Below are 57174 nucleotides of genomic sequence, written 5' to 3'. Positions count from 1 at the left end.
CTTTCCGAAGGGCACGCGCGGCATCGACCTCGATCCGCTCGCCCGCATCGCGCTCTGGAAGGGCGGCGGCGACTATGCGCACGGCACCGGCCACGGCGTCGGGTCCTACCTTTCCGTGCATGAGGGGCCGCAGAGGATTTCCCGCGCGGCGATGCAGGAACTGCTGCCGGGCATGATCCTCTCCAACGAGCCGGGCTACTACCGGCCGGGCGCCTTCGGCATCCGCATCGAGAACCTGATCCATGTGCTTGGGCCCGAGCCCGTCGGCGACGGCGACCAGCCGATGCTCGGCTTCGGCACGCTGACCTTCTGCCCGATCGACACGCGGCTGGTGGTGGCGGAGTTGATGACGCCGGAGGAGATCGCCTGGCTCGATGCCTATCACGCCGAGACGCGTGAGAAGATCGCCCCGCTTCTCGCAAACGACGAGACGAGGGACTGGCTGACACGGGCGACGGCCCCGCTTTCCTGAAGCGCGACCGGACGCGGCGCGAGGGTTCAGAAGATCCCGGAATGGCGCAGCGCCATGACCGCAAGCCAGCCGACGACGAGCATGGCGATCGAGGAAAAGCGCAGGCCGACGAAGAAGGCCGCGACCATCGCTACGACGACATCGAGCCCGCCATAGAGGAAGGCGGGCGCGACGAGGGTCGACAATACGGCCGCAGGAACGGCGTTGAGCGCCGCCTCGGCGCGCGGATGGATGCTGCGAAAACGGGTGATCATCAGGTAGCCGCCGATCCTAGTCGCGTAGGTGGCGACAGCGGCGGCGAGGATGATCAGCAGGGTCGTCCCTTCCCCCGCATGGCTCATCGCGTCGCCTCCCCTTTCGGCGCAACCGGCAGGAACGCGGCCAGCAGCACGCCGGACAGTGCGCCGAAGCTGACATGCCAGGGCGAGCCGACGATCCTGTAGGCCGCGACCGAGACGACGGAGCTGACGAGCACGATCGGCAGCCAGTGATCGCGGCTGCGGAAGCTCATCAGCATGCCGAAGAAATAGACCGGCAGCAGCACGTCGAGCCCGATCATGCGCGGGTCGCCGATGAAGCGGCCGAACAGCGCGCCGACGATCGTGACGAGGAGCCAGGGCACGTAGATGACGAGGCCGAAGCCCATGTACCAGGAAAACGTCACGGGAATGCCGCGCTCGGCGCGCCGCTCGGCTTCGGCATATTGCGGATCGGTCAGGAGATTGAAGGCGATGAGCTTCTGCGGCCAGGTGAAATGATTGAGATGCGGCGCGATCGATGCCGAATAGAGGATGTGGCGGAAATTGACGGCGAAGATCGACAGCACGATCAGCCAGGGCTCGACGTTCTTGCCGAAGAGTTCGATCCCCACCATCTGGCTGGCACCGGCAAAGCACAGCGCGCTCATCAGCGCCGCGTCGGTGACCGACATGCCGTTCTGCACCGCAAGCGCCCCGAACAGCCCGCCGAAGGGAACGGCGGAAAGCATGACGGGCAGGCCGCCGCGCATGCCGGTCCAGAAATCCGATTGCTGCAAGGAAGACACTCCGGCGTACCCCGTCGATCCCGAGACATAAGGGTCGGGGCCGCCCCTCGGCAATCAAGAGTTTTTGATGCAAGGATCGAAACGGCTGATGGATGATCGAGCCGCCCGTCAGCCCTTCAGCTGGAACGTGTGCTCGATCCCGGGAAAGACGCGTGCCTTGACATCGGTGGCATAGGCCTCGACGGCGGCCGAGATCTCCGGCGCCAGGTTGGCGAAATGCTTGACGAAGCGCGGCTTGAAATCGTTGAAGATGCCGAGCATGTCGTCGGAAACGAGGATCTGCCCGTCGCAGGCGGGCGAAGCGCCGATGCCGATGGTCGGCGCCTGCACGAGGTCGCTGATCTCGCGCGCCAGGGGCTCGACGGTGCCCTCGATGACGATGGCGAAGGCGCCGGCCTCGTCGATCGCGACCGCGTCGCGGCGGATCTTCTCCTGCTCGGCTTCGCTGCGCCCGAGCGACCGGTAGCCGCCCGTCGTGTTGACGAGCTGCGGCATCAGGCCGACATGGCCGAGCACCGGAATGCCGCGGCTCGACAGGAAGGCCACCGTCTCGGCCATCTCCGCCCCGCCCTCGATCTTGACGGCGGCACAGCCGGTTTCCTTGAGGATGCGCGCGGCGGTGTTGAAGGCCTGCTCCTTCGATTCCTGGTAGGAGCCGAAGGGCAGGTCGACGACGACGCAGGCGCGCTGCGAGCCGCGCATCACCGCCTGCCCGTGCGCGATCATCATCTCGACGGTGACGCCGACGGTCGAATCGAGCCCGTAGACGACCATGCCGAGCGAATCGCCGACGAGGATGAAATCGACATGCGGGTCGAGGAGCTTGGCGATCGGCGTGGTGTAGGCCGTCAGGCTGACGATCGGCCGCTCGCCCTTCAGCGACCGCACGTCCTTCGGGCTCAGGCGCCGCTTGGTTCCCTGCACGCTCATGTCACGCCACTCCCGTCTTCATCGCGTTTGTCGGGTCGATGACCCGGTTGTCGAGGAGCTTCGTGCTCCCGAAGCGGACAAAAAGCAACACGAGAACCGGCCGGTCCGCGACCCTGTCGGGGGCGGCCAGCGTCTCGGGATCGCGCAGCGCCACCACGTCCGGCCGCGCCAGCGGCTCGGCGGCGACGAAGCGCGCGACCGCGGCCTCGATCGCCGCAACGTCGCGAAGCCCGCCGGCGATCAGGCGTTCCGCCTCGTCGAGCGCATCCGGCACGATCTTCGCGGCGCGGCGCTCGGCCGGGCTCAGATAGACGTTGCGCGACGACATGGCGAGGCCGTCCGCCTCGCGCACCGTCGGCACGCCGACGATCTCGACCGGCTGCGCCAGATCGTCCACCATGCGGCGGATGATCTGCAGCTGCTGAAAATCCTTCTCGCCGAAATAAGCACGGTCCGGCTGGACGATGTTGAAGAGCTTGGTGACGACGGTTGCGACGCCGGCGAAATGGCCTGGCCGGACCTCCCCCTCCAGCAAGCGCCCAAGGGCGGGGACATCGACCACCGTCTCCATCGGCCGCGGATACATGTCCGGGACGCCGGGCGCGAAGAGGAGATCGACCCCGGCCGCCTCGAGCATCGCCTGGTCGCGGGCAAGGTCGCGCGGATAGCGCGCGAGGTCCTCATTCGCGCCGAATTGCAGCGGATTGACGAAGATGCTGGCAGCGACGACGTCGTTGGCGGCGCGCGCCCGGGCGACGAGATCCATATGGCCGTCATGCAGGTAGCCCATGGTCGGGACGAGGCCGACCGTCCGGCCGGCGCGGCGCGCAGAAGCGAGCCGGGCGCGCACGCCCGCGATCGTCGCAATGGTGTCCACCTGAGCCTCCCATCCCTCGATCCCCGCCTCCTTCGCCCGCGCGGGGTGCTCCTTCCTAACGTGTGCGCCGCAAAAAAACAATGCGAGGGGGTGTGCGCCGCCACGGGCGGGGAAACGGCAAAATTGTATTTGACAGCCTGTCGGGAAGGACGACGCTCGACCGTCCTTGGACCATCACGGACCACGACGGCGGACATCGCCCGAAACGAAAGGAACCACGGAATGCGCATGATCTTCGTCAACCTGCCCGTCAAGGACCTCGATGCCTCGAAGGCCTTCTTCGCGGCGCTGGGCTTCGGCTTCAATCCGCAGTTCACCGACGAGACGGCCGCCTGCATGGTGATCGCGGACAACATCTTCGCCATGCTGCTGACCGAGGCGAAATTCTCGGAGTTCATCACACAGCCGATCAGCGACGCGACCAGGGCAACGGAGGTGCTGGTCGCGCTTTCGGCGTCGAGCCGCGCCGAGGTGGACGACACGCTCGCCAAGGCGCTCGCGGCCGGCGCGAGGCCGTGGAAGCCGGCGATCGACTACGGCTTCATGTACGGCATCAGCTTCCAGGACCTCGACGGCCATGTCTGGGAAGTCATGTGGATGGACCCGTCCGCGGTCCAGAAGACCTGACCGGAGGCCTCCCCCGCCTTGGTATCACGCAGGCCATTTGCCTGACGCGGGGATCACCGGAAGCCGAAAGGACGGGCGGCGTCTCTCGTTCACGCATCGTCCGGCGACGGAGCGGGAGCGCCCGGGCCGGACATGCCCTCGGCGCCGACGAGGACGAACCAGCCGTCCTCGTCGACGGTCTCGATGCCGAGGTCGCGGGCCTTTTCCAGCTTCGAGCCTGCACCGGGCCCGGCGACCAGGAGATCGGTCTTCTTCGAGACCGATCCGGCCACCTTGGCGCCGAGCCGCTCGGCCATCGCCTTCGCCTCGTCGCGCGTCATCTTTTCCAGCGTGCCGGTAAAGACAACGGTCTTGCCGGCGACCGGGCTGGAGGCCGCGGCCGGGGCTTGCGCATCGAGGGGCGTCACCTCCTGCAGGAGACGGGCGACGACGGCGCGGTTGTTCTCCTCGGCGTAGAAATCGACGATCGCCTGGGCCACGACCTGGCCGATGCCGTCGATGGCGTTGAGTTCGGCCCAGGCCTCGCTTCCGGGATCAGCGGCCGCCTCCATCGCGGCGGCAAAGGCCGCATAGCTTCCATAGGATCGCGCCAGAAGTTTTGCCGTCGTCTCGCCGGCATGGCGGATGCCGAGCGCGTAGATGAAGCGATGCAGCGCGACGGACCGCCGGTTGTCGATCGCGTCATAGAGCTTGGTGACGCTGACCTTGCCGAATCCGTCGATGTTCTCGAGCCTGGCGAGCGAGGCCTCCTGCCGCCGCTTCAGCGTGAAGATGTCCGGCGCCGTGCGGATCGACAGCGACGGATCCTCGCTCTCGAAGAAGAACTGGATCTGCTTCGTGCCGAGCCCCTCGATGTCGAAGGCGTTGCGCGAGACGAAATGCTTCAGATGCTCGACCGCCTGCGCCCGGCAGACGAAGCCGCCGGTGCAGCGGGTGACCGAATCGAGCTTTCCGGTCTTCTCGTTCCTCTCGCGCACGGCATGGCTGCCGCAGACAGGGCAGGTCTGCGGAAATTCGTAAGGAACCGCCTCCGCCGGACGCTTCTCCATCACCACGTCAAGCACCTGCGGGATGACGTCGCCGGCGCGCTGGACGATCACCGTATCGCCGACGCGGATGTCGTGCCCCTCGTCCCGGATCCGCTCGCCGGAATTGCCGATGCCGGCAATGTAATCGGCATTGTGCAGCGTCGCGTTGGTGACGACGACGCCGCCGACCGTCACCGGCGTCAGCCGCGCCACCGGCGTCAGCGCGCCGGTGCGGCCGACCTGGATGTCGATCTTCTCGACATGGGTGAAGGCCTGTTCAGCCGGGAATTTGTGCGCCGTCGCCCAGCGCGGGCTGCGCGAGCGGAAACCGAGGCGGGCCTGCAGGTCGAGCCTGTCGACCTTGTAGACGACGCCGTCGATCTCGTAGTCGAGATCGGGGCGCTTCAGGCCGATCTCCGCGTAATGGGCGATGATGTCGTCGACCGAGCTCAGCCGCTTCATCAGCGGATTGACCGGAAAGCCCCATCCTTTGAAGGCCTCGACCATACCCATCTGCGTGTCTGCCGGCATCGCCGACATCTCGCCCCAGGCATAGGCGAAAAATTTCAGCCGGCGGCTCGCCGTGACTTTGGCGTCGAGCTGGCGCAGCGATCCGGCCGCGGTGTTGCGCGGGTTGACATAGGTCTGCCGACCCTCCGCCGCCATCTGTGCGTTCAGTGCGAGGAAATCGCTCTTGCGCATATAAACCTCGCCGCGCACCTCGACGATGTCGGGCGCGCCGGCCGGCAGCCGGTCGGGGATCTCGGCGATGGTGCGGATATTCTCCGTGACGTTCTCGCCCGTCGTCCCGTCGCCGCGCGTCGCCGCATTGACGAGCCGCCCGCCCTCGTAGCGGATCGACATCGATAGCCCGTCGATCTTCGGCTCGGCGGTGAACGCGATCTCTCCTTCCGCGATATTGCCGAGGAAGCGATAGACCGAGGCGACGAAGTCGCGCACGTCGGCGTCGGAAAAGGCGTTGTCGAGCGACAGCATCGGGCGCGAATGGGTGATCGGCGCAAAGGTCGCCAGCGGCGCGGCGCCGACCCGGATCGAAGGGCTGTCGGCGCGGATCAGCTGCGGGAACCGCGCCTCGATCGCGTCGTTGCGCCGCTTCAGCGCGTCATAGCCGGCATCCGAAATCTCCGGCGCGTCCTGGCCGTGGTAGAGCGCGTCGTGCCGGGCGATCTCGGCGGCGAGAAACGCCAGCTCGGCGGCGGCCTCCTCTTCCGTGAGGTTGTCCACGGGCGTCTTGTCGGTCGTCATCACGCGTCACTCCGGCTGTCCGGATCGGTGTTTTAGAGGAATCGCCGCGATTGAAAAGGGCGGTTCAGCCGTTGCCGGCGATCAGCTTGGCGGCAGCGGCCCGCGCCTCCTCGGTGATCGAGGCGCCGGCGAGCATGCGGGCGATCTCCTCGGTGCGCGCCGCATCGTCCATGCGCGCGACACGGGTGGCGATCGCGTCGGAGCGGGCGACGGAAGGGCCTTTGGAGATGAGGAGATGCGTCGAGGCCCGGGCGGCGACCTGCGGCGCATGGGTGACCGAGAGCACCTGAACCGTCTGAGACAGCCGCTTCAGCCGCTGGCCGATCGCATCGGCGACCGCACCGCCGACGCCGGTGTCGATCTCGTCGAAGACGAGGGTCGGCGCCGAGCCGCGATCGGCGAGCGCCACCTTCAGCGCCAGCAGGAAACGGGAAAGCTCGCCGCCGGAAGCCACCTTCATCATCGGTCCGGCCCGCGTGCCCGGATTGGTCTGGACATGGAACTCGACGGTGTCGATGCCGTCGGCTGCGGGGTTGGCTGTCTCGGTCGTGACCGCGACCATGAAACGCGCCCGCTCCAGTTTGAGTGCCGGCAGTTCGTTCATCACCGCCGCCGACAGGGCGGCTGCGGCATGATGGCGCTTGGCGGAGAGCGCGCGGGCCTGCTCGTCGAACAGCGCCTTCGCTTCCGCCTCCTGCCGTTCGAGACGTTTGAGCTTCTCTTCTCCTGCATCGAGATCGGCGAGATCGGCGATCATGCGCACGGCGAGCGCCGGCAGGTCGGTGACCGGCACCGAATATTTCCGCGCCGCGGCGCGCAGCGCGAACAGCCGCTCCTCGACGCGCTCCAGCTCGCGCGGATCGTATTCCGTGCGGCGGAGCGCGGTCTCGACCGCCATCTGCGCATCGGAGAGATGGTTCAGCGCCTGGTCGAGCAGCGCCACCGTCTCCTCGAGCAGGCCAGGCACCTCGTGGCTCTTGCGCTCCAGACGCCGCACCAGCGAGGCGATCTCCGGCACGGGCGAGCCGTTGCCGTTCAGGAACTCGCTCGCCTCGTTGATGTCGGAGGCGATACGCTCCGATTTCATCATCCGCGCCCGCTTCTCGGCCAGTTCGTCCTCCTCGCCGTCCTGCGGCGAGAGCGCCTCGAGCTCGTCGACGGAGGCGCGGATATAGTCGGCCTCGCGCGCCGCCGCCTCGACCTTGTCGCGGTGCTTGCGCAGCGCCTGCCCGGCCGAACGCCAGGCGCGATAGAGCCCGGAGACGGCTTCCGCCTCAGCGGTCAGGCCGCCGAATGCATCGAGGAGCAGGCGGTGGGCGTCGGGCCCGACAAGGGCGCGGTCGTCGTGCTGCCCGTGGATCTCGACCAGCAACTGGCCGACCTGGCGCATCAGCTGCACGCTGACCGGCTGGTCGTTGACGAAGGCACGCGTGCGGCCGTCGGCCGATTGCACCCGGCGGAAGATCAGGTCCCCGTCCTCGTCGATGCCGTTCTCGCGCAGAACGAGACGCGCCGCGTGGTCGCAATCGACATCGAAGGCGGCGGTGACCTGCCCCTTGTCCTCGCCGTGACGCACGAGGGAGCCATCGCCGCGACCGCCGAGCGCCAGCGCCAGGCTGTCGAGGAGGATCGACTTGCCCGCGCCCGTCTCGCCGGTCAGGACCGAGAGACCGCCCTCGAAGGAGAGATCGAGCCGCTCGATCAGAACGATATCGCGGATCGAAAGCTGGGACAGCATGGGTGCGCCGGGTCTTGTCCGCTCAGGCGCCGATGAGCTTCTTGCCGGCGCGGGAAATCCAGGAATTGCCGCTTTCGCGCGGCTCGAGGCCACCGGTCTGCAGCAGCTTGTAGCTGTCCGAATACCACTGGCTGTCGGGATAGTTATGCCCGAGCACGGCGGCCGCAGTCTGCGCCTCGCTGGTCACGCCCATGGCGAAATAGGTCTCGACGAGACGGGCGAGCGCCTCCTCCACCTGGTTGGTGTTCGGATATTGCTCGACCACCGTGCGGAACCGCGTCACCGCCGCCAGATATTCCTTGCGCTCGAGATAGTAGCGCCCGACCTGCATCTCCTTGCCGGCGAGCTGGTCGCGGGCAAAGCGGATCTTCGCCTGGGCGTCCTCGACATATTCCGAATCGGGATAGTTGTTGACGACCGCCTGCATCGATTCGATCGTCTTGAAGGCCGCGCGCTGGTCCTGGGTGACCGAGGGGATCTGCCGCGAATAGGCAAGCCCCTGGATATACTGGGCGTAGGCCGCATCCTCGGACTGCGGGTAGAGGCTCAGGTAACGCGACGTGTCGTTGATCGCGTCCTGATACTGGCCGTTGCGATAGGCGACGAACGAATTCATCACCAGCGCCTTGCGGGCGTATTCCGAGAAGGGATGCTGCTTGTCGATCGCCTGGAACTTGCGGCCCGCTTCGGTAACCTTGCCGGCGTTGAGGTTGGCAAGACCCTGATTGTAAAGCACATCCGGCGGATCGGTCTCAGCCTTCAGCTTGGTGATGTCGATATCCGGATCGTTCTGGCAGGCCGTCACCACAAGTCCGGCAAGGCTGACGCCAAGAAGAGTCGCAGCGACGCGGGCTGCTTTTCCCAGACGAGCGGACGCTTCAATTACCATCGGACATTCCTGATCCATGCGGCAGCGAGCCCCCGCTGCCCCCAAAGTTCCGCGTTTCTACCCACAAAAAGACGGCTGCCGCAACGTCTTGATCATCGAATAGCGCAAATTTGTGGCGCCGCTCCGACAAAAAAGCCGGCAGGGATGCCGGCCTTTCGAAAGATCTGAACCGCTCTTCGCAGGCGCGCGACCGGCCGGATCAGGCGGTCAGGCTGCTGACGCCGGCCGCCTCGCGCACCACCGGCCGCTGGCGCGACGGCGTGCCCTCGACGATCTGGTAGGCGTTCGGATCGCTGAGCAACGCCTTCAGCGCCTGCGCGTTCATCCGGTGACCGCCGCGATAGGAGCGGTAGCAGCCGATGAACGGCGCACCGGCAAGCGACAGGTCGCCGACGGCATCGAGCGTCTTGTGGCGCACGAACTCGTCCTTCGGATAACGCAGTCCCTCGACATTGATGACCTTGTGGTCGTCCGAAATGACGACCGAATTCTCGAGCGACGAGCCGAGCGCGCGGCCGGCAGCCCAGAGCCGCTCGACGTCCCGCATGAAGCCGAAGGTGCGCGCGCGCGAGATTTCCCGCTTGAAGACCTGCGCCGTCATGTCGCCGGCCCAGACCTGGCGGCCGATCAGCGGCGTGTCGAAATCAATCTCGACCTCGAAGCGCATGGCACCGTCATAGGGCACGAATTCCGACCAGGACGAACCATGCTCGACGCGCACGGGCTTGAGGATGCGGATGAAGCGGCGCTTGACGGCAAGCGCCCGGATGCCCGCACGCTCGATCGCCTCGACGAAGGGAGCGGAACTGCCGTCCATCACCGGCATTTCGGCGCCCGACACCTCGACCACGAGATTGTCGATGCCGAGCGCGTAGATCGCCGCCATGACATGCTCGATCGTCGCGATCCACGTCGCCGGCGCCGTGCCGAGCATGGTGCAGAGATCCGTATTGCCGACCTCGGAGGACAGCGCGCGGTATTCGGCGACGTTCCCGTCGTCAAGAAGGCGCTGGAAGACGATGCCGGTATCGGCGTCCGCCGGCTGGAACGTGATGGAAACCTCCGCGCCCGAATGCACGCCGACGCCCGAAAGGGTCACCGGAGCGGCAAGCGTCGTCTGAAATCCGAGCAGTTCAATTCCCATCGTCACGTCACTTTCATTGCATGCCGGCGCGAGGCCGACCGAATCATCATTCCCCGAGCCTGTCTCCCGCTGCGGCGACATCCGCCTCGGCCTGAACACCTGTCCCGGACCGGCGGGTCCGGCGGAAGAAGACAGGTCCGGCTTGCGCTGGAAACCGCCGTGGCGACGATCGCGAGTCATGCGATCCCCATGGCTTCGAGGGTGAAGATAAAGGCGGCGGAAGGGTAAACCAAATCAATGTTCATTTCGGATTGTTACGCTGCGCGGTCTCTTCAAGTCATTGCTCACATTCATCTTTACGACGAAAAATGCCCGAGCCTCAAGGCTCGGGCATTCCGGCAAGGTAGGAAGGTTCGCAAAGGGCGCGGGCAGCGCCCTTCACGGTCTGACTCCGTCCGGAGTCGGGGACGAGGACCTCGTCCCTTTGCCGGCGGAGCTCAGTTCTGCTGGCGACGCAGGAAGGCCGGGATCTCGAGCTGGTCATCGTCCTGGGACCGTGGCTGCGGGTTGACCCGGCCGCGGTCGTCGAGCTGGCCGCGACGCGGTGCGTAGAGGCTGGCCTCGGGCGAGAGCGGACGGCGCTGCTGCGAGGCGGCGCTCGGCGCCCCCGCGGTCATGTCGGAGGCGATCTGCGGCTCGTCCTCGTCACGCCGGCCGAGCGAGTTGGTGATCCGGCGCAGAAGCCCCATCGGGCCCCGCTCCTCGGCCTGCGGCGCGGGGGCGGCAGGCTGCGAGCGGCGGTCGATTTCCGCCTTCACGACCGGCGGGAAATCCTCGACCTTCGGCATGCGGACCTGCTCGACATGCTGACGCAGCACCGGGGCCGGCTCCTGCCGGACCGCCTGGACGGCCGGCTGCGGCACCGGCGCCTGGACGGCGACCGGCTGCGGCTGGTGATACTGCGGCTCGGGCTGCGGCGCGACGCGCATCGTCACGGGCGCTTCTTGGGGCAGGCCGGCGAAGAGCTTGCTCTGCGGACGGAACCCGTCGTCGATCGCCGCCGGGGCGGGCTGCGCCACGGCCTGGGGCATGGCGATCGCCAGTTCGCGCTCCATCTCCGCCTCGCGGATCGCGAGCGCGATCGGATCGATCGCCGGCTGCTGCGCGACCGGCTGCGCCACGGCCTGTTGCAGCACCGGAGCCGGCTGCTGCAGGACGGGCGCGGCCTGGACCGGCTGCGGCGCGACCGCGGCGGCGGGGCGGACGACGGGCTTGGCTACCGGGCGAAAGCTGGCATTGCGGTCAGCCACCTCCGCTGCATTGCGGTCGATGCCGGTTGCGACGACGGAGACGCGGATCAGGCCTTCGAGTTCCTCGTCGAAGGTGGCGCCGAGGATGATGTTGGCGTCCGGATCGACCTCCTCGCGGATGCGGGTCGCAGCCTCGTCGACCTCGAACAGGGTCAGATCGCGTCCGCCCGTGATCGAGATCAGCAGCCCTTGCGCGCCCTTCATCGACGTCTCGTCGAGAAGCGGATTGGCGATCGCGGCTTCCGCGGCAGCCATCGCGCGGCCTTCGCCGGATGCCTCGCCGGTGCCCATCATCGCGCGGCCCATCTCGCGCATCACCGAGCGGACGTCGGCGAAGTCGAGGTTGATCAGGCCTTCCTTGACCATCAGGTCGGTGATGCAGGCAACGCCGGAGTAAAGCACCTGGTCGGCCATCGCGAAGGCGTCGGCAAACGTGGTCTTGTCGTTGGCGATGCGGAAGAGGTTCTGGTTCGGGATGACGATCAGGGTGTCGACCGACTTCTGCAGTTCGGCGATGCCCTGGTCGGCGAGCCGCATGCGGCGCTGGCCCTCGAAATGGAACGGCTTGGTGACGACGCCGACGGTCAGGATGCCCTTGTTGCGGGCGGCCTGCGCCACGACCGGGGCGGCGCCCGTGCCGGTGCCGCCGCCCATGCCGGCGGTGACGAAGCACATGTGGGTGCCGTTCAGGTGGTCGATGATCTCGTCGATGCATTCCTCGGCGGCGGCGCGGCCGACCTCGGGCTGGGAACCCGCGCCGAGGCCTTCCGTGACGGCGACGCCCATCTGGATGATGCGCTCGGCCTTGGTCATCGTCAGCGCCTGCGCATCCGTGTTGGCGACGACGAAGTCGACGCCCTGGAGGCCTGCGGTGATCATGTTGTTGACGGCGTTGCCGCCGCCGCCGCCGACACCGATGACGGTGATGCGCGGCTTCAGCTCGGTAATATCCGGCTTCTGCAGTGTGATGGTCATGAATGCCTTCCTTCCTGTGTTCTGGCCGCCTTGCCGAGCCGGCCAAATCGCAAAATCCTGTAAGCCTCGCGCCCCGTGGCGCGCGCCTTAGAAACTTTCCTTCAGCCACTGGCCCATGCGGGCGATGCGGCTGTCATTGCCGGCGAGCGCGGTCAGAAGCCCGCCCTGGGCCGGATGGGTCTCGAGATCGGCCACCTGCGGATAGATCATTAGCCCGACGGCGGTCGAAAAGGCCGGGCCCTTCGCCGATGCCGGCAGGCCCGAGACGCCCATCGGCCGGCCGATGCGGACGTTGCGCGCGAGAATCCGCCTGGCGGCCTCCGCGAGCCCCTGCAGCTGGCTGCCGCCGCCGGTGAACACCACCCGCTTGCCGACGATCGGCGAGTAGCCGGATTTCTGGATCCGGTCGCGGATCAGCTCCAGCGTCTCCTCGACGCGGGCGCGCACGATGCGCGACACCAGCGCCTTCGGCACATGGGTCGGATGGTCGCGCTCGTCCTCGCCGATCGGCGCGACGGCGACGATGTCGCGGTCGTCGCCGCTGTTGGCGATCGCCGAACCGTGCACGACCTTCAGCCGCTCGGCATCCTCGATCCGGGTCGAGAGCCCGCGCGCGAGGTCGGTCGTCACATGATGGCCGCCGAGGCTGACCGCGTCGGCATGGACCAGCTTGCCCTCGGAAAAGACCGAGATGGTCGTCGTTCCGCCGCCCATGTCGATCGCGGCGCAGCCGAGTTCCGCCTCGTCGTCGACGAGCGCCGCAAGGCCGCTGGCATAAGGGGTGGCGACCACGGCTTCGACCGAGAGATGCGCCCGGTTGACGCAGAGTTCGAGATTGCGCATCGCCAGACGCTCGGCGGTGACGACATGCATGTCGACGCCGAGCACGTCGCCATACATCGCCAAGGGATCGCGGATGCCGCGCTCGCCGTCGAGCGAGAAGCCGGTCGGAAGAGAATGCAGGATCGCGCGCTCCTGACGCATCGACTGGTGGTTGGCGGCCGCGACCACCTTGCGCAGGTCGGCGGCGTCGACCTCCTGGCCGCCGAGATCGATGGTGGCGGTGTAGATGTCGCTGCGCAGCCGGCCGGCGGAGACGTTGACGATCAGGCTGTCGATCGTCAGGCCCGCCATGCGTTCGGCGGCGTCGACGGCGAGCCGGACGACGCTTTCCGCCTCGTCGAGATCGGCGATCACGCCGTTCTTGATGCCCCTCGATTTCTGGTGGCCGATGCCGATGATCTCGATCTTGTGGGTGCGGCCCGGCAGGATCTCGCTCTCCTCGCGCGGCGTCAGCCGGCCGATCATGCAGACGACCTTGGTCGAGCCGATGTCGAGAACGGAGACGACATGGGTGCGCTTGGAGGAGAGCGGCTTCAGCCGCGGCGTGCCGGTCGGGGGGGTGCCGAAGAGACTCATATGTTCTTTTCCTCAGCCTTCAGACGTTTCGTGCGCTCCTTCAGCACCGCCTCGCGCCGCTCGACGGCGCCTTCGGTCAGCTGCACCGTGGTCCGGTCGCCGAGCCTCAGGTCGACGGTCGCGATGTCGCGCTCGAGGATCTGGTGCTCGCGCTCGAGCGTGGCGAGCCTTTCCATCGCGCGGGCGAGATCGTGCTCCGGCAGGCGGACGAGCACGCCGTTGTCGAGCTGCAGGTCCCAGCGCCGGGCGGCGATGCGGATGAAGGCCTTGACGCGGCTCTTCATCTCCGGCCATTGCGAGAAAGTGCTGTAGAACTTGGCGGCCTCGGCCTCTGCGTCGCGGCCGACGAACAGCGGCAGCGAGGCGAACTTGTTGTCGCGCAGCGGCGCGATGACGCTGCCGCTTTCCTCGATCAGCGACAGGTCGCTGCCATGCTGCCAGATGGCGAAGGCCTTGCGCTCGGTCAGGTCCACCTCGATCGTGCCGGGATAGACCTTGCGCACGGTGACGCGCTCGACCCAGGGCAGCTCGGCGATCAGCCGCCGGGCTTCGCCGATGTCGAGGGCGACGAGCGAGGTGGTGCCGTCGAGGCCGAGCTGCTGCAGGATGTCGATCTCGGAAGTGTGGGCGTTGCCTGAGACCTTGACGTCCTCGATGGCGAAGCCGACCGCGCTGGTCGTCGCCTGGGCCACCGCCTGCGAATGGCCGCCGAGCGACACGCCGTAATAGCCGGTTGCCGCAAAAAGGCCGACGACGGCGATCGTGCCGGTATGGGCGGGAATGGCGATCCGGCCGGTGCAGAGGCTGACGGCGAGCCGCACGATGCGGCGCAGCGGACGCGGCAGAACGAGGCCGCCGTCGAGATCGACCGTGCTCGGATCCGGCACCCGCACTCTTTTCGTCTTGCCGCCGATCAACGCAAACACGAGGCGTCCTCCACCATCCAGCTCAGAAACTCGCCGAAGCCCAGGCCCGCATGGGCCGCCATCTCGGGAACCAGCGATGTCGGGGTCATGCCGGGCTGGGTGTTGACTTCCAGCCAGATGAGCTCGCCGCCGCCCGGCGCCTGGTCGTCGAAGCGGAAGTCGGACCGGCTGACGCCGCGGCATCCGATCGCCTGATGGGCCATCAGGGCAAGCTTTTGTACGTTTTGGTAAATATCCGGTGAAAGTCTCGCCGGGATCTCGTGGCGGGAGCCCCCCTTCACATATTTCGAATCATAATCGTAGAAGGCGTGGCCCTGCGGGATGATCTCGGTGACGCCGAGCGCCCGGTCGCCCATGACGCCGCAGGTGAGCTCCCGGCCGGCGACGTAACGCTCGACCATCACGCGGTCGCCGTAGCGCCATTCGCCCGAACCGATGACCTGGGGCGGATGCGACTGGTCCTCCTTCACGATGACGACGCCGAAGCTGGAGCCTTCCCGGACGGGCTTGACGACATAGGGCGGCGCCATCGGATGGGCGGCGACGACATCGTGCCGGCTCATCACCCGCGCTTCGGCGACCGGGATTCCGGCCGCGCGCGCGACGATCTTCGCCTGCTCCTTGTCCATCGCCAGCGCCGAGGCGAGCACGCCGGAATGGGTGTAGGGGATCTGCAGGTATTCGAGCACGCCCTGGATGGTGCCGTCTTCGCCGAAGGGCCCGTGCAGCGCGTTGAAGGCGACGTCGGGGCGCAGCTCCGCCAGCACGGCGGCGACATCGTGGCCGGCATCGACGCGGGTGACGCGATAGCCGGCCGCTTCCAGCGCGTCCGCGCAGGCATTCCCCGAAGACAGGCTCACCGGCCGCTCCGAAGAGAACCCACCCATCAGGACTGCCACGTGCTTGCCACTCATCCATGCCCCCGGAAAACGCCGATACTCGGCAATCAGGCTTGCGTCGGGCTTTCTGATGCCCCGAACCGACCCGCCGGACCGCTCGCCTCCACTAGAACGGCATTAAGGTTAATGAACCGTTTACTTTCGTTAACCGAAATGCCCGTTCCGGAAATTTTGCTGGTCGAGAGCAGCCGGAAGCGGTGTGAGGCGGGGGCCGCGCCGGCGGGAGAGCGACGCTTCGGCGGCATGGAGCGGCGTAGGATCGCCAGCGCCGCGGCCCGGCAATTCTCGACTTCGCGCGTCAACAAATCGTAAATTCCAGGTTTCACGCGCGAAGAATTTGCGCTAAGCCCCGCGCGAGCCTCCTCCCAGGGTCCTCCCAGAACGAAAAATGGAAAAAAATCCCATGAGCGACGCGATCTCCCGCCCGTCGCCGACGACAGACCCGTTGAACACACGCGCGCTGAACTCCCCTGCCCGCGTGCTGTTTGCCAGTCTGGTCGGCACCACCATCGAATTCTTCGACTTCTACGTCTACGCCACCGCCGCCGTGCTGGTGTTCCCGCACATCTTCTTTCCCAACAGCGATCCGATGACGGCGCTGCTCGCCTCTTTCGCCACCTTCTCGATCGCCTTCTTCGCCCGTCCGCTCGGCGCCGTCGTCTTCGGCCATTACGGCGACCGGGTGGGGCGCAAGACGACGCTCGTCGCCGCGCTGCTGACCATGGGCATCTCGACGGTCATCATCGGGCTGCTGCCGTCCTACGAGACGATCGGCGTGTTCGCGCCGCTCCTGCTCGCGCTCTGCCGCTTCGGCCAGGGTTTTGGCCTTGGCGGCGAATGGGGCGGCGCGGTGCTGCTCGCCACCGAGAACGCCCCTCCGGGCAAGCGTTCCTGGTACGGCATGTTCCCGCAGCTCGGCGCGCCCGTCGGCCTGTTCCTCTCCTCCGGCGTCTTCTGGCTGCTCCTGCATCTCATGTCCCAGGAGGCGCTGCTGAGCTGGGGCTGGCGCATTCCCTTCGTCGCCTCGATCGTGCTGATCGCCGTTGGCCTCTGGGTCCGCCTGTCGATCACCGAGACCCCCGCCTTCCAGAAGGCGATCGAGCGGGAGGAGCGCGTCGAGGTTCCGGTCGCGGAGCTCTTCCGCAACCACAAGCGCAGCCTCGTGCTCGGCACCTTCGTCGCGCTCGCCACCTTCGTGCTGTTCTACATCGGCTCTGCCTACCTGCTCTCCTACAACGTCAAGGTGCTGAACATCCCCTTCCTCGATGCGCTGGAGATCCAGATCCTCGGCTCGGTGCTGTTTGGCCTCTTCATCCCGATCGCCGGCAAGCTCGCCGAGCGATTCGGCCGGCGCGAGATCCTGATCGGCACGACGGTGCTGATCGGCCTCTTCTCCTTCGCGCTGCCGGAGCTGATGACGAGCGGCGAGACCGCGATCGTCGTCTTCGCCGCGGTCGCGATGGCGCTGATGGGCCTCACCTACGGCCTGATCGGCACCGCCCTCGCAGCACCCTTCCCGACAAGGGTGCGCTACACCGGCGCGTCGATCACCTTCAACTTTGCCGGCATCTTCGGCGCCTCGCTCGCGCCCTACATCGCCACCTGGCTGCAGGTGAACTACGGCATGACCTATGTCGGCTACTATCTGGGCATCGCCGCGCTGGTCACGCTCGCCTGCATCCTCATGTCGGGCCGGGACGAGGTCTGACGCAGGAGCCGCTTCCAAACGAAAACGCCGCGGAGCGATCCGCGGCGTTTTCGTCCCGTCCGGCAGCATCCGGATCAAGCGGTGACGGGGCCCATGAACGGCCGCACCTCGTAGCCGGGAATGAACTGGCCGACGCGCTTGATCTCCCATTCGAGCAGGATGCCGGAATGCTCGTGCACCCGCTGGCGCACGGTCTCGCCAAGATATTCGAGCTCGTAGCCGGTCGCCTGGCCGGTGTTGATCATGAAATTGCAATGCATCGGCGACATCTGCGCGCTGCCGATCATCAGGCCGCGGCAACCCGCCTCGTCGATCAGCTTCCAGGCGGAATGGCCGTCCGGATTCTTGAAGGTGGAGCCGCCGGTCTTCTCGCGAATCGGCTGCACGGTTTCGCGATGCTGGCGCACCGCATCCATTTCGGCGCGAATCGTCGCCTTGTCCTCGGCATAGCCCTCGAACACGGCATGGGTGAAGATCAGCCCGTCCGGCGCGCCGGAATGGCGGTAGCTGTAATTCATGTCGGCATTGGAGAGCACATGGACCGCCCCCTTGCGATCGACCGCGTGTACCTCGACGACTCGGTTCCTTGTCTCGCCGCCATTGGCACCGGCATTCATCTTCAGGGCGCCGCCGAGCGAGCCGGGGATGCCGTAATAGAACTCGAAACCGCCGATGCCGTGGTCGAGCGCCATCGCGGCGATGTTCTTGTCCGGGCAGATGGCCCCGGCCCGGATCCGGTTCTCGCCGGCGAGCTCGAGATCGCCGAACCCCTTGGCCGAAAGGCGAATCACCACGCCGGGAATGCCGCCGTCGCGCACGAGCAGGTTGGAGCCGACACCGACGACGAGAAGCGGAACCTCGCCCGGCAGGATCTTCAGGAAGGCGACGAGGTCCTCGACGTCATGCGGCTGGAACATCAGTTCGGCCAGGCCGCCGGCGCGAAACCAGGTGACGCGGTCCATCGGCGAATTCGGCGTCAGGCGGCCCCGGACGTCTTTGACGCCCTCCCCGAGGGAAGCCAGAAGTCTTTCGCCATTCACCTTGTTCATTGCGACTGTCCTGCGATGCGTTCGAGATCCCTGGGCAGGCTCGCCGCCCAGCTGGTGATGTTGCCAGCCCCCAAGAGAACCACGAAATCGCCGGGCTGCGCAATGCCTGCCACAATTTCGGGCAGGTGTTCGGGCCCCTCCAGATAACGGGCATCGCGATGGCCGCCCGCCTTGATGCGCTGGACGAGCTCCTGCGAATTGGCGCCCTCGATCGGCTCCTCGCCGGCGGCGTAGACCGGCGCCAGCAGGATCGTGTCGGCATCGTTGAAGCAGGCGGAGAAGTCCTCGAAGAGCGACGAGAGGCGCGAATAGCGGTGCGGCTGGTGCACGGCGACGATCCGGCCGGCGCAGGCCTCGCGCGCCGCCCGCAGCACCGCCTTGATCTCGACCGGATGATGGCCGTAATCGTCATAGACACGGATGTTGTTCCATTCGCCGGTGAAGGTGAAGCGACGCTTCACGCCGGCGAAGGCGGCAAGCCCCTTGGCGATGTCGGCATGGCTGATGCCGAGACGATTTGCCACGGCAACGGCGGCCGTCGCGTTGGAGACGTTGTGGCGGCCGGGCATGGGCAGGCGGAGATCGGCGAGCGAAATCACCTCGCCCGTGCGGCGGCGCCGGATCTCGATGTCGAAGACCGAGGTGGCGCCGTCCATGCGCACGTTGAAGAAGCGCACGTCGGCCTGCGGGTTCTCGCCATAGGTGACGACCTTGCGGTCCTCGATGCGGCTGACCAGCGTCTGCACCTCGGGATGGTCGAGGCACATCACGCCGAAGCCGTAGAAGGGCACGTTCTCGACGAACTGGCGGAAGGCGGCGCGCACTGCGTCGAAATTGCCGTAATGGTCGAGATGCTCGGGATCGATATTGGTGATGACGGCGACGTCGGCCGGCAGCTTCAGGAAGGTGCCGTCCGATTCGTCGGCCTCGACCACCATCCACTCGCCCTCGCCCATGCGCGCATTGGTGCCGTAGGCGTTGATGATGCCGCCGTTGATGACGGTCGGATCGAGCCCGCCGGCCTCGAGCAGCGTCGCCACCATCGAGGTCGTCGTCGTCTTGCCATGGGTGCCGCCGATGGCGATCGCGTTGCGGAAGCGCATCAGCTCGGCGAGCATCTCGGCGCGCCGCACCACCGGCAACAGTTTTTCACGCGCGGCGACGAGCTCCGGATTGGTCTTCCTGATCGCGGTCGAGACGACGATCACCTCGGCCTCGCCGAGATTCTCCGCCTTGTGGCCGACGAAGACCTCGATGCCCTTGGCGCGCAGGCGCTGGACATTGGCGCTGTCGGCCTGGTCCGAGCCCTGCACCCTGTGGCCGAGATTGTGCAGCACCTCGGCGATGCCGCTCATGCCGATGCCGCCGATACCGATGAAGTGGACGAGACCGATCGTCTGGGGCATTTTCATGGGCGGGATTCCTTGAACTGTTGGATCGTCTTGCCGCCGGCGATCGCCTCGACCATGTCGGCGAGGTGTCGGGCGGCGTCGGGTTTGCCGGTGCGGCGGGCCTTGTCGGCCATCGCCTGCAGGGCGTCGGGATCGGCCATCGCGTCCGCGATCAGTGCCGAGAGTTTTTCCTGGCCGAGTTCGGATTGCGCGATGACCCGGGCGCCGCCTTCGGCCGCGAGCGCCGCCGCATTCGCCGCCTGATCGTGGTCGAGCGCATAAGGATAGGGCACGAGGATCGCCGGCCGGCCGATCACGGCGATCTCGGAGACGGTCGAGGCACCCGACCGGCAGATGACGAGGTTCGCATCGGCGATCCGCGCCGCCATGTCGGTGAAGAAGGGCGAGACCTCCGCCTTGAGGCCGAGCCGGGCATAGACCGGCTCGACCTTTTCGCGGTCTTCCGGGCGGGCCTGCTGGGTGATCCTGAGGCGCTGCTGCGCGCGCTCGTCGAGCGCGGAGATCGCCTGCGGGATCGCCTTCGAGAAGAACTGGGCGCCCTGGCTGCCACCGAAGACGACGAGGTCAAACGGCGCGCCGTCGCCGGACGGGCGGTAGGGTGTGTTCGCCGCCTCCAGCACGGCCGGGCGGACGGGATTGCCGGTCGTCACCGTCTTTGCCGCATAGGCGCCGGTGCCTTCCGGGAGGAAGCCGCCGGCGATCGCCTTCACCCGGGGCGCCAGCGCCCTGTTGGCGCGGCCCATCACGGCGTTCTGCTCGTGGATCAGCGAGGGAATGCCGAGCCCCGTCGCGGCGATCAGCGGCGGCACGGTCGGGTAGCCGCCGAAGCCTGCGACGGCGAGCGGCTTCAGCCGCCCCATCAGCCGCCTTGCCGTGCGGATGCCGTTCCAGAGCGTCCAGAGCGAGCGCGCCACCTTGAGCGGGTTCTTCGACCCGATCGTGGCCGACGGCACGACATGGACCGCATCGGCGGGAAAGCTGCCGGCATAGCGCTCGGCGCGGCTGTCGGTGACGAGATGCACGGAATAGCCCCGCGCCTTCAGTTCATGCGCCAGCGCCTCGGCGGGGAACAGGTGCCCGCCCGTTCCGCCGGCCGACAGCAGGATGATGCCCTTGGTCATGTCGTCATGTCTCCCGGGAAGGACGGCCGCGCCGCCCTCGATCCGTCTCGTGTCCGGACCATCAAGGTGAACGCGCGATCACCCGGACGGCTCCGTCCCCTCATTGCCCATCGCCGCGTCCGGAGCCTTCAGAAACCCGGCTCCGGCACGACCTGCCCTAATGTGCCGGAACGCCGACGCCGGAGCGGAACAGGCTGCGTTCCGCGGCGCGCTTCTCCGGCCGGTGGCGCGTCAGCGCCAGAATGAAGCCTGCCGTCACCGCGATCGCGACCATCGACGAACCGCCGTAGGAAATCAACGGCAGCGTCATGCCCTTGGCCGGAAGCAGCTCCAGGTTGACGCCGATATTGATCATCGACTGGATGCCGATCTGGATGACGAGGCCGGCGACGGCGAAGCGGTTGAAGTCGTTGCGTTCGCGATAGGCATGCGACAGGCCGCGCATGACGAGGAAGGCGAAGACGGCGACGATCACCATGCAGAAGATGATGCCGAACTCCTCCGCCGCGACGGAAAAGATGAAGTCGGTATGGCTGTCGGGGATGATCCGCTTGACGACGCCCTCGCCCGGCCCCTTGCCGAACCAGTCGCCGCGGATGATCGCCTCGCGCGCGGTGTCGACCTGGAACGTGTCGCCCTCCCCGGTCATGAAGCGGTCGATGCGGCCGGCGACGTGCGGCAGCAGCGTGTAGGCGGCGCCGAGGCCGAAGACGGCAAGGCCGGCGAGCACGATGATCCAGAGCCAGGGCATGCCGGCCATGAAGAACATGCCGCCCCAGACCGCCGAGGTCAGGATCGTCTGGCCGAGGTCCGGCTGGGCCACCAGCAGCGCGGCGACGATGCCGAAGAGCAGGATGGCGAAGAGGTTGCCCGGAATTTCCGGCTGGCGCTGGTGCTCGGAGAACAGCCAGGCGCAGACGATGACGAAGGCCGGCTTCATGAATTCGGACGGCTGGATCGACAGGCTGCCGAGCGAGATCCAGCGCCGCGACCCCTTGACCTCCTGCCCGAAGAAAAGCGCCAGGATCATCATCGCCAGCGAGACGAGCAGCAGGATGATCGCGGCGCGGCGCACCTGGCGCGGCGACAGGAAGGAGATGCCGATCATCGTGACGATGGCCGGGATCAGGAAGAAGCCCTGCCGCTTGACGAAATGAAAGCTGTCGAGCCCGAGCCGCTCGGCGACCGCCGGGCTCGCGGCGAAGGAGAGCATGAAGCCGATGCCCATCAAAAGGATGAAGGTCGCCAGGAAGAACCTGTCGATCGTCCAGAACCAGTCGGCCACGGGGCCCCGTTCGGCACGGCTCACCATCGTCTTGTCCTCTCTGCTCGCCGATCGCTCAGATCAGCATCTCGATGCCGTCAAGCGCGGCGACATGCGCGACGAAGGCATCGCCGCGCTCTTCGAAATTCCTGTACTGGTCAAAACTTGCGCAAGCCGGGGAGAGCAGCACCGCCGCCTCGCCCGCAGCGTCAGAGGCGGCGAGCGTGACAGCCGCCGCAAGCGTTCCGCATTCGGCATGGGCGACCGCGTCCCCGAGCGTGGCGGCAAAGCCCGCCGCCGCCTCGCCGATCAGGTAGGCCTTGACGAGGCGCGGATAAAAGGCGGACAGCGACGCGATGCCGCCCTCCTTGGCCTTGCCGCCGGCAATCCAGTAGATGCGCTCGAAGCTCGACAGTGCCGGCGCCGCGGCATCCGCGTTCGTCGCCTTGCTGTCGTTGACGAAGACGATGCCGCCCCTGCGCGCGACCGGCTGCATCCTGTGCCTGAGGCCCGGGAAGGAGGCGATGCCGGCAACGATCTCGTCGCGCGTCAGGCCAACGGCGCGGCAGGCGGCGATCGCGGCCGCCGCGTTCTGCTGATTGTGCCGGCCGCGCAGCACGCGATGGCTGCCGAGATCGACCACCTCCTCGATCCCGGCTGCCGTCGAACTCAGGATCCGCGTGCCGTCCGCATAGAGCCCGTCGGCGAGCACGCTGTCCTTCGAGATGCGCACGACCCTGCCGCCAGAGGCCGCGATCCTCTCCGCGACGGCACGGCACCAGGCGTCGTCGACGCCGACGATCGCGACATCGCTTTGCGCCACCAGCCGCTCCTTGATCGCGGCGTAGTTTTCCATCGTCCCGTGCCGGTCGATATGGTCGGGCGTCAGGTTGAGGAGGATGCCGGCGGAGGGATCGAGCGACGGCGCGAGGTCGATCTGGTAGGAGGAGCACTCGACGACGTGGAACCGGTCTGCTGCCGGCGGATCGAGCGTCAGCACGGCCGTGCCGATATTGCCGCCGAGCTGGGTGTCGCGGCCGCTCGTCTTGAGAATATGGGCAATGAGCGCCGTCGTCGTCGACTTGCCGTTGGTGCCGGTGATGGCGATCAGCGGTGCCTTCGGCGCGAGGAGCCGCCGCTCGCGGGCGAAAAGCTCGACATCCCCGATGACCTCGACATGCGCCGCGCGGGCGAGCGTCACGGTCCAGTGCGGCTCGGGATGGGTGAGCGGCACGCCGGGCGACAGAACCAGGGCCTGGAACGCGCTCCAGTCGGCACCGCGCAGGTCGGCCGTGCCGATGTCGGCCTCCGCAGCCTTCGCCACGCTTTGCGGATTGTCGTCCCAGGCGGTGACCTCGGCGCCGCCGGCGACGAGCGCGCGCGCCGTGGCAAGGCCGGAGCCGCCGAGGCCGAAGAGCGCGACCTTTCGGCCGGCAAGGCTGGTGACCGGGATCATCGCGCCCTCACCGGAGCTTCAGCGTCGACAGGCCGACGAGCGCGAGGATGACGGCGACGATCCAGAAACGGATGACCACCTGGCTCTCCGTCCAGCCCATCTTCTCGAAATGGTGGTGGATCGGCGCCATCAGGAAGACGCGCTTGCCAGTGAGCTTGAAGACGCCGACCTGGATGATCACCGACAGGGTCTCCATGACGAAGAGTCCGCCGATGATGACCATGACGATCTCGTGCTTGGTCGCGACCGCGACCGAGCCGATCAGGCCGCCGAGCGCCAGTGACCCGGTGTCGCCCATGAAGATCGCCGCCGGCGGCGCGTTGAACCAGAGGAAGCCGAGGCCGGCGCCGATGACGGCGCCAAGGATGACGGCAAGCTCGCCCGTTCCGGGGACGAAATGGATCTGCAGGTAGTTGGCGAAGACCGCGTTGCCGGCGAGATAGGCGATCAGGCCGAAGGCGGCCGCCGCGATCATCACCGGCACGATGGCGAGCCCGTCGAGGCCGTCCGTCAGGTTGACCGCGTTGCCGGCGGCGACGATGACGAAACCGCCGAAGAGGACGAAGAAGATGCCGAGATTGAGCATCAGGTCCTTGAAGAACGGAAAGGTCACGGAGGAGCCGAAGGTGGAGCCTGCCGCGCCGACCGAAAGCGCGTTGCGCATCATGAAGTAGACCGCGATCGCCGCGATCAGGAACTCGATGCCGAGGCGCGCCTTGCCGGAAAAGCCCTTATGCGACTGTTTCGTCACCTTCAGGTAGTCGTCGTAGAAGCCGATCGCGCCGAAGCCGAGGGTGACGAGGATCGTCGAGACGACATAGGCGTTGGAAAGATCCGCCCAGAGCAGCGACGAGCCGACGATGCCGGCAAGAATCATCAGCCCGCCCATGGTCGGGGTGCCGGCCTTCTTGAAATGGGTCTGCGGCCCGTCGGCGCGGATCGGCTGGCCCTTGCCCTGGCGGATGCGCAGCGAATTGATGATCGCCGGACCGAAGAGGAAGACGATCATCGCCGAGGTGAAGAGGGCCGCCCCCGTCCGGAAGGTGATGTAGCGGAAAAGATTGAAGAACTGCAGGTGGTTGGCCAGTTCGACGAGCCAGATCAGCATATGGGACCTTTCCCCAAAGGTTTTTTACGCGCCCGCGTCGTTGACGGTGCGGGTCGACCGTGGTCCCTCGATCGTCCGGGAGGACCTTCCGTCATGTCCGTCGTCCGGCGGTCAGGAGGCGGCCGGGAAGGTCTCCGTCAGCCGCGCCACGATGCGGCCGAAGCCGAGGCTGTTCGACGCCTTGACCATGATCACGTCGCCGGGCGCGATCGAGGCGGCGGCGAAGGCCGCCAGCGCATCGGCCGTATCGCGATAGGTGACGTTCAGCGATCCCTCGGCCGCGTCGCGCAGCACCGCCATCTCCGCGCCCGCAAGCCAGAGGTCGGTCACGCCCGCATCGAGGAGCGGCCCGAGCAGGCCCTTGTGCTTGTCCGCCGACAGCGCGCCGAGTTCGAGCATGTCGCCGAGAACGGCGATCCGCCGGCCGCCCTCGCCCGGCGCCGTTTCCCGCAGCAGCGCGATCGTCGCCCGCATCGAGGCCGGATTGGCGTTATAGCTCTCGTCGATCAGCGTGGCGACGCCACCGCCGACCGAAAGCCGGTGGCGGCGGCCGCGGCCCTTTTCCGCCGAGACGGTCGACAAGGCTTCCGCGACGCGGCCGAGATCGGCGCCGACGAGGCTCGCCGCGCCGAGGACGGCGAGCGCGTTCTCCGCGATATGGCGTCCCGGCGCGCCGAGCGGCACTTCGAGCGTCTGGCCCGCAATGTTCGCCCAGAGCACGCTGCCGGTCTCCGAGGGCGCGAATTCGAGCATGCGGAAATCGGCCCGCGCATGGCTGCCGAAGGTGTGGATGGTCTCGACGCCGGCGGCCTGGGCGGCGAGTTCAAGGGCGGTGAATTTTTCCGTGTCGCGGTTGATCACCGCATGGCCGCCGGGCGCCAGCCCCTCGAAAATCTCGGCCTTGGCGGCGGCGATCTCGTCGAGGTCGCGGAAATGGCCGATATGAACCGGCGCGATCGCCGTGATGATCGCGACATGCGGGCGCACCATCTTCACGAGCGGCCGGATCTCGTCGGGATGGTTCATGCCGATCTCGAACACGCCGAAATCCGTGTTCTCCGGCAGGCGGCAGAGCGTCAGCGGCACGCCCCAGTGATTGTTGAAGGAGGCCGGCGAGGCATGGACGCTGCCGCAGGCCGAGAGCACGTGGCGCAGCATCTCCTTCGTCGTCGTCTTGCCGACGGAGCCGGTGACGGCGATGATCTTCGCCCGGCTGCGGTCGCGCGCGGCGCAGCCGAGGCGCACCATCGCCTCCAGCACGTCCTCGACGACGATCATCGGCGCGCTGAGGCGGCCGAGCGCCGGCAGCTTGCCCTCGGAGACGACGAGAAGCGCCGCCCCGTTGGCGATCGCCACGCCGGCATAATCGTGGCCGTCGACCCGGTCGCCGCGGATGGCGAAGAAGGCCTGGCCCGGCTCGATCGAGCGGCTGTCGATCGAGATGCCGGTGATGCCGGCCGGCAGCACGCCCATCGGCCGGCCACGCAGCGCGGCGACCAGATCGCTCATCGTCCAGAGATAGCTCATGTCATGCGCCTCCCAGGGCTTGCGCCACTTCGCGATGATCGGAGAACGGCAGGGTGACGGTCCCGACCGTCTGGCCTTCCTCGTGGCCCTTGCCGGCGACGATCAGCGTGTCGCCCGCCTGAAGCATGGAGACCGCAGCGCGGATCGCCTCGCGCCGGTCGCCGATCTCGATCGCGCCCGGCGCCGCGGCGAGGATCTCGGCGCGGATCATCGCGGGCACCTCGGAACGGGGATTGTCGTCGGTGACGATCGCGACATCGGCGAGCCGGACGGCGATCTCGCCCATGATCGGCCGCTTGCCCTTGTCCCGGTCGCCGCCGCAGCCGAAGACGACGATGACGCGGCCCGTGGTGAAGGGCCTGACCGAGGCCAGGACGTTCTGCAGCGCCTCGGGCTTGTGGGCGTAGTCGACATAGGCGAGCGCCCCGGCATCCGTCTGGCCGACGAGTTCGAGCCTGCCGGAGGCGCCCTTCAGCGTCTCGAGGCCGCGCATGGCGAGCCGTGCCGACACGCCCGTCGCCATCGCGAGGCCGCAGGCGACGAGGGCGTTGTAGATCTGGAAATCGCCGGCGAGCGGGATGTCGACCTCGTGGATCTCGCCGGCCGCATGGATCTCCGCGACCTGCTTGTGGCGGAAATGCTCGACGCGCTTCAGCGTGAGAAAGTCGCCCCTGCGCCCGACCGTCAGCACGTCGTGGCCGGCGGCCGTCGCGACACGGATCGCGTCCCCAGACCATTCGTCGTCGGCGAAGATGACGGCGGGCGCGCCCTTCGGCAACAGCGTGTCGAAGAGCCGCATCTTCGCGGCCATGTAGGCCTCCACGGTCGGATGGTAGTCCATATGGTCGCGGCCGAGATTGGTGAAGCCGGCGGCGGCAAGCCGAACACCGTCAAGCCGGCTCTGGTCGAGCCCGTGGCTGGACGCCTCCATCGCCGCATGGGTGACGCCGGCATCGGCGAGTTCGGCGAGCAGGCGGTGCAGCGAGACCGGATCCGGGGTGGTGAGCGAGCCGTAGCGGTCGATACCGGGGGCGACGACGCCGGTCGTGCCGATCATCGCCGCCGGATGGCCGGCAAAGGCCCAGAGCTGGCGGGTGAAAGAGGCGACCGAGGTCTTGCCGGCCGTGCCGGTGACGGCGACCATGGTCTCCGGCTGGCGGCCGAAGAAGCGCGCGGCGGCGAGCGCGAGGAAACGGCGCGGCGCGGACACCGTCAGCAGCGGCACGCCTTCGGCCTTGCCCGAGGCCGCGACGATCGCCGCCGCGCCGCGGGCAAGCGCATCGGCGACATAGCGCGCGCCGTCGGCCTTGTTTCCCGGGATGGCGACGAAGAGCATTCCGGGTTCGACCGACCGGCTGTCGGCGGTCAGACCCGTCACCGCGACCTCGCCGGCCGCGCCGGCGAGCTGGTCACGCATCTCCGGGAACGCATCCCCCGCCAGGTCTCTGATCTTCATCGCCGTCTTTTCGCTCGCCTGCCGGGGAAGCCCCGGCGAATCGTTTGAGTTGTCATTCCATGATCAATAGGACACAAGCAAGGCCGATCCGTCGGATCCGAACCTCGGCTCCACGCCGAGCAGCGGCGCGGAGCGCGCGATGATCTTCTGCACCATCGGCGCGGCGGTGAAGCCGGCGATCCGGCCGCCGTTCTCGCCGGTCTGCGGCGCGTCGATGATCGACAGGACGACATATTGCGGGTCGTCGATCGGGAAGCCGGCGAGGAAGGCGTTGAAGTTCTGGTCGCTGGAATAGCGACCGTTCACCACCTTGTCGGCCGTCCCGGTCTTGCCTCCGACATGGAAGCCGGCGACCTGGGCGTTCTTGCCGGAACCGGCGACGCCGTTCCAGTTGAAGAGATAGCGCATGTCGGCGCTGGTCGTGTCCTTGATCACCCGTTCGCGGATCTGCTCGGCCTCGGCCTCGCTGCGCGGCAGGAAGGTCGGCGAGATCAGGAAGCCGCCGTTCATCAGTGCAGCGCCCGCCACCGCCGTCTGCAGTGGCGTCGTCGAAACGCCGTGGCCGAAGGAGATGGTGACGGAATTGATCTTCTTCCACACGCGCGGCTGCGAGGGGGTGGCGACCTCGGGCAGCTCCGTCTGCATCCTGGTCAGAAGGCCGAGCCGGGTGAGGAAGGCGCGGTGGTCGTCGATGCTGACGAGGTCGGCGATCTTCGCGGTGCCGATGTTCGACGAATACTGGAAGATTTCCGGAACGGTCAGCACCCGGTGCTTGCCGTGGAAATCCTTGATGGTGAAGCCGCCCATGCGGATCGGGAAGCGGGCGTCGAAACTGTCCTTCAGCGTCATGCGGCCGGAATCGAGCCCCATGGCCAGCGTGAAGCTCTTGAAGGTCGAGCCCATCTCGAAGGTGCCGTTGCTCATCCGGCTGAACCAGCCCTCCTCGTAGACCTTGTCGACGGTCCCGTCGGGATTGAGGCGCGAGGGCTGGTTCGGGTCGTAGTCGGGCGCGGACGCCATGGCGAGGATCTCGCCGGTCTTGGCGTTCAGCACCACGGCGCCGGCGGCGAGCGCCTTGTAGTTCACCATGGCGTTGACGACGACGTCGCGCACGATGTTCTGCACGCGCAGGTCGATCGACAGGCGCACCGGCTCGAGCTTGGCGTCGCTGGTCATGCCGATCGCGGCGAGATCGGCGAGCCCCTGGCTGTCGATGTAGCGCTCCATGCCGGCGATGCCGCGATTGTCGATGTTGACATGGCCGAGGATGTGCGAGGCGGTCGGGCCGCCCGGATAGAAGCGGCGCTTCTCCGGCCGGAAGCCGATGCCGGGAATGCCGAGCGCCAGGATGTCGCTCTGCTGCTTCGGGGTCAGCTGCCGGCGCAGCCACTGGAAGCGCGAATTGGACTTGAGCTTGTTGTAGGTTTCCGCGACGTTGAGCTGCGGCAGCACGCTCGAAAGCTGCTCGACCGCCTCGTCGGCATCGACGATCTTGTGCGGCTCGGCATAGAGCGAGACCGTGCGGATGTCGGTCGCCATGATCTCGCCGTTGCGGTCGATGATGTCGGGCCGCGAGGCCATCAGCGTGTCGGCGCGGCCGATGCTCGACACGGTCTCCGGCAGCGTCGCCCCGTATTGGACGAGGCGTCCGCCGATGATGGCGTAGACGATGCCGAAGGCGCCGATCATGATGGCGACGCGGCTTCGCGCCTGCTGGCCGCTACGCTTGCGCGTGCCTTCGAAGGGAATCTTCGCCGGACCGGTCGACGACAGGGCGGTGGACGCGGCGGCGGCGGCGCGGGACGACGTCTTTTTGAAACGCGAGAGAAACGACATCAGTTCTTCACCGACCCGGTCTTGATGAGATCGGCGATGGCGTCGGTCTTGACCTCCTCCTGCGGCAGCTGCGACGTCAGCATCGGCAGTTCCTCCGGCCGCGCCAGCGCCGTCGACAGCGTCTGCGACAGCTTCAGCTCCTCGCCATACTGCGCCACAAGCCGCTCGAGCCGGTTCGGCTGGGTCAGCAGCGCCCAGTCGGCCTTGAGCAGGTCGATCGTGTCCTCCTCCAGCTTGATGTTCGCATCGAGCCGGCGCACCTCGTCGCGGATGTTCTCCGCCCGGTGCTTGATCGTGTAGGTCACGGTCGCAGCCGCGGTCATGACAACGATCAGGACGACGTCCAGTGTTCGCAGCATGGTTCAGCCTCCCAGTTTTCCGAGCGTTGCAAGATCGGGCAAATCGAAGATCGACAGGTCATCTGCCTCGAAGGGCGCGGCGGTGCGCAGGCCGGCCCTGAGCTTCGCCGAGCGCGCACGCGGATTGCGGGCTGATTCGTCCTCGGTGGCGGTGATCATCGCCTTCCCGGCTGGCGCGAAGGTTGCGGCCCGCTGATGGACGACCGGCAGGTGGCGCGATCCCGAGGCCTTTCCGGAGCGGTCCTGGAAGAAGGTCTTGACGATGCGGTCCTCCAGCGAATGGAAGGTGACGACGGCGAGCACGCCGCCGGGCTTCAGCACGCGCTCGGCGGCAAAGAGCGCCGCCGCCAGTTCGCCGAGCTCGTCGTTGACGAAGATGCGCAGCGCCTGGAAGACGCGCGTCGCCGGATGGATGCGGTCGGTCGCCTTGCGCGGCGTCACCGTCTCGATCAGGTTGGCGAGGTCGCGGGTGGTGGCGAAGGGTTTTTCCGCGCGGCGCTTCTCGATCGCACGCGCGATGCGGCCCGCCTGGCGCTCCTCGCCGAGGAAACCGAAGATGCGGATGAGGTCGCCGGTCTTGGCGCGATTGACGACGTCCGCCGCAGAAACGCCGGCCGAGGACATGCGCATGTCGAGCGGCCCGTCCTTCTGGAAGGAAAAGCCGCGCTCGGCCTCGTCGATCTGCATCGAGGAGACGCCGATGTCGAGCACGACGCCGTCGAGGCCGCCGGCCGGCGCCTGTGCCGCAAGATCGGAAAACCGCGCATGGACGAGGGAAAGGCGCCCCGCCGACGCCGCTACCAGCGGCGCGCCGCCGGCGATCGCCGAGGGGTCGCGGTCGAGCGCGACGACGGTCGCGCCGGCGTCGAGCAGGGCTCCCGAATAACCGCCTGCGCCGAAGGTGCCGTCGAGGATGGTCTTGCCGGGTCCCGTGTTGAGAACCGCGACGACCTCGTTCAGAAGAACCGGGATGTGGCGGACCGGTCCGCCATCGGCTTCAGCCTGCGCCTCGCCGCGATCCGCCACCATCCCGTCTCTCCGATCTAGGTCAGGCCGCGGTCCCTCACTTGCGCGCGGGCAGCCGCCTGCATCTCCTGGAAGGCCGCCGGCTCCCAGAGTTGAAAATAGTCCGACCGCCCGACGAACATCACATCCGTCGTGATGCCGGTAAAGGAACGGATGAAGTCCGTCACCATCAGCCGGCCCTCTGGGTCGAGCTTCATGAAGACCCCGCCCCCGTGAATGAGGAGCGACATCCGGTTGGCGTCCGGCGAGAAAGGATCTCCGCCGTTCGTCTGTCCCTCGAAACGGTCCAGAAGCTCCGGGCCGCCGGCGCTGACCGCCGGAAAGACGAAATCCTGGAAGCAGTAGAGCTCCCGGACGTTGCGCGCCGAAAGAACCGAACGGAAAAGGGACGGGACGGAAACCCGGCCTTTCGCGTCGATCCTGTTCACCGCATGGGACAGAAAGCGGTTCATGACGCGAAACGGCCGCCCTCTCCTGGCCGACCCCCAACCCTGGCCGGCGCATCCTTCCCATATCAGACGCAATGCGCCACCACCGGGCACCCTCGTTCCCGGCTCCAGAATCCCCAAGGCGATCTCCGGAGACTTGCGATGGACGGGCCGCTAAGTGCCCTTGTGCATTGCATGATTGGGATAACATGGGACCATATGGGCGTCAATGGGATTTGGCCGGCGCAATCCCCGGGCCTGCCCGGATATTGATAAGCCGTTAAGTTTAACAAAACCTTAACGAAAGCCGGCAAGCCACTGGAAAACAAAATGATTGAGATTTCATGAAACAATGCGCCCCTGTGCGGCGCGATCGTCGAAAGTCCCGGAAAACAACGGGATAGGCAGGCCTTGAAAAAACATTGTGCATTGCAGCAGAAAAGAAACGCCAGTTGGCCTGTAAGCCGGGTTCTGTATGGCCCCGATGCCCTCGTCGGACAGCGGAACGTGGCAGCCATTCATCTGGGACGGCGCTTGCGCGACGCCTCATGCAACCCACCCGGATGACTGGCCCGGAAACCGGCTGGCGGGGCTTTCGCCGCGCCGCGTCATCCCTATTCGGTCTTGCTCCCGGTGGGGTTTGCCCTGCCGTCCATGTCGCCATCGACGCGGTGGGCTCTTACCCCACCCTTTCACCCTGACCCCGGTCGTCCCTGCGGACGAGGACGGGGCGGTCTGCTTTCTGTGGCACTTTCCCTGGGGTCGCCCCCGCCGGACGTTATCCGGCACCGTGTTTCCGTGGAGCCCGGACTTTCCTCACCCCGCGGCCTTTCGGCCGTTGCGGAGCGCGGCTGCCCGGCCAACTGGCGAGGCAGCCCTTAAACGAGGATCGACCGGATGACCAGCACCCGCGCGGCAAAATCGTCACCGGGCGGCGTTCCGCCTCAGGTGCCAGGCCCGCCGAAGATCGCCAGGTTCTCGCCGAGCGGGGCGGCGGCCTCGGCGCTCGCGGCCGGGGCGAAGGCGCCAAAGGGCATGCCGACCTCCTCGACATTGGCGATGCGGATTTCGGGATGCTCGCGCCGCGCGGTCAGATAGACGGCCAGCAGCGCATTCTGGTCCGCCCACCAGCCCGACCCCGGCCGGGCCATGACGGCATCGAGATGGCGCGCCATCTCCGCGCGGATAAGCTCGGCCATCCGCCGGCCGCCGGCCGTGTTCTTCAGCAGGAGGCAGGCGGCGTTGACATGGTGCCACGGCAGGATGCGCGGATAGCGGTAGCAGAGTTCGTTCCGGTCGACGGCGACCGTCACCCGCATCTTGTCGTAGTAGCGCAGCACCGCATCGGCGGCCTTGACGCGCCCATCGGCGAAGAAGGGCATCGGATCGCGCGAAAAGCGCGTGTCGATGTCGGACAGCAGGATGTCGGTGCCGAGCATCGACAGGAAGGCCGGCGCGCGCAGGAAGCGCACACAGGCGTAATAGGTGGTCTTCTTTACCTCCAGCCGCTCGACCGACAGCGACAGCGCGCCGAACTCCCTTGCCAGCGTCTCGTGCAGCGCAAAGGTCTGCGGGGTGGGATTGACGATGTGGAAATGCACCGGCAGCCGGCAGCCCTGGCGGCGCAGCGTCCGCAGATAGGTGTCGGCGAAGCGGGCGAAATATTTCGGATCGGCGCAGGCAAGCAGGGTCGGCCCGTCCCCGATACCCTTCGTCGCGCCGTGAAGCTCCAGGGCGACGGCCCCGTCGCCGAAGGGCGAGGCCGCTTCGTCGAAGACCGGCGCGGTTCGCAACGCCTCCGGCAGGAAGGAGTGGCGCCCGGACAGGAGAACGTCGAAGGCCGGCGTCCAGCCGCGCTCCGTCTCCGCGGCGCGCAGTTCCGCAGCCGCTTCCTCCCAATGCCCGCCCTGGGCGAAAAGCGACGCCCGCGCCAGCCTCTGCGGCGCAGTGCCGCCGCGCTTCGGCAGCGACGCGGAAAGCGTATCGACGACCTCGCGCCGGCCGTCCGGCGTCCAGAAATGGCGCGTCATCGACGCCTTGATCAGCGCCGCGCGGACGGAATCGCCGAGCTTCAGGATGGAAAGCTCGGGCGAGGCCAGCCGGTCGGCGACGGCGCGGCGCTTCAGCGCCTCGTCGCCCTCGTAGACCATGGTCCACAATGGCTTCTGCACCTCGACGGCACGGCAGGCGATGAGCCCGGGAAGGGTCGCATACAGCGCGTCGAGCCGCGCCGGCGGCCTGCCGCGCCGCGCGCTGATCGCGCCGATCACCCCGTTCTGCGAGGCGACGGCGGCGGCGAGCAGGCCCTGGCCGACATGCCTCGGCTGGATCACCGTGCGTCGACCCAGCACCTCGGCCACGTCCAGGGCGCGGGCGAGCGGGTCGAGCGATTTCGTCTTGGCGTAGGACTTGAGGCAGGAATCGATCAGATTCGCCATGAATTCAGGGGTGCGGCGTCTTTCGAGATTGCGCTCGTCGAACGCGACGAGCTGATCGAGATCGCCCATCTGCGCCAGCCGGCTGCGGCGCGCGTTGCGCAGCACCGGATCGCCCGGCGCCGCCTTGCGCATCGCCTCGATCCGCGGACCGATGGACCGGAGGAAATCCTGCAAGCTGGAATGGCCGCGCTTTTCGTCGAAGGCCACGGCCCCCCATCCGGTCTTGGCGTTGGAGAGGGCGGTGACGATCTTCAGCACGCGTTGAAAGACGTCGCGGGCATGTGCGGGATCGATCCTGAAGGCCTGATGGGCGAGATCGAAGGCTTCGACGAACTGGCCGGCGCCCTGGTGAAGCTCCGACTTCATCAGGAGAAGCGCTTTGCGGTCCCTTGGAGACCTCTGGATCGCGGCGTCGATCTCCTCGATCAGCCGGCCATGGCCGGCACGGTCGCGGATGCCGTTGCGCTGGCGAAAGAGGCGGACCTTCTTCTCCAGCACGCGCAGCCTGAACCGACGGGTCAGTCCCGCGAGGAAGGAAACGATGGCCTGCATTCCATTCACCTGCTGCTTCCCGCTGCGCTATGGCGGGCTTCTGACGTCACGAAAAGGCCTCCGCATTGCGGCAGGATGCCTTGACGGCTTCTTACCGCACAAGAAACGCAACGCAAACCGTCGAGCGCGGGCTCCACATCCGGAGGACGCCGCGCGGACGCATCGAAGCACGGTCATCCCGCATAGGCCGGCAGCGCCGAGAGAAGCCGGTGCAATGTCGCGATCGTCGAGGCATCGGCGATGCCGTCGACCCTCTCGCGGCGGAAATGGCGCTGGAAGGCCGCGACCACGCCTTCGGTGAAGGCGCAGTATTCGCCCGTCACCTCGATGCCGTAGCCGTAGAGCGCCAGCATCGCCTGCAGCGCCTCGACGGGCTGGCCCTCGTCGCCGCGCTGCAGGAAACGGCCGCCCGAAACCGGCTGGCTGGGCACCAGATGGCCGACGCCGGCGGCATGCAGGCGCTCCCATGGAAAGGCCTCGCCGGGATCGACCTTGCGCCCCGGCGCCACGTCGCTGTGGCCGAGCACCCGCTCCGGCGCGATGCGCCAGCGGGCCGCGCAATCACGGCACAGCGCGATCACTGCGTCGATCTGCGCTCCGGGAAAGGCAGGCAGGCCGCCGGGATGACCGGAATTGGCGATCTCGATGCCGATGGAGGCGGAATTGATGTCGGCGTCGCCCTTCCAGAGGCTGCGTCCCGCATGCCAGGCGCGGCGCGATTCCGGCACGAGCTGCTCGATCCGCCCGTCCTCATGGACGAAATAGTGGCTCGACACCTCGCTTGCCGGATTGCGCAGCCAGGTGAGCGCGGCCTCAGCCGTCTCCATCCCGGTGTAGTGCAGGAGGATCATGTCCGGCGTCCGCGCTTCTTTCCGCTCGCCGTGATTCGGCGAGGGCGACACGAGGGCTTCGGCGTGATCGGCTTGAAAGGGAGCCGGTTCCGTCATGCGGCCCGGCGTTCCTTCTCGATCGCCTCGTAGGCGGCGTTCAGCGCCGCCATGCGGTCGGTGGCGATGGCATGGAACTCCTGCGGCACACCGCGCGCCACCAGACGGTCCGGGTGATGCTCGGAGACGAGCAGGCGGTAGCGGCGGCGGATCGTCGGGAAGTCGTCGCCGGGGGAGACGCCGAGCACCTTGTAGGGATCGACACCCTCGATGAAGACGTGGCGCGCCATAATGCGCTGGAAGACGCGCTCCTCCATGCGGAAGATCTCGGCGACCCGCCTCAGGAAGGCCATCTCCTTCTCGTGCACGGCGCCGTCGGACTTGGCGATGTGGAAAAGCCCGTCGATGATGTCCTCGAGGATCGGGCAGTTGTCCTCGCAGGAGGCGCAGAGCCCGGCCATCTTCTCGGCATAGGCCTCGTATCCCGCGACGTCCTGGCGCGCGAGGTTGTAGAGCCGCGCGACGTTCTTTGCCTGGTCGTCGGGAAACTTGAAGATGTCCCGGAACGCCGCCACCTCGCTTTCGGTGACGACGCCGTCGGCCTTGGCCATCTTCGCCGACAGCGCGATCATCGCCACGGAGAAGGCAACGTTGCGGCGCGTCTCGGGATCGCCCTCGAACAGGGTCCGCACCGCCTCGACCACGCCCGAAAGCGCGTTCGCGGCAGAGGTGACGACACCAAGAATGCGATCCCAGAACGACATGGAGGCGGTTCTTTCTTCAGAAGAAGCGGCAGGAAAAGGTTCACCAGACAACGGCGGGTTTGGCAAGCGGCCGCGGCGAAGATGACCAGGATGTAATTATGATGGCACCTCACTATTGTGTCACGAATGTGGTGCCCTGTCCAATCAAACCCGAGACAGCCAAACGCGGTGACGCCCGAAAAGTGCCATGGCGGCGGCGGAGGCGAACCGGATGCCGCGGGCGCGTCGCCGTTTCCGTCATTTGCTTCGTGGGAAACTTGCGCTAGACAGGCCGCGACCCCACCGAAGCCCTTCCCGAGGAGGATCCATGCCCAGACAGAAAGTCGCGATGCTGACAGCCGGCGGGCTCGCCCCCTGCCTGTCATCCGCCGTCGGCGGCCTGATCGAGCGCTACACCGACATTGCGCCCGACATCGAGCTCGTCGCCTACCGCTCCGGCTATCAGGGCCTGCTTCTCGGCGACCGCATCGACATCACGCCGGCGATGCGCGAGCGCGCGGCCGTTCTCCACCGTCACGGCGGATCGCCGATCGGCAACAGCCGGGTGAAGCTCACCAACGTCAACGATTGCGTCAAGCGCGGCCTCGTCAAGGAGGGCGAGAATCCGCTGCGCGTCGCCGCCGAGCGGCTGGCCTCCGACGGCATCACCATCCTCCACACGATCGGCGGCGACGACACCAACACGACGGCCGCCGACCTTGCCGCCTATCTCGGCGCCAACGGCTACGACCTCACCGTCGTCGGCCTGCCGAAGACCGTCGACAACGACGTCGTGCCGATCCGCCAGACGCTCGGCGCCTGGACGGCGGCGGAATACGGCGCGCGCTTCTTCGACCATGTCAGCAACGAGCAGAGCGCGGCGCCGCGCACGATCGTCATCCACGAGGTGATGGGACGGCATTCCGGCTGGCTGACGGCGGCGACGGCGCGCGCCTATATCCGCATGACCGAGACGACCGAATTCGTCGACGGCTTCATGATGAATGCGCAGCTGAAGAACATCGACGGGCTCTACCTTCCCGAGACCGCCTTCGACCTCGAGGCGGAAGCCGAGCGTCTGCGCGGTGTGATGGACCGCACCGGCTTCGTCACGCTCTTCGTCAGCGAGGGCGCCTGCCTCGACGCGATCGTCGCAGAGCGGGAAGCGGCGGGCGAGACGGTCAAGCGCGACGCCTTCGGCCATGTCAAGATCGACACGATCAATGTCGGCAGCTGGTTCTCGAAACAGTTCGCCGCCCTTCTCGGGGCGGAACGCTCCATGGTGCAGAAGTCCGGATACTATGCCCGCTCCGCGCCGGCGAACCGCGACGACCTGCGCCTCATCCAGAGCATGGTCGATCTCGCCGTCGAAAGTGGCCTCAACAAGGTTTCCGGCGTCACCGGCCATGACGAGGACAAGGGCGGCCGCCTGCGCACGATCGAATTCCCGCGCATCCGCGGCGGCAAGCATTTCGACACGTCGGCGCCCTGGTTCGCCGAGGTGATGGACGCGATCGGCCAGGGCTGGAAGCCTGCGGCCTGACGAGAGCCGGTCTGGCAAAGGCTGCCATCGCCGTCCAAAGAGCGTCCCGGCCCGCCGGGACGCCGTCTTGACCTTGGGTGACGTCCGTGGCTTGCTCCGCGAACCGTTGGTTCAGGGAGACATGCATGTCGTTCGAGCACTGGCTGGCTTTCGCCGCCGCATCCGCCGTCCTGCTCGCCATTCCCGGCCCCACCATCCTGCTCGTCGTCTCCTACGCGCTCGGCCATGGCCGGAAGGTCGCGGGCGCGACGGTCGCCGGCGTCGCGCTCGGCGATTTCACCGCGATGACGGCATCGATGCTGGGGCTCGGCGCGCTTCTCTCGACCTCGGCGATGCTGTTCACGCTTCTCAAATGGGTGGGAGGCGCCTATCTCGTCTGGCTCGGGATCAAGCTGTGGCGGGCACCCGTTCCGCCCTCGCCCGCGCCCGTCGACACCCCCGAGGTCGCCTTGCCGCGCGAGCGTCCGTCGCGCATCTTCCTCCACACTTTCGCGGTCACGGCGCTGAACCCGAAGAGCATCGTGTTTTTCGTCGCATTCCTGCCACAATTCCTGACGCCGCACACCCCGCTCCTGCCCCAGATGCTGGTGTTCGAGACGACCTTCCTCGTGCTCGCCACGCTCAATGCGACTGCCTATGCGATGATGGCGTCGGCCGCCGCAGGCGCGATCCGAAAGCCCGGAATCCGACGGTTTATCAATCGCGCCGGCGGCTCGCTGCTGATCGGCGCGGGTGTCCTGACCGCCGGCCTCAGGCGTGCGGCATGAGCCCTCCCCAGGACTGGCGAGGGTGAAAATCCGTCGCCAGCTTGCGGAGACCAGGGCCATGCGTTAATCATTTGGCGAAAGGGTGGCGCATCGCCGCCGGATGATGCGGGCGCGCAAGCCCTGAAACATGAAGGCAGCGGCATGGCGCTTCGCGGATTTCTCGGCTCCAAACGGGCACTCACGGTGATCTTTCTCGGCTCGACGGCCCTTGTCACCGGATGCTCGAGCGTCGAGCGCATGCCCGCCGACGAACTGTCCGCCGTCAAGACCGTCACACCCGCGCCGGCCCCGTCCGGGACGGCGACCGCCGATACGGAAATCGCCGCGACAGCCGTCACCCCGATCGCCAAGCCCGGCACCGAATTGACCGCCTATGCCCTGCCGAAGCCCGATGCCACCGTCAGCGCCGCCGCCGCCCTTGCGACGGAACAGGCGATGATGCAGCCGGCGGAGACCGCCCCCCAAAAAATCGAAGCGTCCGCCGAGCCTGCGACGGCCCAGCCGGCCGGAGCAGCACCGGCCGCCGTGGCGGCCTCGCAGCCGGTCATGACGACGGCGAAGACTGGCCGCGCCCTCGTCCAGCCCGCCGCCGAAGCCACTGCCCGACCGGTCATCGGCGAGGAAGTGATCGTCGCCGCCATGGAGTCGGATTTCGACAATGGCAAGCCGGTCGGCCTTGAGACCATCGTCGCCGAACGGCTGATCGTTCCCGTACCGAAGCCGCGCACACAGGCGATCGTCGCCTCGCTGACGGCGCCGATCACGTCGGCGGTCGACGCGCTGCGCCCCGCGCCGAAGAGCGCGCGGCCGGATCTCGACCGCCTGATCGAACAATATGCCAAGCTGAACGGCCTGCCGCTCGACCTCGTGCATCGCGTCGTCAAGCGCGAGAGCGGGTACAATCCGCGCGCCTACAACAGCGGCAATTACGGGCTGATGCAGATCCGCTACAACACGGCGCGCGGCCTCGGCTATACCGGCCCGGCGGAAGGACTGTTCGACGCCGAGACCAATCTGAAATACGCGACGAAATACCTGCGCGGCGCCTGGGTCGTGGCCGAGAACCGCAACGACCATGCGGTGAAGCTTTACGCCAGCGGCTATTACTACCATGCCAAGCGCAAGGGCCTGCTCGACGAACTCGACATGCGCTGACGCGCAAAGCTTCCGCCGCTCGCAGCCATTCACCGGACAAGACGTCCTGATTTCCCGTATAGGCGAAGCCGTGACACCCGCGTCATGCGGACAGGGCGAGCGCCTTCGGCGCGTTGACGCGCGCGAGCAGTGCCGGCACCTCGCCTGCCGGAACGGGCCGCGAGATGAGGTAGCCCTGTGCCTGCGCCGCGCCGAGGCTGCGGATGAAATCGAGCTGGCTCTCGGTCTCCACCCCTTCCACCGTCGTCGGGATCTGGAACGTGTTGCCGAGTTTCAGGATGATGTCGACGAGTTCCGCATCGCGCTTGCTGGCCAGCATCGCCTGCGTGAACGACCGGTCGATCTTCAGGTGATCGAGCGGAAAGCGCCGGAGATTGCTGATCGAGGAGAAGCCTGCGCCGAAATCGTCGAGCGCGACGCGCACGCCGAAGCCGCGCAGTTCTGCAAGGCTCAGGCACACGATCTCCGGATCGACAGTGAAGATCGATTCCGTCACCTCGATCGTCAGCCGCGCCGGCGACAGGCCGCTCTCGACGAGGCAGGATCTGACGAAGGAAACGAAACTGCGGTCCTTGAACTGGTCGCCGGAGACGTTCACGGCGACGCCCGTCGGTGCCGGCCAGCGCGACGCCTCGAGGCAGGCGGCCCGCACGACCCAGTTGCCGAGCGGCAGGATGAGGCCGGAGCGCTCGGCCGTGGGGATAAAGGCGTCCGGCGCGATCAGCCCGCGCTCGGGATGGCGCCAGCGCAACAGCGCCTCGAACGACCGCACCGTGCCGCTCTCGACGCCGACGATCGGCTGGTATTCGAGGAAGAACTCGTCCTGCGCGATCGCCCGCGCGATGTCGGTCTCGAGCGCGAGGCGCGCTGACGCCGCGATGGTCAGGTCGGGCGTATGGAAGGCATGGCTGCAGAGCGCGGTCTCCTTCGCCTTGTAAAGGGCGAGGTCGGCCCGTTTCAGCACAGAGGCGAGCGAGGCGTCCTCCGTCTCGAAGAAGGTCACGCCGATGCTGACGCTGGCGAGATAGGGCCCCGCGGGCAGAGCGAAGGGCCGGTCGAGCAGCACCTTCACCGTGCGGCAGACGTCTTCCACCTTGCCCTCGGACGGCGCGCCGGGGACGAGAAGGACGAATTCGTCGCCGCCGAGACGGTAGAGCGCTGCCGCGCCCGCAAGCGCGCCGGAAAGCCGCCCGCTGAACGCGTCGAGCAGGGCATCGCCGGCGTCATGGCCCATCGTGTCGTTGACGACCTTGAAGCGGTCGAGGTCGACGAGCAGCAATGCCGGTCTCGCCTGCCCGGCGGCGACCGTGGGGGCAAGGTCGCGCACGGCCTGTTCCAGCGCGAAGCGATTGGCAAGACCGGTCAACTGGTCCCGCCGCGCCTCGCGGATCAACCCGGCCTCGAGCAGGTCGCGCATCTGCAACGCGTCGATGAGGCCCGCCCGCGCACGGCCGAACCGGTAGAACACACAGGCCGAGACAATCGGCAAGGCGATCACGAGGCAGGACGCGGCCTTCGAGAAGCTCGTGGCGAGATCGCCGCCGATCAGCGCCGGACCGAGCGCCAGGCACAGCGCGGGAAGAAGCGCGCCCACGACGGCGCCAACCAGGGCATAGCGCTGCTCCGAACGGGGCAGGAACGGTGTTAACATCATGTTAAACCTGACAGTGAGCGGGGTTCGAAACCGGGAGGATCATGGTCGAACACGCATCGATAGGATCAGCAATTCATCAATAAAGCATGAAGCCCCGCGGGTCCTCGGCCGGCGTCATCAAATTGTTGTGCGGTAACCTTAAAAGCGGCGCATTCCCACAGCGATCAGGGTTTGCCCGATGACAGAACTCGCCCCGGATGCCGGATACGGCAAGAAGAACCGAAAGCTCGGCGCCGCGCTTCTCCAGCACAGGGCGCTGTCCGCCGCCGGCCTGTCGGAGCGCCTGTTCGGGCTGCTCTTCTCGGGCCTCGTCTATCCGCAGATCTGGGAGGATCCGGCCGTCGACATCGCGGCGATGGAGCTCAAGGCCGGCCACCGCATCGCCGCGATCGGTTCGGGCGGCTGCAACATGCTCGCCTATCTGTCGATGGCGCCGGCCCATGTCGACGTCGTCGACCTCAACCCGCACCATGTGGCGCTGAACCGGCTGAAGCTCGCCGCCTTCCGCCACCTGCCCGGCCACGCCGATGTCGTCCGCTTCCTCGCCCGGGACGGGCTGGTGACCAACATGCGCGCCTACGACCTCTTCATCGCGCCGAACCTCGACCGCCCGACACGGACCTACTGGAGCGGGCGCGGCCTTGACGGACGCCGCCGTGTCAGCGTCTTCAACCGCAACCTCTACCGCACCGGCCTGCTCGGCCGCTTCATCGGCCTCGGCCATCTCGTTGCCCGGCTGCACGGCGTCGATCCGCGTGAAATCGTCGCCTGCCGCTCGATGCGCGAACAGCGCCAGTTCTTCGACGAGCGGCTCGCGCCGCTGTTCGAATGGCCGCTGATCCGCTTCCTGACCCGTCGGAAGGGATCGCTGTTCGGCCTCGGCATTCCGCCGCAGCAATATGACGCGCTGGCGGCAAGCGGCGACGGCAGCGGCATCGCCGACGTGCTGCGCCACCGGCTCGAGAAGCTCGCCTGCCACTTTCCGCTCAAGGAAAACTATTTCGCCTGGCAGGCCTTTGCCCGGCGCTATCCGCAGCCGCATGAGGGCGAGCTTCCGGTCTACCTGCAGCAGCATCGCCACGGCACCATCCGCGACCATGCGCGCCATGTCGACGTCTGGCACGAGAGCATGACCACGCTTCTGTCGCGCAAGCCGGCCCAGTCCGTCGACCGCTACGTGCTGCTCGACGCGCAGGACTGGATGAGCGACCGGCAGCTCAACGACCTCTGGTCGGAGATCACCCGCACCGCGGACCGCGACGCCGTGGTGATCTTCCGCACGGCGGCCGAGGAGAGCGTGATCGAGGGACGCCTGTCGCCGGCGATCGCGGGCGAGTGGCGGGCGGATGCCGAGCGGGCGAAGGCGCTCGGCCTGCGCGACCGCTCGGCAATCTATGGCGGCTTCCACATCTACCGGAAGGTCGCATGACGCCGGCCGCCGGGGACCATGCCGGCCGCATGGACCGGATGTACCGCTACCAGCGGCATATCTACGACGTGACGCGCAAATACTACCTCTTCGGTCGGGACCGGATGATCGCCGGGCTGGCACCGCCGCCCGGCGCCAGCGTCCTGGAGGTCGGCTGCGGCACCGGCCGCAATCTCGCGCGGATCGCGCGGCGCTATCCGGGCGTGCGCCTCTTCGGCCTCGACATCTCCGCCGAGATGCTGGTCTCGGCGCGGGCGTCGCTCGCACGCAGCGGCCGGCCCGATGCCCGTCTTCTGGTCGCCGACGCGACGGATTTCGAGGCGGGCGCCTTCGGCGAGGACGGCTTCGACCGCGTCGTCGTCTCCTATGCCCTGTCGATGATCCCGGACTGGCAGCAGGCGATCGACACCGCGCTTCGCGCCGTCCGCCCCGGAGGAGCGCTGCACATAGCCGATTTCGGCATGCAGGAGGGGCTTCCCTCCGCCTTCGGCCTGTTGCTGCGGGGATGGCTCGGCCGCTTCCACGTCACGCCGCGTGAGACCCTGCCGGCCGTTCTCCGCGACGCCGCCGCCCGCCACGGCATGACCGTCGAGATCACCGATGTCGGGCGTGGCTATGCGCTGGTCGCAGTCTGCCGGAAGCAGATCCCGCACTGAGCGGCGGCGCCCCGCGCGCGTCCTTGTGCCGAATCACGACAGCGTGAGTCCTGTGTGCCGGTCTGGCACCCTGCCGTAACCCCATCTTAACGCTGATCCGCGAAACTGCCCGCTCGCAGACCTCGCGGGGAACGGGCTGGACGCCGGCGTCGAGACGAGGCAGGATTGTTGTATCGAGTGAACGGGGATTGTATGCGCCGCCTGCTTCTCGCCCTCTTGCCGCTTCTGGCGCTCGTCTCCGGCTGCTCGACGACCGATTACGATCTCGTGGAAACCGCCTCGATTCCCCCCCGCTTCGAGGACCGCCACCCGCAGGATTTCGGCGACGTCACCCCGCACCACCACCAGGTGCACGGCATCGACGTGTCGAAGTGGCAGGGCGACATCAACTGGCTCCAGGTCGCCCGCTCCGGCGTCTCCTTCGCCTTCATCAAGGCGACCGAGGGCAAGGACGTGCTCGATAAGCGGTTCCACGAATACTGGCAGAACGCCCGCTCCGTCGGCATCCCCTACGCGCCCTACCACTTCTACTATTTCTGCTCCACCGCCGACGACCAGGCCGACTGGTTCATCGCCAATGTGCCGAAAAGCGCGGTGTTCCTGCCGCCGGTGCTCGACGTCGAGTGGAACGGCGAATCGAAGAACTGCCGCTACCGCCCCTCGCCGATCACCGTGCAGGCGGAAATGAAGCGCTTCATGGATCGCATCGAAAAGCACTACGGCAAGCGGCCGATCATCTACACCTCCGTCGATTTCCACCGCGACAATCTGGTCGGCCAGTTCAACGACTATCATTTCTGGGTCCGCTCGGTCGCCAAGCATCCGCGCGAGATCTACACCGATCGGCGCTGGGCCTTCTGGCAGTATACCTCGACCGGCGTCATCCCGGGCATTCCGGGCAACACCGACATCAACGTGTTCGGCGGCACGGCGAAGAACTGGAAGAAGTGGGTGGCCGCCGTTTCGAAATAGCCGGGGTCGGGCCTCCGAAAGCAGCGACGGGGCCGCCGCCTTCTTCATTCGGTCATATTGCTCTGGAACACGTCCTTCCACATTCCGACCATCCATCCACCAGGCGCAGCCCGCGGGAACCACGCGGCGGCCGCCCGACGACAGGGACGTGACATGACCACCGCATTGCGGCCTCTTCTCCTGCCTTTCGCCCTTCTCGCCCTCTCCGCCCCGGGCGCCTTCGCCCAGGAGACGCCGGCCTGCGGCGGCGACCTTTCGGCCTTCCTCGCGGGCGTCAAGGCGGAGGCGATCGCGAAGGGCATTCCGGCGGAGGCCGCCGAGCGGGCGCTCGCCGGCGCGCGGATCGACGAGAAGGTGCTCGGGCGCGACCGCGCGCAAGGGGTCTTCAAGCAGACCTTCGCGGAGTTTTCCAAGAGGACGGTCAGCAAGTCGCGCCTCGACATCGGCGCCAAGAAGATGCGCGACTATGCCGACGTCTTCGCGCGGGCGGAACGCGAGTTCGGCGTGCCGGCGCCGGTCGTCACCGCCTTCTGGGCGCTCGAGACCGACTTCGGCGCCGTGCAGGGCGACTTCAATACGCGCAACGCGCTGGTGACGCTCGCCCATGACTGCCGCCGGCCCGAGCTTTTCCGGCCGCAGCTGATCGCCGCGATCGAGATGGTCCAGCACGGCGATCTCGACCCGGCGACGACGACGGGGGCATGGGCCGGCGAGATCGGCCAGGTGCAGATGTTGCCCGAGGACATCATCGCCTATGGCGTCGACGGCGACGGCGACGGCCATGTGCAGTTGAAGACCAGCGCGCCGGACGCGATCCTGACGGCGGCGAAATTCATCCAGAGCCTCGGCTTCAAGGCCGGCCAGCCCTGGATCCAGGAGGTGACGCTGCCGGACGCCCTGCCCTGGGAGAAGACCGGCCTCCAGCCCGGCATGACGGCCGGCGACTGGTTCGCCCTCGGCGTCGCCCCCCGGGACGGCGACACGTCCTTTTCCGCGCTTCCCGCCTCCGTCGTCATTCCGCAGGGCCTCAAGGGCGTGGCCTTCATGACCTATCCGAACTTCAACATCTATCTCGAATGGAACCAGTCCTTCATCTACACGACGTCGGCCGCCTATTTCGCCACCCGGCTGAACGGCGCGCCGGTCTATCAGACCGGCAACCCCGAGCCCGGCCTCTCGGATGAGGAGATGAAGACGCTGCAGACCAGGCTGCAGGCGCTCGGCCACGATGTCGGCAAGATCGACGGCATCCTCGGCTCCGGCACGCGCGCCGCGCTGCAGAAGGAACAGCTCCGTCTCGGCCTGCCGGCGGACGGCTGGGCGACCCGCGCCGTCCTCGACGCGCTCTGATCTTCGCGGCCGCCTGCGGGAATCGGGTGGCGGCCACGACCGCGACGGGATACGTCATCCTTAGCCGGAGCGCTCACGCTCCGGCGGAAACAGCGCGGCGACGACGAGCGTGCGGCTTTGCGACAGCCCGCCGCAGCGCCCGCGCTCAGCGGGTGGCGGGCGATGACGGAGCGACAGGCGGGCGGCACCACGATGACGGCACGGCTCTGGGGCATGATCCTGCTGCTCGGCCTGATCTGGGGCGGCTCCTTCTTCTTCGCCCGCGTCGCCGTGCAGCATGTGCCGCCGCTCACACTGGTGTTCCTGCGCCTTTCGCTCGCGGCGGTCGCGCTCCATCTTTATCTGCGCGGGCGCTTCGGGCTTTATGCGGCGCTCGCCGCACGCTGGCGCCCGTTCCTGCTGCTCGGCCTTCTCAACAACGCGCTTCCACACACGCTGATCTTCGCCGGCCAGACGCAGATCGGCGCCGGCCTCGCCGCCATCCTCAACGCGACGACGCCGATCTGGACGGTGTTGATCGCGCAGGCGCTGACGACCGACGAGAAGATGAACGCGAACAAGATCGCGGGATGCCTGCTCGGCCTTGTCGGAACGGCGGTGCTCGTCGGTCCCGGCGTCATCGGCACGGGCCTCGGCACGGTCGCGCCCTGGGCGCTGCTGCTGCCGGTCGCGGGCGCCGTTTCCTACGGCTTCGCCGCGATCCACGCCCGATCCTTCCGCGATCTTCCGGCTCCGGTGACGGCGGCGGGCCAATTGACGGCCTCGACGCTGATCATGCTGCCCGCCGCGCTGGCGTTCGACCAGCCCTGGCATCTGCCGGTGCCGGAAGCCGGCGTCATCGCCGCGATCCTGGCGCTGGCGCTGGTCTCGACTGCCTATGCCTATATCCTCTTCTTCCGCATCGTCGCCGGCGCCGGCGCGACCAATGCCTCGCTGGTCACGCTGCTGGTGCCGCCGAGCGCCATCCTGCTCGGTGCCGTCTTTCTGGGGGAACGGCTGGAAGCCCTCGACGGCCTGGGCCTCGCCCTGATCCTCTCCGGTCTCGCGATCCTCGACGGCCGACTCCTGCGCCGCCGGAGATCGAAAGACTGGCGGTCGAAAGGTTCGGGATCGAAAGGTTAACGCCGGCATGCCGGGAGGCGCGATCCCGCCCGCCTTGTCCGATTCCGGTGTTTTCACGGCACGTATCGCGGCGTAACATTAACCCGGACGCGACGGGCGTGAAGAAAATATGATGAGGCTTTTCAAAGTCAAATCAAACCCCTATATGCAGCCGCTTCGCGTGCGACGTTCACGCAGGTTGCAGTGCAGCACAGAATTTCCTTGGAGGTGCCCCGCTTTCGCCCTATGTTTTCATCGTTAACGCGAAGGAGGGCCAGTTAGTGAGACTGACGTATTCTTTGAACGTTCTCATGGTCAGTGCGGCATTCGTCTTCGTTGCGAGCATGCTTTTCGTCTGATCGCGCTTTTCGTCTGGTCGCAGTGTTGCGCCAGCGGCCATTTCATGAACGAGAGTTGACACTACCCGGAAGTCCCGATGTTTTCGCCGTGCTTCCTGGCAGATTCAGGCGGCGCGCCGGAGCCCGAGGAACCCCTGTCGAACGCACGGCTCCTTCGGGACCCGTGCGTTTTTCATGTGCGTTTCAGGCGGCGACGTCGTTGCGCGTAAGATCCGGGTCCACCTTATCGAAACCGACCAGATCGAGAACGGCGGAGACGAGCGGCGAGCGGTTCATCGAATAGACGTGGATGTCGCGGATGCCGCGGCGGGCGAGATCGACGATCTGCTCGGCGGCGATGTGGGTCGCCTCGCGCGCATGCTCGTGCGGCACGCCTTCGAGATGGCCGAGCCGCGCGATGATCGCCTCCGGCACGCGGGCGCCGCATTTTCCGGCGAAATTGCGCACCTGGGTCAAGTGGTTGATCGGCAGGACACCCGGAACGACCGGGATCGTGATGCCCGCCGCGCGCACCCGGTCGAGATAGCGCTCGAAGTCGTTGTTGTCGAAGAAGAACTGGGTCAGGGCGCGCGTCGCGCCGTTGTCGACCTTGCGCTTCAGCATATCGATATCGGCGGCGGTGTCGCGGCTTTCCGGATGCTTTTCCGGGTAGGCGGAGACCGAAACCTCGAAGGTACCGCGCTTGGTGATCGCGGAAACGAGCGCGGCGGCATTCTCGTAGCCGCCGGGAAAGGGCGTATAGGCCGTGCCGATTCCGCCCGGCGGATCGCCGCGCAGCGCGATGAAATGGCGCACGCCGAGAGCGACGAATTCGTCGATCACATGGTCGACCTCCTCCCGCGTCGCACCGACGCAGGTCAGATGCGCCGCCGTCGGCACGGCGCCCGGCGCCTGCAGCATCCGTTTCACCGTGGTCAGCGAGCGCGCCTTGGTCGAGCCGCCGGCGCCGTAGGTCACGGTCTGGAATGCCGGCCTGTAGGCGGCGAGCACGCGAACGGTTTCGAAGAGCTGCGCTTCCATCTCGTCGGATTTCGGCGGGAAATATTCGAAAGAGACCCGAAGGCCGCCGCGCTCGGCGGGATAAAGTGTCGTCAGCGCCATGATGCGTCTCCCCCTTCGGCGATCGTCGCTTCGGGGCGGGCCGCGTCCGTCTCCCGCCCGTCCCGTGCCAGCCAGACCGTGACCGTCAGCCGCGTTCCATCGTCCGGCTCCGGTCTCAGATGAATGAAATTCTCGACGGAAAGGCTGGCGCGCGCCAGCCAGTCCGTCATCGTCTGCTCGCCGAAGCCGAGACGGATATGCTGGTGCTCGTCGCGCAGATGGTCGAGGCCGTGCGGCGCGAGGTCGATGATCGCCAACCGGCCACCGGGGGCGAGCATCCGCGACGCCTCGCCGATCGCCACGTCCGGCTCCTCGAGGAAATGCAGAACCTGGTGGATCACAACGAGATCGAAAGTCTGTCCGTCGAGCGGCAGGTTGAAGATGTCGCCGTGGCGGATCGACGCCTTGGTGATGCCGGCACGATCCAGATTGGCGCGGGCGACCGCGAGCATGTCGCGGCTGGCATCGACGCCGACGCCCCGGCGGTAAAGCCCCTCGAGCAGCTGGAGGATCCGGCCGGTGCCCGTGCCGAGATCGAGCAGGCCGTCGACGGGTTCGTCGCCGAGGAGTTCGAGCAGCGCCGCCTCGACCGCCTCGTCGCTGACATGGTGGCGCCGCATCACATCCCAGTCGGCGGCATTGCGGCTGAAATAGGCCTGCGCCCGCTCGGCCCGGGCGACTTTTAGCGACTGCAGCCGCTCGCGGTCGCGGGCCAGCACCGGATCGGCCACACTCGCCGCCGCAAGCGCATGACGCACCAGCGCGACACCGGCGCCGTCGTCCTTCAGGCGGAAATAGGCCCAGGCGCCTTCCTGGTAACGGCGGACGAGATCGACCTCACCCAGCAGTTTCAGATGGCGCGAGATCCGCGGCTGCGACTGCCCGAGGATCTCCGTCATGTCCGTCACCGTCAGGTCACCGGAGGAAAGCAGCGCCAGAAGGCGCAGCCGCGTCGGCTCGCCGGCCGCCTTCAGCACGTCCACGACCTCGTCCAGACCAAGGTTCGGCTCCACGGCCATCCTGCACCTCATCAACACATAAAGATATGTTTATGTGAAATGGAATGGGGGCGCAAGCCTCGATTTGCCGTCCCTCTGCGAGGATCAGGGACTGTCTCACCCGCCAGCTTGGAAAAAGCGCTGCGACGGCCGCTCATGCAATGTCTCAGGACGCGGAATCGCTGCATGAAGAGCGGCTTAAAAGCGATATCGTACCAAGGCGATGGCGCCGAAAGCCGACTCACTTTCGCAGCTTGCCGCCGCGCGTCCTGATTGCGCGGCCTGTTTGGAGAGCCGGGTCGGTTCCGGGCAAATCCTGTAGCAGGGTGCAAACGAAATTGCCGCTGCCGACGCGGATGCCATGACACAAGCGGTATCTGACGCAGCAGACGGCCTCGAGGATGCAAGCGCTCCGATCGCCCGGCCCTGTCGCCTCGAGGATCGCGCATGATGGCGGCGACGCGGAATGAGCGTTGAAAAACGCGAACCTGGCCGCAGACACCGACGGCACGACAACACCCCACCGGTTCATCGTCCGGTGCGCTGAGTACTGAAAATCAGAACGCCTACCGCACGCCTGCCGCCGCCGTCCCGATGCCCGAAGCATGCCTCGCAAAGCGGTCGCATGTTTTGCGAGACATGGGTGGGAACAAAGGCAGGGAGCGTGAGCGGATCGGAAAGATCGTGGAGCGCGTCAGCGCGTCAGGCGCTTGTAGGTCACGCGATGCGGCTTGACGGCATCGATGCCGAGGCGGTGGATCTTGTCGGCCTCGTAGTCCTCGAAGTTGCCCTCGAACCACTCGACATGGCTGTCGCCCTCGAAGGCCAGGATATGGGTCGCCAGGCGGTCGAGGAACATGCGATCGTGGCTGATGACGATGGCGCAGCCGGCAAACTTCTCCAGTGCATCCTCGAGCGCGCCGAGCGTCTCGGTGTCGAGATCGTTGGTCGGCTCGTCGAGCAGCAGGACATTGCCGCCGGATTTCAGCATCTTCGCCAGATGCACCCGGTTGCGCTGGCCGCCGGAGAGGCTGCCGACCTTCTGCTGCTGGTCGGTTCCCTTGAAATTGAACGCGCCGCAATAGGCCCGCGAATTCATTTCGAATTTGCCGAGCTTGACCACCTCGGCCCCGCCGGAAATCTCCTCCCAGACCGTCTTGTCGGGATTGAGCGCGTCGCGGCTCTGGTCGACATAGCTCAGCTGCACCGTCTCGCCGACCCGGATCGAGCCGGAGTCGGGCTTTTCCTGGCCGGTGATCATGCGGAAGAGCGTCGTCTTGCCGGCGCCGTTCGGGCCGATGACGCCGATAATGCCGCCCGGCGGCAGTTTCAGCGAAAGACCGTCGATGAGCAGACGATCACCGTAGCCCTTGCTCACGCCCTCCATCTCGATGACGACCTGGCCGAGCCGTTCGCTCACCGGGATGACGATCTGCGCCTCGCCCGGCCGCTGCTGCTCGGCCGCGGCGACCAGTTCGTCATAGGCCTTGATGCGCGCCTTGGACTTCGCCTGGCGGGCGCGGGGGCTCGACGACATCCATTCGCGTTCGCGCGACAGCGCCTTCTGGCGGGAGGCTTCCTCCCGGCCTTCCTGCTGCATGCGCTTGGCCTTTGCCTGCAGATAGGCGGTGTAGTTGCCCTCGTAGGGAATGCCGCGGCCGCGGTCGAGCTCGAGGATCCAGCCGGTGACGTTGTCGAGGAAGTAGCGGTCGTGGGTGATCATCAGGACGGAGCCCGGATAATCGCGCAGGTGCTTTTCGAGCCAGGCGATCGTCTCGGCGTCGAGATGGTTGGTCGGCTCGTCGAGCAGCAGCAGGTCGGGCTGCGACAGGAGAAGACGGCAGAGCGCGACGCGGCGGCGCTCGCCACCGGAAAGGCTGGTCACGTCGGAATCGCCGGGCGGGCAGCGCAGCGCCTCCATGGCCATTTCGACCTGGCTTTCGAGATCCCAGAGGTTCTGGCTGTCGATGACGTCCTGAAGCCGGGCGCCCTCGTCCGCCGTCTCGTCGGAATAGTTCATCATCAGTTCGTTGTAGCGCTCGAGGATCGCGGTCTTCTTTGCAACCCCTTCCATCACGTTCTCGAACACGGTCTTGTTCGGATCGAGCTTCGGCTCCTGCTCCAGATAGCCGAGCGTCGCGCCGTCGGCGAGCCAGGCCTCGCCGGTATATTCCTTGTCGAGCCCGGCCATGATCTTCAGGATGGTCGACTTGCCGGCGCCGTTCGGGCCGAGAATGCCGATCTTGGCGTCCGGATAGAACGACAGATGGACGTTCTCGAGGATCTTCTTATTGCCGTAGGACTTGTTCAAGCCCGACATGTGATAGATGAACTGGCGTGCCATGGAAGAGCTGCTCCGGGAGGGGAAATGTGCCCGCTATGTAGGCGAATTATCCCGCCGGGGCAACGAGGAAAGCCGGGCGCGCGCCCCGCGCCTCACTGCAGACCGGCAGCGTCGACGACACCCTCCAGGCAGGTGCCCCTGGTCTGCGCGGATGCGAGGATCAATTCGGCCATGTCTCCCTCAAGACCGCCCTCGCCGCCGAGCCCGATCGTCATGCCCGTGATGACCGTGCGGCTGCCGTCTCGGGCGCAGCGCAGGCGGATGCGCGTGCCGGCCCCGTCCCCGAACGCCTCGGCGAAAGCCGCCGCCACCTCCTCCTGCCGGACCGACATTCCCAGACGGCTTTCGAACAGCGCCCTCACGGGAGAGGCGTTCAGCCGGTCGAGGAAAGCGATCTGCCGGGCGAAATAGGCCTCCGGCGACAGGGGCTGGCAGGTGCCGCTTGCCAGCCACTGGTGGCGGTCGAGCCCGGAACGGATCCCCGGCATGACGGTTGCGAGACGTTCCGCCGTTGCCTTCGAGAGGTCCACCGCCGGAAGCTCGAGCCAGCGTCCGCGGCGATCCGTGCGGCGCAGATCGGCGGAGACGCCGCAGAAACGTTTCTTCACCGGCCAGAGACCATGCAGGGTAAAATGGCGCGCGTCGAACCTTTCTGCCGTCTGCTCGCGACATTCCGGTCGTTTCGCCCGGGTCTCGCAGAAGCCGGGCAACCAGCTGACGGAAAAGACCGTGCGCGTCGCAAGCAAGGGAGGCATGACCGGCGCGACGGGGTCACGCGCTCCGGATGGACGGGCGAAGGCAAGGCATGCGAAGATGAGAAGCACTGCTGCTTTCCATGCCATGACCAGTTCCTTCATTTGGAACGAAACAAGAATATAAAAAGACAGAATGCCGAACAAATCAACCATAAAATGCAGTCACGCATTTCTTTCGCCTGTTTTCGCGCCTTGTCTTTGCAGCCGGAGGCGGTCATGGTCGACCTGAGGAGAACCGAATGGACTGGCAGCTCGATCATCTCGACGGTGCGACCGGCGCAAGGCTCGCCGTTCGCACGCGAACCGCGCGAGGCGAAGTCCGCGCCATCCTGATCCTCTGCCACGGGCTCGCCGAGCATTCCGGACGCTATGCGCGCTTCGCCGAGGCGATGGCCGGCGCCGGTCTTGCCGTCTACGCCTTCGATCACCGTGGCCACGGCGCGACGACCGCGGCGGATGCGCCGCGTGGCCGCTTTTCGGCGTCGGACGGCCCCGCAAGGCTGGTGAAGGATCTCGGCAGCGTGAGAGAGTGGGCAGCCGGCAGGCATCCTGCCTGTCCGGTGATCCTGTTCGGCCATTCGATGGGCGGGCTGATCGCCCTTTATGCGGCCGAGGAAGAGCCCGCCGCCTATGACGGCCTCGCGGTGTGGAATTCCAACCTCGACCTCGGGCTTGGCGGCCATGCCGCGCGCGCGCTTCTTGGCATCGAGCGGATGCTCAAGGGGTCGGATGTGCCGAGCACGCTTCTTCCGGCCCTCACCTTCCATGCCTGGGGCCGCGCCATCAAGGGCGCGCGAACCCCTTCGGACTGGCTGTCGCGCGACACCGCCGAAGTCGACGCCTATCGCGCCGATCCCCTCTGCGGCTTCGATGCCAGCATTTCCCTCTGGCTCGACGTCGTCCATCTCGGCCTTCAGGGCGGACGACGCGACCGGCTTGCCCGACTGCCGCCGACCCTGCCGGTGCATCTCGTCGGCGGCACCGGCGATCCTTCCACCGACAACGGCAGGGCGCTGAACTGGCTGGCGCTGCGGATGCGCGACACGGGGCTGCGCGACGTGACCTGCACCCTCTATCCGGGCATGCGCCATGAGACGCTGAACGAGATCGGCCGTGAACAGGCGACCAGCGACTTTCGCCGCTGGTGCGACGGCGTCATCGACAACAGCCGGAGCCGGGCGGAAAGAAGAGCCGGCTGACGGTCAGCCGCGCAGATGCGCAGTCTGCTGATAGATGTTGGTGGAGCGCGCGCCGGAACGGCAATAGCCGAGCATCGGGCGCGGCAGCGTGTCCAGCGCGTCGATCATCTCGCTGACGGCGGCGGCGGTGACGCCCATCGGGCCGACGGGAATATGCGCGATCTCGATGCCGAGTTCGCCGGCCCGGGCGGCAATGTCGGCAAAGGCCGGCTGGTCCGGGCTTTCCCCGTCCGGGCGATGACAGACGATCGACTTGAAACCCTGCGCTTTGACCTCGTCGAGATCGGCAACGGAAATCTGGCCGGAGACCGAGTAATCGTCGTCGACGGGGCGGATGTCCATTGCCGTTCCTTTCACGAAGAAGCCGTATCGCGCAAAGGTTTAGGCCCGCCCTGCCCGGGCGTCAATGCCAAAGCGCAAGGGACGCGGCGCCGCGATCACCGCCATGGACCGTCCTGCAGCGTCTCGGCTCCGAAGGCGAAAGCGAGCCCGTAGCGGACCGTTTCGCCCGGCGCGAGGGCGACGAGCTCCCCTTGCGCGGCGAGTTCGCTGCGCGACGCGATCCGATGGGACGCGGGTTCGATGCTGACGACATCCGCATCGCCGCGCTGCAGGCGCCACATCTGCAGGAAGGGCAGCGTCGCCGTGTCGAAGCGAAGGTGCAGCCAGCGCCCGCCGAGTATCGCGAAGGGCCCGAGCGACAGCGCCGCCCAACCGGCAATGGCCGCCGGCCGCGCGTCGAACAGCGCCAATCCGCGCTCGCCCTCGCCGAATCGCCATGGAAGCTGGCCCTCCGGCATCATGGCGCCGCGAAAGGCGGTGTCCGCGTCGAAAAGCCGCCCGCCGAGATTGAGGTGGTACATGACCATCGGCGCGAAGGGGGTCGCACCGGTGTTGCGGAGGCAGTCGGAGAGGCCGATCGCCTCCGCACCGGAATGGCGGTCGTAGCGCCGGGAGACACGGGCCCTGCCACCATCGGCAAGGGGGACCTCGACCTCGGCCGCGAAGGTGTCGCCGGATCGGTCGGCGCGGATGCCGGAGGCGGGCGTCCCCGCCATCGACCCGTGCAGCGGATACCGTCCGCCATCGGGCACGCCGTCGAACGGCTCGGGATGGCGGATGTGGTCTGGCCCGCAGGTGAAGAGGAACCCGGCCAGCGCATGGTCGATGCGCGCGTCACCGTTCGGCGGGATCGCAGGACCGGGGTTCAGCGCCACACACTCGACGGCGAGGCGGCCGATGTCGAACGCGGACGTCGCGTCGAGATCGGCCCGAACGTCTCCGCAGCTCATCGTGAACGCCATGATCCCCTTCTCCCCAAAGCCTTGCCGGTCAGCGCGGCCGAAGCGTCGACACGGAGCGAATTTTCGCATGCGATCAATCGATTGGAAATATGCCGATGGCAGCGATCTGTCGGAGAAGTGCCGCTTGTCGGCAAGCCGCGCGCCGCCGGCCGGCGGCGGTTAGGGATTTGTTCACCCTGCCTTGCGATTTTTCACAATGCCGTCCCATTTGGCCGATAGGCCGCTTCAGAGTTTCACGACGAAAAGGTATGCCGTGGCGCCCGTCCTCAAAGCCGTTCTTCCCTTCCTGGCCGCCGCCGGCGCGGTCCTGTTTTCCGTTGCCCCGGGCGAGGCGCAGGAGGGCGGATATCCACGCGACGTGGTCCTGGTCACCCCCGACGGCCGCGTGCTCGATTTCATTCCCGAGGACGGCGAACTGCAGGCGGTGACCGACCGCCGCGGCCGCACGGTGCTGGTAGATGGCTGGGGCAACGTCGTCGCCACCGCCGTGCCGGCGGACGGATACCGGAGCGAACGGCGGCGCTCGCGGCCGAACGACGTCTATCGCGGCCCGGCCTACGAGGAACGCCCGCTTTACGACGACGGTTTCGGCGGTGAGGTCACGGGATCGCTGCCCGAATTCCGCGATGTCGTGCCGCAGGGCGTCGAACGCGGACAATTGCCGGAGGGCGGCTACGACCCGAACGACATGGCGGCGATCGATCCGAACGATACACCCGCGATCGAGACGCCGCGCGCCGACAGCCTGCCGAAAGCAAATCCGATCACCGCGAAATCCCGCAACGAGATCGTCGCGTTGCAGGTCTTTCTCGATCGCGAGGGCTTCTCGCCGGGCGTGATCGACGGCAAGGCCGGCGGGAACGTGACGAAGGCGATCGAGGCCTTCCAGAAAGCGACCGGGGAGACCCTCGACCCGAACGACACGGAGGCGATCCTCGAGCGCCTGCGGCTGAACGGCGGCCTGCCGATCACCAATTACACGATCACCGCGGCGGACGCGGCCGGCCCCTATGTCGCCGAGATCCCCGACGATTACGCACACAAGGCACAGCTGACGCACCTGTCCTTCACCTCGACGACGGAGATGCTCGCCGAGCGCTTCCACATGGACGAGGCCTTCCTGAAGGAGTTCAATCCCGGCGTCGATTTCACCGTGCCCGGCACGATCATCAAGGTCGTGGTCCCCGGGGGGAACCGCTCGGGCAGCGTGGCGCGCATCGTCGCCGACAAGGGGCGCAAGCAGGTCTTCGCCTATGATGCCGCCGGCGGCCTGATCGCCGCCTATCCGGCAAGCATCGGGTCGGCCGACACGCCCTCGCCCTCCGGCATCGTCACCGTCGACCGGATCGCGCTCGATCCCGGCTACACCTACAATCCGAAGATCAACTTCAAGCAGGGCAACAACGACAAGGTCCTGACCATTCCTCCGGGGCCGAACGGGCCGGTGGGGACGGTCTGGATCGCCCTTTCGAAACCGACCTACGGCATCCACGGCACGCCGGAGCCCTCGAAGATCGGCAAGACCCAGAGCCATGGCTGCATCCGCCTGACCAACTGGGACGCGACCGAACTGGCGAAGATGGTCACACCCGGCGTCACGGTCGAGTTCGTCGACTGAGCCGCCTCCGTCCCGCGGCTTTTGCCGCACCGCACCGAAAATGGCGCGGCGCGGCCGTTTCCTCCCGGCCCATGCTCGGCTAGCAATGGAAGGGCCGCCTCCCGCGGCGGCCAGGGGTCGGGCATGAACATGGACGTGACGACGGTCATCGCGGCAATCATGGAGGCGACGACCGCCAGCGACTGCCAGGCGGTCTTCAAGGCCTTCCTTCTCACCCACGATATCGATACATTCGCGACCGGCGAGGTCGATCTCGCCTTTCCCGGTCGCAACATCTTCCACGCGATCGACTGGCCGGAACGCTGGCGGACCTTCTACTTCACCTCGGGCATCCGCGACCACGATCCGGTGCTGATGGCGCTCAACCGCTTCTCCCTGCCGTTCACCTGGGCGGATCTCAGAAAGGACCGCGGCCTGTCCTCGGCCGGCACGCGCGGCCTGCAGCTCGTCGCCGAAGCGGGCTGGCTGGACGGGCTCTGCATCCACCAGCATCGGGGGGCGGAGCGCTACGGGCTGGTGAGCCTCGTCTCCAGCGCGCCCCGCATCAGCGCGGCGAGCCGTGCCGCCCTCGTTGCGACATCGCTCTGCTTCCACGGCCGCATGCGGCGGCTGGTGCCGGAGCACGGATTTCCCGTGCCGCCCGCCGGCCTGACCGCGCGCGAGCTCGACTGCCTGAAGCGGGTGGCGCAGGGCCTGACCGACAAGCAGATCGCTGCCGCCCTCGAGATCGGCGCCTCGACCGTGCACGACCATGTCGAGAAGGCGCGGATCAAGCTGTCCGCCCGCAGCCGGGCGGAACTGGCGGCGCTCTCGATCTCGCTCGGCATCGTGCTCGGGTAAAGGATGGAGCCGACAGCGCGCCTCCCCTGAAAAGGGGAGTGACATGGCATCGTTCTCCGTCAGACTGCGACCACATGCCGTGCGCAGGGCATCGGGCATGGAGGGCGGGTCGCTCCGTCAAGCCTCTGCGCGAATTTGTACCATAGGTTTTTGAGAAGACGTTTCGGCAGTTCC

Annotated in this window: 48 protein-coding genes and 1 other RNA gene (1 of these 49 only partly in view); 14 read left to right on the top strand and 35 right to left on the bottom strand. The window is 67.0% G+C overall.

The features are described 5' to 3' along the window. Window positions 1–472: the 3' end of an aminopeptidase P family protein gene (locus ACEVQ6_RS06715; protein ID WP_374888149.1), read on the top strand. It extends 1361 nt beyond the left edge of the window; only the last 472 of its 1833 coding nucleotides appear in the window; the start codon falls outside the window, past its left edge; the stop codon is at window positions 470–472. Window positions 473–498: 26 nt separating this feature from the next. On the opposite strand, the gene ACEVQ6_RS06710 is transcribed toward ACEVQ6_RS06715, so the two are convergent. The 4 genes from ACEVQ6_RS06710 to panC all read right to left on the bottom strand — a co-directional run bounded on the left by ACEVQ6_RS06710 (window position 499) and on the right by panC (window position 3324). Further along, window positions 499–813 carry an AzlD family protein gene (locus ACEVQ6_RS06710; protein WP_374888148.1) on the bottom strand — a complete coding sequence of 105 codons (315 nt, stop codon included), beginning with the start codon at window positions 811–813 and terminating at the stop codon, window positions 499–501. Then, window positions 810–1508, bottom strand: a complete 699-nt coding sequence (locus ACEVQ6_RS06705; RefSeq protein ID WP_374888147.1) for an AzlC family ABC transporter permease — start codon at window positions 1506–1508, stop codon at window positions 810–812. Before ACEVQ6_RS06705 ends, ACEVQ6_RS06710 begins: the two co-directional genes overlap by 4 nt. Before the next feature lie 117 nt (window positions 1509–1625). Continuing rightward, the gene (gene panB / locus ACEVQ6_RS06700; protein ID WP_374888146.1) at window positions 1626–2447 is read right to left on the bottom strand and encodes a 3-methyl-2-oxobutanoate hydroxymethyltransferase; all 822 of its coding nucleotides are present in this window, start codon (window positions 2445–2447) and stop codon (window positions 1626–1628) included. A gap of 1 nt (window position 2448) precedes the next feature. Further along, on the bottom strand, window positions 2449–3324 hold the full coding sequence (gene panC / locus ACEVQ6_RS06695; RefSeq protein ID WP_374888145.1) for a pantoate--beta-alanine ligase: 876 nt from the start codon (window positions 3322–3324) through the stop codon (window positions 2449–2451). Window positions 3325–3546: 222 nt separating this feature from the next. Here panC and ACEVQ6_RS06690 point away from each other — a divergent pair, with 222 nt between their 5' ends. Further along, the gene (locus tag ACEVQ6_RS06690; RefSeq protein WP_374888144.1) at window positions 3547–3951 is read left to right on the top strand and encodes a VOC family protein; all 405 of its coding nucleotides are present in this window, start codon (window positions 3547–3549) and stop codon (window positions 3949–3951) included. A gap of 89 nt (window positions 3952–4040) precedes the next feature. Here the strand turns inward: ACEVQ6_RS06690 and ligA are convergent, their stop codons facing one another. The 8 genes from ligA to ACEVQ6_RS06650 all read right to left on the bottom strand — a co-directional run bounded on the left by ligA (window position 4041) and on the right by ACEVQ6_RS06650 (window position 15500). Continuing rightward, window positions 4041–6245 carry an NAD-dependent DNA ligase LigA gene (ligA, locus tag ACEVQ6_RS06685; RefSeq protein WP_374888143.1) on the bottom strand — a complete coding sequence of 735 codons (2205 nt, stop codon included), beginning with the start codon at window positions 6243–6245 and terminating at the stop codon, window positions 4041–4043. Between the two features lie 64 nt (window positions 6246–6309). Further along, entirely contained in the window at window positions 6310–7983 is a 1674-nt protein-coding gene (gene recN, locus ACEVQ6_RS06680; protein WP_374888142.1) for a DNA repair protein RecN, read from the bottom strand. A 22-nt stretch (window positions 7984–8005) separates the two neighbouring features. Then, window positions 8006–8872 carry an outer membrane protein assembly factor BamD gene (locus tag ACEVQ6_RS06675; protein WP_374888141.1) on the bottom strand — a complete coding sequence of 289 codons (867 nt, stop codon included), beginning with the start codon at window positions 8870–8872 and terminating at the stop codon, window positions 8006–8008. A 199-nt stretch (window positions 8873–9071) separates the two neighbouring features. After that, window positions 9072–10016, bottom strand: a complete 945-nt coding sequence (lpxC, locus tag ACEVQ6_RS06670) for a UDP-3-O-acyl-N-acetylglucosamine deacetylase (RefSeq protein ID WP_374888224.1) — start codon at window positions 10014–10016, stop codon at window positions 9072–9074. 437 nt (window positions 10017–10453) lie between these two features. Beyond that, window positions 10454–12241, bottom strand: a complete 1788-nt coding sequence (gene ftsZ, locus ACEVQ6_RS06665; protein ID WP_374888140.1) for a cell division protein FtsZ — start codon at window positions 12239–12241, stop codon at window positions 10454–10456. Between the two features lie 87 nt (window positions 12242–12328). After that, complete coding sequence (ftsA, locus tag ACEVQ6_RS06660; RefSeq protein WP_374888139.1) at window positions 12329–13660, bottom strand: cell division protein FtsA; 1332 nt, start codon at window positions 13658–13660, stop codon at window positions 12329–12331. Next, window positions 13657–14586, bottom strand: coding sequence for a cell division protein FtsQ/DivIB (locus ACEVQ6_RS06655; RefSeq protein WP_374888138.1), 930 nt, complete (start codon window positions 14584–14586; stop codon window positions 13657–13659). Before ACEVQ6_RS06655 ends, ftsA begins: the two co-directional genes overlap by 4 nt. After that, window positions 14574–15500, bottom strand: coding sequence for a D-alanine--D-alanine ligase (locus ACEVQ6_RS06650; protein ID WP_374888137.1), 927 nt, complete (start codon window positions 15498–15500; stop codon window positions 14574–14576). The genes ACEVQ6_RS06655 and ACEVQ6_RS06650 overlap by 13 nt, the downstream gene beginning before the upstream one ends. A 388-nt stretch (window positions 15501–15888) precedes the next feature. Between ACEVQ6_RS06650 and ACEVQ6_RS06645 the strand changes: the two genes are divergently transcribed. Then, window positions 15889–17193: an MFS transporter gene (locus ACEVQ6_RS06645; RefSeq protein WP_374888136.1), complete on the top strand. Its 1305-nt coding sequence runs from the start codon at window positions 15889–15891 to the stop codon at window positions 17191–17193. Between the two features lie 74 nt (window positions 17194–17267). Here the strand turns inward: ACEVQ6_RS06645 and murB are convergent, their stop codons facing one another. The 16 genes from murB to ACEVQ6_RS06565 all read right to left on the bottom strand — a co-directional run bounded on the left by murB (window position 17268) and on the right by ACEVQ6_RS06565 (window position 35876). Further along, the gene (gene murB / locus ACEVQ6_RS06640; protein ID WP_374888135.1) at window positions 17268–18242 is read right to left on the bottom strand and encodes a UDP-N-acetylmuramate dehydrogenase; all 975 of its coding nucleotides are present in this window, start codon (window positions 18240–18242) and stop codon (window positions 17268–17270) included. Next, window positions 18239–19654 carry a UDP-N-acetylmuramate--L-alanine ligase gene (murC, locus tag ACEVQ6_RS06635; RefSeq protein ID WP_374888134.1) on the bottom strand — a complete coding sequence of 472 codons (1416 nt, stop codon included), beginning with the start codon at window positions 19652–19654 and terminating at the stop codon, window positions 18239–18241. The genes murB and murC overlap by 4 nt, the downstream gene beginning before the upstream one ends. Continuing rightward, on the bottom strand, window positions 19651–20775 hold the full coding sequence (gene murG / locus ACEVQ6_RS06630; protein ID WP_374888133.1) for an undecaprenyldiphospho-muramoylpentapeptide beta-N-acetylglucosaminyltransferase: 1125 nt from the start codon (window positions 20773–20775) through the stop codon (window positions 19651–19653). The genes murC and murG overlap by 4 nt, the downstream gene beginning before the upstream one ends. A 157-nt stretch (window positions 20776–20932) precedes the next feature. Beyond that, window positions 20933–22087 carry a putative lipid II flippase FtsW gene (ftsW, locus tag ACEVQ6_RS06625; protein ID WP_374888132.1) on the bottom strand — a complete coding sequence of 385 codons (1155 nt, stop codon included), beginning with the start codon at window positions 22085–22087 and terminating at the stop codon, window positions 20933–20935. A 28-nt stretch (window positions 22088–22115) separates the two neighbouring features. After that, window positions 22116–23495 (bottom strand): UDP-N-acetylmuramoyl-L-alanine--D-glutamate ligase, encoded by a 1380-nt coding sequence (murD, locus tag ACEVQ6_RS06620; protein WP_374888131.1) that lies wholly within the window; start codon window positions 23493–23495, stop codon window positions 22116–22118. A gap of 7 nt (window positions 23496–23502) precedes the next feature. After that, window positions 23503–24603: a phospho-N-acetylmuramoyl-pentapeptide-transferase gene (gene mraY, locus ACEVQ6_RS06615; protein WP_374888130.1), complete on the bottom strand. Its 1101-nt coding sequence runs from the start codon at window positions 24601–24603 to the stop codon at window positions 23503–23505. Between the two features lie 111 nt (window positions 24604–24714). Beyond that, a complete protein-coding gene (locus tag ACEVQ6_RS06610; protein WP_374888129.1) occupies window positions 24715–26130 on the bottom strand; it encodes a UDP-N-acetylmuramoylalanyl-D-glutamyl-2,6-diaminopimelate--D-alanyl-D-alanine ligase in 1416 nt (471 codons plus the stop codon). A 1-nt stretch (window position 26131) separates the two neighbouring features. Next, window positions 26132–27586, bottom strand: a complete 1455-nt coding sequence (locus ACEVQ6_RS06605) for a UDP-N-acetylmuramoyl-L-alanyl-D-glutamate--2,6-diaminopimelate ligase (RefSeq protein WP_374888128.1) — start codon at window positions 27584–27586, stop codon at window positions 26132–26134. A gap of 63 nt (window positions 27587–27649) precedes the next feature. Then, window positions 27650–29422, bottom strand: coding sequence for a peptidoglycan D,D-transpeptidase FtsI family protein (locus ACEVQ6_RS06600; RefSeq protein ID WP_374888127.1), 1773 nt, complete (start codon window positions 29420–29422; stop codon window positions 27650–27652). Further along, on the bottom strand, window positions 29422–29781 hold the full coding sequence (gene ftsL / locus ACEVQ6_RS06595) for a cell division protein FtsL (protein WP_374888126.1): 360 nt from the start codon (window positions 29779–29781) through the stop codon (window positions 29422–29424). Before ftsL ends, ACEVQ6_RS06600 begins: the two co-directional genes overlap by 1 nt. A 3-nt stretch (window positions 29782–29784) precedes the next feature. Then, window positions 29785–30810 (bottom strand): 16S rRNA (cytosine(1402)-N(4))-methyltransferase RsmH, encoded by a 1026-nt coding sequence (gene rsmH / locus ACEVQ6_RS06590; RefSeq protein WP_374888125.1) that lies wholly within the window; start codon window positions 30808–30810, stop codon window positions 29785–29787. A gap of 14 nt (window positions 30811–30824) precedes the next feature. Continuing rightward, window positions 30825–31259 carry a division/cell wall cluster transcriptional repressor MraZ gene (gene mraZ / locus ACEVQ6_RS06585; protein WP_374888124.1) on the bottom strand — a complete coding sequence of 145 codons (435 nt, stop codon included), beginning with the start codon at window positions 31257–31259 and terminating at the stop codon, window positions 30825–30827. A 420-nt stretch (window positions 31260–31679) separates the two neighbouring features. Next, window positions 31680–32102: RNase P RNA component class A (gene rnpB / locus ACEVQ6_RS06580), an RNA gene on the bottom strand. Window positions 32103–32179: 77 nt separating this feature from the next. Next, window positions 32180–34225 carry a hypothetical protein gene (locus ACEVQ6_RS06575; RefSeq protein ID WP_374888123.1) on the bottom strand — a complete coding sequence of 682 codons (2046 nt, stop codon included), beginning with the start codon at window positions 34223–34225 and terminating at the stop codon, window positions 32180–32182. A 173-nt stretch (window positions 34226–34398) separates the two neighbouring features. Beyond that, entirely contained in the window at window positions 34399–35172 is a 774-nt protein-coding gene (locus ACEVQ6_RS06570) for an N-acetylmuramoyl-L-alanine amidase (protein WP_374888122.1), read from the bottom strand. Next, entirely contained in the window at window positions 35169–35876 is a 708-nt protein-coding gene (locus ACEVQ6_RS06565; protein ID WP_374888121.1) for a TerB family tellurite resistance protein, read from the bottom strand. Before ACEVQ6_RS06565 ends, ACEVQ6_RS06570 begins: the two co-directional genes overlap by 4 nt. Before the next feature lie 307 nt (window positions 35877–36183). Here ACEVQ6_RS06565 and ACEVQ6_RS06560 point away from each other — a divergent pair, with 307 nt between their 5' ends. The 3 genes from ACEVQ6_RS06560 (at window position 36184) to ACEVQ6_RS06550 (ending at window position 39320) form a co-directional block, all read left to right on the top strand. After that, window positions 36184–37398: a pyrophosphate--fructose-6-phosphate 1-phosphotransferase gene (locus tag ACEVQ6_RS06560; protein ID WP_374888120.1), complete on the top strand. Its 1215-nt coding sequence runs from the start codon at window positions 36184–36186 to the stop codon at window positions 37396–37398. Window positions 37399–37523: 125 nt separating this feature from the next. Further along, complete coding sequence (locus ACEVQ6_RS06555) at window positions 37524–38165, top strand: LysE family translocator (protein ID WP_374888119.1); 642 nt, start codon at window positions 37524–37526, stop codon at window positions 38163–38165. Window positions 38166–38306: 141 nt separating this feature from the next. Then, on the top strand, window positions 38307–39320 hold the full coding sequence (locus ACEVQ6_RS06550; protein WP_374888118.1) for a transglycosylase SLT domain-containing protein: 1014 nt from the start codon (window positions 38307–38309) through the stop codon (window positions 39318–39320). Between the two features lie 82 nt (window positions 39321–39402). On the opposite strand, the gene ACEVQ6_RS06545 is transcribed toward ACEVQ6_RS06550, so the two are convergent. Then, a complete protein-coding gene (locus ACEVQ6_RS06545) occupies window positions 39403–40974 on the bottom strand; it encodes a putative bifunctional diguanylate cyclase/phosphodiesterase (RefSeq protein ID WP_374888117.1) in 1572 nt (523 codons plus the stop codon). Window positions 40975–41152: 178 nt separating this feature from the next. Here ACEVQ6_RS06545 and ACEVQ6_RS06540 point away from each other — a divergent pair, with 178 nt between their 5' ends. The 5 genes from ACEVQ6_RS06540 (at window position 41153) to ACEVQ6_RS06520 (ending at window position 46503) form a co-directional block, all read left to right on the top strand. Beyond that, window positions 41153–42403 carry a DUF3419 family protein gene (locus ACEVQ6_RS06540; RefSeq protein WP_374888116.1) on the top strand — a complete coding sequence of 417 codons (1251 nt, stop codon included), beginning with the start codon at window positions 41153–41155 and terminating at the stop codon, window positions 42401–42403. After that, window positions 42400–43059, top strand: coding sequence for a class I SAM-dependent methyltransferase (locus tag ACEVQ6_RS06535; RefSeq protein WP_374888115.1), 660 nt, complete (start codon window positions 42400–42402; stop codon window positions 43057–43059). The genes ACEVQ6_RS06540 and ACEVQ6_RS06535 overlap by 4 nt, the downstream gene beginning before the upstream one ends. 192 nt (window positions 43060–43251) lie before the next feature. Beyond that, window positions 43252–44031, top strand: coding sequence for a glycoside hydrolase family 25 protein (locus tag ACEVQ6_RS06530; protein ID WP_374888114.1), 780 nt, complete (start codon window positions 43252–43254; stop codon window positions 44029–44031). 153 nt (window positions 44032–44184) lie between these two features. Next, window positions 44185–45381, top strand: coding sequence for a lytic murein transglycosylase (locus ACEVQ6_RS06525; RefSeq protein ID WP_374888113.1), 1197 nt, complete (start codon window positions 44185–44187; stop codon window positions 45379–45381). Between the two features lie 162 nt (window positions 45382–45543). Further along, a complete protein-coding gene (locus ACEVQ6_RS06520; protein WP_374888112.1) occupies window positions 45544–46503 on the top strand; it encodes a DMT family transporter in 960 nt (319 codons plus the stop codon). 521 nt (window positions 46504–47024) lie between these two features. On the opposite strand, the gene metF is transcribed toward ACEVQ6_RS06520, so the two are convergent. The 4 genes from metF to ACEVQ6_RS06500 form a co-directional block, all read right to left on the bottom strand. Continuing rightward, a complete protein-coding gene (gene metF, locus ACEVQ6_RS06515) occupies window positions 47025–47942 on the bottom strand; it encodes a methylenetetrahydrofolate reductase [NAD(P)H] (protein ID WP_374888111.1) in 918 nt (305 codons plus the stop codon). Next, entirely contained in the window at window positions 47933–48961 is a 1029-nt protein-coding gene (locus ACEVQ6_RS06510; protein WP_374888110.1) for an ArsR/SmtB family transcription factor, read from the bottom strand. Before ACEVQ6_RS06510 ends, metF begins: the two co-directional genes overlap by 10 nt. Before the next feature lie 673 nt (window positions 48962–49634). Next, window positions 49635–51284, bottom strand: coding sequence for an energy-dependent translational throttle protein EttA (gene ettA, locus ACEVQ6_RS06505; RefSeq protein WP_374888109.1), 1650 nt, complete (start codon window positions 51282–51284; stop codon window positions 49635–49637). 92 nt (window positions 51285–51376) lie between these two features. Beyond that, window positions 51377–52126 carry a ribonuclease T2 family protein gene (locus tag ACEVQ6_RS06500; RefSeq protein ID WP_374888108.1) on the bottom strand — a complete coding sequence of 250 codons (750 nt, stop codon included), beginning with the start codon at window positions 52124–52126 and terminating at the stop codon, window positions 51377–51379. Between the two features lie 152 nt (window positions 52127–52278). On the opposite strand from ACEVQ6_RS06500, the gene ACEVQ6_RS06495 reads away from it, so the two are divergent. Further along, window positions 52279–53238 (top strand): alpha/beta fold hydrolase, encoded by a 960-nt coding sequence (locus tag ACEVQ6_RS06495; RefSeq protein ID WP_374888107.1) that lies wholly within the window; start codon window positions 52279–52281, stop codon window positions 53236–53238. A gap of 3 nt (window positions 53239–53241) precedes the next feature. On the opposite strand, the gene ACEVQ6_RS06490 is transcribed toward ACEVQ6_RS06495, so the two are convergent. Together ACEVQ6_RS06490 and ACEVQ6_RS06485 are read right to left on the bottom strand one after the other, a co-directional pair. Further along, window positions 53242–53580 (bottom strand): TIGR01244 family sulfur transferase, encoded by a 339-nt coding sequence (locus ACEVQ6_RS06490; protein ID WP_374888106.1) that lies wholly within the window; start codon window positions 53578–53580, stop codon window positions 53242–53244. 95 nt (window positions 53581–53675) lie between these two features. After that, window positions 53676–54542 carry a DUF4432 family protein gene (locus ACEVQ6_RS06485; protein ID WP_374888105.1) on the bottom strand — a complete coding sequence of 289 codons (867 nt, stop codon included), beginning with the start codon at window positions 54540–54542 and terminating at the stop codon, window positions 53676–53678. 196 nt (window positions 54543–54738) lie between these two features. On the opposite strand from ACEVQ6_RS06485, the gene ACEVQ6_RS06480 reads away from it, so the two are divergent. Then, window positions 54739–56160 carry a L,D-transpeptidase family protein gene (locus tag ACEVQ6_RS06480; RefSeq protein WP_374888104.1) on the top strand — a complete coding sequence of 474 codons (1422 nt, stop codon included), beginning with the start codon at window positions 54739–54741 and terminating at the stop codon, window positions 56158–56160. A 123-nt stretch (window positions 56161–56283) separates the two neighbouring features. Further along, complete coding sequence (locus ACEVQ6_RS06475; RefSeq protein WP_374888103.1) at window positions 56284–57000, top strand: helix-turn-helix transcriptional regulator; 717 nt, start codon at window positions 56284–56286, stop codon at window positions 56998–57000. Window positions 57001–57174: the final 174 nt, after the last annotated feature.

It is taken from the genome of Ensifer soli (assembly GCF_041928815.1).
Classification (GTDB): domain Bacteria; phylum Pseudomonadota; class Alphaproteobacteria; order Rhizobiales; family Rhizobiaceae; genus JBHFEI01.
This window is presented reverse-complemented; position numbering and strand designations above follow the sequence as displayed.

Bases quoted from the DNA above. Each gene is read 5' to 3' on its own strand.
- ACEVQ6_RS06710 (WP_374888148.1), bottom strand. From the start codon at position 813: ATGAGCCATGCGGGGGAAGGGACGACCCTGCTGATCATCCTCGCCGCC.
- panB (WP_374888146.1), bottom strand. From the start codon at position 2,447: ATGAGCGTGCAGGGAACCAAGCGGCGCCTGAGCCCGAAGGACGTGCGG.
- ACEVQ6_RS06690 (WP_374888144.1), top strand. From the start codon at position 3,547: ATGCGCATGATCTTCGTCAACCTGCCCGTCAAGGACCTCGATGCCTCG.
- ligA (WP_374888143.1), bottom strand. From the start codon at position 6,245: ATGACGACCGACAAGACGCCCGTGGACAACCTCACGGAAGAGGAGGCC.
- recN (WP_374888142.1), bottom strand. From the start codon at position 7,983: ATGCTGTCCCAGCTTTCGATCCGCGATATCGTTCTGATCGAGCGGCTC.
- ACEVQ6_RS06675 (WP_374888141.1), bottom strand. From the start codon at position 8,872: ATGGTAATTGAAGCGTCCGCTCGTCTGGGAAAAGCAGCCCGCGTCGCT.
- lpxC (WP_374888224.1), bottom strand. From the start codon at position 10,016: ATGGGAATTGAACTGCTCGGATTTCAGACGACGCTTGCCGCTCCGGTG.
- ftsZ (WP_374888140.1), bottom strand. From the start codon at position 12,241: ATGACCATCACACTGCAGAAGCCGGATATTACCGAGCTGAAGCCGCGC.
- ftsA (WP_374888139.1), bottom strand. From the start codon at position 13,660: ATGAGTCTCTTCGGCACCCCCCCGACCGGCACGCCGCGGCTGAAGCCG.
- ACEVQ6_RS06650 (WP_374888137.1), bottom strand. From the start codon at position 15,500: ATGAGTGGCAAGCACGTGGCAGTCCTGATGGGTGGGTTCTCTTCGGAG.
- ACEVQ6_RS06645 (WP_374888136.1), top strand. From the start codon at position 15,889: ATGAGCGACGCGATCTCCCGCCCGTCGCCGACGACAGACCCGTTGAAC.
- murB (WP_374888135.1), bottom strand. From the start codon at position 18,242: ATGAACAAGGTGAATGGCGAAAGACTTCTGGCTTCCCTCGGGGAGGGC.
- murC (WP_374888134.1), bottom strand. From the start codon at position 19,654: ATGAAAATGCCCCAGACGATCGGTCTCGTCCACTTCATCGGTATCGGC.
- murG (WP_374888133.1), bottom strand. From the start codon at position 20,775: ATGACCAAGGGCATCATCCTGCTGTCGGCCGGCGGAACGGGCGGGCAC.
- ftsW (WP_374888132.1), bottom strand. From the start codon at position 22,087: ATGGTGAGCCGTGCCGAACGGGGCCCCGTGGCCGACTGGTTCTGGACG.
- murD (WP_374888131.1), bottom strand. From the start codon at position 23,495: ATGATCCCGGTCACCAGCCTTGCCGGCCGAAAGGTCGCGCTCTTCGGC.
- mraY (WP_374888130.1), bottom strand. From the start codon at position 24,603: ATGCTGATCTGGCTCGTCGAACTGGCCAACCACCTGCAGTTCTTCAAT.
- ACEVQ6_RS06610 (WP_374888129.1), bottom strand. From the start codon at position 26,130: ATGAGCTATCTCTGGACGATGAGCGATCTGGTCGCCGCGCTGCGTGGC.
- ACEVQ6_RS06605 (WP_374888128.1), bottom strand. From the start codon at position 27,586: ATGAAGATCAGAGACCTGGCGGGGGATGCGTTCCCGGAGATGCGTGAC.
- ACEVQ6_RS06600 (WP_374888127.1), bottom strand. From the start codon at position 29,422: ATGTCGTTTCTCTCGCGTTTCAAAAAGACGTCGTCCCGCGCCGCCGCC.
- ftsL (WP_374888126.1), bottom strand. From the start codon at position 29,781: ATGCTGCGAACACTGGACGTCGTCCTGATCGTTGTCATGACCGCGGCT.
- rsmH (WP_374888125.1), bottom strand. From the start codon at position 30,810: ATGGTGGCGGATCGCGGCGAGGCGCAGGCTGAAGCCGATGGCGGACCG.
- mraZ (WP_374888124.1), bottom strand. From the start codon at position 31,259: ATGAACCGCTTTCTGTCCCATGCGGTGAACAGGATCGACGCGAAAGGC.
- ACEVQ6_RS06575 (WP_374888123.1), bottom strand. From the start codon at position 34,225: ATGCAGGCCATCGTTTCCTTCCTCGCGGGACTGACCCGTCGGTTCAGG.
- ACEVQ6_RS06570 (WP_374888122.1), bottom strand. From the start codon at position 35,172: ATGACGGAACCGGCTCCCTTTCAAGCCGATCACGCCGAAGCCCTCGTG.
- ACEVQ6_RS06565 (WP_374888121.1), bottom strand. From the start codon at position 35,876: ATGTCGTTCTGGGATCGCATTCTTGGTGTCGTCACCTCTGCCGCGAAC.
- ACEVQ6_RS06560 (WP_374888120.1), top strand. From the start codon at position 36,184: ATGCCCAGACAGAAAGTCGCGATGCTGACAGCCGGCGGGCTCGCCCCC.
- ACEVQ6_RS06555 (WP_374888119.1), top strand. From the start codon at position 37,524: ATGTCGTTCGAGCACTGGCTGGCTTTCGCCGCCGCATCCGCCGTCCTG.
- ACEVQ6_RS06550 (WP_374888118.1), top strand. From the start codon at position 38,307: ATGGCGCTTCGCGGATTTCTCGGCTCCAAACGGGCACTCACGGTGATC.
- ACEVQ6_RS06545 (WP_374888117.1), bottom strand. From the start codon at position 40,974: ATGATGTTAACACCGTTCCTGCCCCGTTCGGAGCAGCGCTATGCCCTG.
- ACEVQ6_RS06540 (WP_374888116.1), top strand. From the start codon at position 41,153: ATGACAGAACTCGCCCCGGATGCCGGATACGGCAAGAAGAACCGAAAG.
- ACEVQ6_RS06535 (WP_374888115.1), top strand. From the start codon at position 42,400: ATGACGCCGGCCGCCGGGGACCATGCCGGCCGCATGGACCGGATGTAC.
- ACEVQ6_RS06530 (WP_374888114.1), top strand. From the start codon at position 43,252: ATGCGCCGCCTGCTTCTCGCCCTCTTGCCGCTTCTGGCGCTCGTCTCC.
- ACEVQ6_RS06525 (WP_374888113.1), top strand. From the start codon at position 44,185: ATGACCACCGCATTGCGGCCTCTTCTCCTGCCTTTCGCCCTTCTCGCC.
- ACEVQ6_RS06520 (WP_374888112.1), top strand. From the start codon at position 45,544: ATGACGGAGCGACAGGCGGGCGGCACCACGATGACGGCACGGCTCTGG.
- metF (WP_374888111.1), bottom strand. From the start codon at position 47,942: ATGGCGCTGACGACACTTTATCCCGCCGAGCGCGGCGGCCTTCGGGTC.
- ACEVQ6_RS06510 (WP_374888110.1), bottom strand. From the start codon at position 48,961: ATGGCCGTGGAGCCGAACCTTGGTCTGGACGAGGTCGTGGACGTGCTG.
- ettA (WP_374888109.1), bottom strand. From the start codon at position 51,284: ATGGCACGCCAGTTCATCTATCACATGTCGGGCTTGAACAAGTCCTAC.
- ACEVQ6_RS06500 (WP_374888108.1), bottom strand. From the start codon at position 52,126: ATGGCATGGAAAGCAGCAGTGCTTCTCATCTTCGCATGCCTTGCCTTC.
- ACEVQ6_RS06495 (WP_374888107.1), top strand. From the start codon at position 52,279: ATGGACTGGCAGCTCGATCATCTCGACGGTGCGACCGGCGCAAGGCTC.
- ACEVQ6_RS06490 (WP_374888106.1), bottom strand. From the start codon at position 53,580: ATGGACATCCGCCCCGTCGACGACGATTACTCGGTCTCCGGCCAGATT.
- ACEVQ6_RS06485 (WP_374888105.1), bottom strand. From the start codon at position 54,542: ATGGCGTTCACGATGAGCTGCGGAGACGTTCGGGCCGATCTCGACGCG.
- ACEVQ6_RS06480 (WP_374888104.1), top strand. From the start codon at position 54,739: ATGCCGTCCCATTTGGCCGATAGGCCGCTTCAGAGTTTCACGACGAAA.
- ACEVQ6_RS06475 (WP_374888103.1), top strand. From the start codon at position 56,284: ATGAACATGGACGTGACGACGGTCATCGCGGCAATCATGGAGGCGACG.